We start from the raw sequence: 57,671 nt of genomic DNA on the forward strand, positions 1-57,671 counted from the left end.
TTTAGCAGCATGGAAATCATGGTGGAAGCACTCTTGTTGTTATTCTGTGGTTATATGTTTTTAGTCCATATCTTTACTCATAGTAATCCCTTCATTGACCCTGCTATGTTTAAAGATCGTAACTTCAGTGTTGGCATGGTGTTTATCTTCATTGTTGGTGTCATTATGTTAGCGTCAATGACCTTATTACCACCTTTTATGAGTTCTCTGATGGGATATCCAGTGGTGGATATTGGCACGATTCTAGCGCCTCGTGGCTTTGGTACTATGGCCGCTATGATGATTGTCGGACGCTTATCCAACAAGGTGGATCCCCGTGCTTTCATTGCCTTGGGGTTATTACTCATTACCTACTCCATGTGGGAAATGACTTTATTTACTGCGCAAGTCAGTGCTTGGGACATTATTCGAACGGGTATGGTTCAGGGTGTGGGACTGGGCTTTATCTTCGTTCCGCTTTCTACGATCAGTTTTGTTACATTAGATGCGAAATATCGTGATGAAGGCACGTCTATGTTTAGCTTATTACGTAACATTGGTAGCAGTATTGGGATTTCTCTAGTGACTACCTATTTGGCTCAGCGTATACAGATCAATCATGCGGCTTTTGCAGATTACGTTAATCCGTTTAACCTTGGCTTGAATATGGCACAACAAGAAGGCGTTTATGATATTAATCAGCTGACAGGCTTAGCCTCTTTGAATGCTTTGGTAAATGAGCAAGCAACAATACTAGCCTATTTGCAGGATTTTCGTTTCATGATGTGGGTGACCTTGGCAGCATTACCTCTTGTTCTGTTACTGAAAGGCACACCCAAGCAGGCAGTTTGATCCGTTTGTTTATAGCTTTAGGCTGGCGACTCTTCGGAGCACACGTTATCATGCGTGCTTTAATGTGAGTCGATGGTGGAGAGTCAATTTGAGTACCAGTGGGCGACACTTCATTTTGGGTTATGGCAGTCTGATAAATGCCGACAGCCGTGCTAAAACAGGTGAAACAGGTGACGTCTGGCCTGTTAAACTTCAAGGCTATGCGCGTCATTGGTCAGTAATGTCAACCGAATTTGGCATGAGTTCGGTAGCGGTTGTGGCACAAGCAGATGCTTATTGTAATGGTGTTTTGGTGGAAGTGCCGTTTGATCAGTTTGCTTTGTTTGATGAACGAGAGCGTGGTTATCAGCGCAGCCAAATTGCACCACAGCATCTTGTTTCTTATCAGGATGAAGCTTTACCGCAAGGCACCTACTGGATTTATCATACTCATCAAGTGGTACCACCAGATTCACACTGCCCTATTACTCTAAGTTATGTGGATGTTATTTTGGCGGGGTGCTTGGAACACAGCAAAACCTTTGCTAATGATTTTTTAAACCTCACACAAGGTTGGCATCAGCCTACCTTGAATGATCGCTTAGTACCCAGATATCCAAGAGTACAAGCTGATTTATCCATTCAGCCATTAAATCAACTAATAGCAACTGTTACCAATTTGTCTGAGCGAGAGCTTTCTGTCAGTTATGAATCTTAATCCTACCAGCCAGTTATTGATCCGTAATGAGGAGCAATGGCAAGGCAATCTTCTGTTCGCTAATCCAGAAGACACTTACCCGCAAGCCTTAACGGCTAAGGCTAATGTGTACGCCTGGTGTCAATCTAAGACGCGTTATGATGCTTTACTTAAAGTGGGTTTTGCTGAGGATAGGTTGTTATTTTCAGAACAATGGTCATCGAAAGTAACATTTGATCATGTGGTGATCTATCAACCTAAAGCGAAAGAATTATTGGATTACTTGCTTGCCAATGTTCTGCCTTGTCTAAAAGAAGGCGGACAAATTTGGTTGGTGGGCGATAATAAAAGCGGTGTGAAATCCTCTATGAAGCGTCTGGAGCCGCATCTAGAACACGTTGGTAAGGTGGACAGTGCCAAGCATTGTTTGTTGTTCACTGGTTATAAGCAAGCACCAGCTAAAGCATTTGTGTTTGCGGACTGGGTATCCTCATGGCACGTTGACGTAGCGGGACAGCAGATAACCTTGTGCAGTTTGCCAGGGGTCTTTGGACATGGAAAATTGGATAAAGGCACGTTATTACTGTTGGAACAACTGCAATCTCATCGCTTCATGAGCGAGGTGGCACAAGCCCGAATATTGGATTTTGGTTGTGGCGATGGCATCATTGCGTTGTGGCTGCATCGTAATACTCAGGCACAGGTAACCGCATTGGATGATAGTGCCTTAGCGTTGAAGGCGACTCAACTGACATTTGCCGCAAATCAAGCCGACGAGGCTTTAACTTTGTTGGCCTCAAATGGTCTCAATGAAGTAAAAGGGCGTTTCAACTATGTGGTCACCAACCCGCCTTTCCACACGGGCGTGAATACCGACTACAGCATCGCAGAAGGCTTTTTTATAGGCGTTAAAAATCATTTAACGTTAAATGGCGAACTCTTTGTAGTGGCAAATGACTTTTTGCGCTATCCGCCATTATTGGACGCCGCTCTGGGATCGCATACGCGACTGCTTAGAGACCAAGGCTTTGCCATTTACCATGCTCGTCAAATGAAGAAAAAGTAATTCTCCTATGTACCTATTCAGTTTTTAAAAATGGGTACAGTATGGCTTAATAAGCAAACCAACGTTTACACGAGCGTCGAAAATTACTCACATCATAGAAGTTCAAATACTCGGCTACTTGGCCCTCATCATAACCAAGTTCATCCATTAGCTGCATGGCAACCTCTTTGCGTACCTGATCACAGAGCTTCTGATAATGAGTGTGATGCAGCTTTAGCTTGCGTTTGAAGGTGGCAGGGCTCATGTCTAAGCGTCGTGCCACTTCTTCTAAACTGGGTAAGTCACGCACTTCTTCCTGCAATATAGAATGCACCAGTGATAGCAAACTGATTGGCGCATCTAATTGCTTTAAAGCCTGTCGTGATTCCCCTAGAGACATTTGATACACGCTGGGCGAGGAAATGGGGTTGGCTTTGATTAGATATTGCTTAGCAATGCACATGGACAAGCGTTTGCCATTGAAACGTCGATCTCTTCCCAGATACACTTCATATTCTGCTTGATGGTCCGGTTGAGCGTAATCCAATGAAATGGACCAAGGTAAGTGAGCATTTGCTAACCAATTGCTATATGACACCAAAGCAGTGATGGTCATCTCTTTGATAAAGCGAGTGACTCGGTTTTGTTCGTTAGACAATAGGCTTGGAGAAATAGCGCCAAAGGCTTGTTGAAATTCAATAAACACATGGCTGGGGGTTTGGCGCAGCTTGGGTGTTAATAAGGGAAAAAACAAACAAGAAAACTCACAAAGTCGTTCTAATGCATCCAATGTGGTGGGTGAGTTTTGTAGACAATGGGAAAGACTACCGAAATAGCCAGGTAACATACGTTGTCCGAAGATAAAAGCGAGGTCTTCAGTGAATGGTGGTTGGCAGGCATTATCATAGAGCTGTACCAATTGTTGTGGGCTTAAACTACGCTTACCTTGCGCGACATCATCGTAAAACAAACCTGTTTTACGCAGAAAATAGTTCGCCTCCACACCACGAGAAATCAGCAAATCCATGAGGATTACCGCTTGCTGATGAGCATAAAGGTAAGCATCATGACGTTCCAGCCAGCGCTTCTGCATCTTGCTACTCGTAGGCTTTCTGTAAAGCAGATTGATTTTGTTCAGCAAGCGCATGGTAGGCTCGCTGCAATAAATACTCTGGTGTTTCTTGTTCGTCTTTTGCCATCACCATGACCATAGAAGCGCCTAAGCGAATACTCTGTTCGACGCCTTGTGCGCGATAATGAAATTCATGCAATAACTGTTCTAATTCATGGGCAATCTGCTTGGCTTGGGGCAAATCCATTTCATGTAGAATTAAAGCAAAGCGTCCACCTGCTAAGTGACAAAGGCTGTCTTCAGGCTTAAGCGTCAGACTAATGAGCTCACTGACAATGATGAGAAAGCGATCGGCTTCTTTACCGCCATAGCGATAATTGATGTCCGCAAAGGGTACCACATCCAATAACAATAACGCGTGTTGTTGCCAGCTGGCATGGCCTTTTGCAAAGGCTTTTTCTAACTGACTAGTGAGAAAACTCGATTTCGGCAAGCTGGTGGTGTCGTCTAATGGCCCCGTGTCTTGGTAAATGGCTTTACGTTTTTCCAAATAACGGTCTATCTGGTGTTGTTCTTTGCGTTTTAACCAAATAGCAATGGTGAGCGCGAACAAACCTAACGGCAGTGACTCTACCCAACTATCCCATTCATGGCCGACAGGTAGGTGTACCCATTCATCGAGCAAGTCCTGAAAGTTGGCCGCAAAAATACCAATAAAGCCAATGGCAAACCAGTTGGTCACAGGACCAGGCTGTCTCATGGACAGGACTAATAACAACCACACGATAATACTGAAAGCGGCAGTACCCTCACCTATGATGTCTATCCAAACCCACTGCTGAGGTGGTTTCACCTGCCCTTGTGAAAAGTTTAAAAATAACAAAGTAATGAAAATCGCACATAGAATAGTAAGCCATGCTTTATGGCGTAGTATTTTCTGTGAATTACTTATAAAAATATATTGCCAGCGGTGCAACCAATCACCCATACCGCTCTCCTGTCTACAAAAATGGATTGCTTCTATTATGTGACCGCTTTATGACAAATTTAGGACAGTCAGTCCGATTAGCTCACATGAGATGTTTCTACTTACCAAAAAAGAGAAATTGATGCTTTGCTATGAATTTAACTCATTGATTTTAATCATATTTCTTCCTTTTTTGAAAAGTGCTAATGGCTCAATGGGCGGATTTTTTATGGTGATTTCTAGTATTTCAAGGAATTTTTAATCGTCCACCATCAGGCCTGTCATGGAAATGTCATGAGGCCTTACTAAGGTGAGCGAACTTTGTATTTGTTAGCCATATTGATTAATAGAGGAAGATTCACATGAAGTTCGTCCCCACTCTGCTCGCCATCATGGTGAGTGCGACTTGTCTATCCGCCCATGCTAATAAGGTTACGCCTAGCCAGACTAAAACCCAGGCCAGCTATGAAGACATTGCCGATGCAGCGGTTTGGGTTAGCCCAAACAATGCCAATGAAGATCTGCTCATTGCCACATTAGAAGGTGATGGCTTAGCGGTATTCGATCACACAGGTCGTTTACTGCTCACGGATACAAGGCAAGAAGTGTTAGGAGCAGATATTCGCTATGGGCTTAAAGATGGCAAGAGCAGTCTTGATATATTGGCAGTGGGGCTGCCAGATGAAGAAGCTTTTGCTTTTTATCGCATCGATCCACGAGCTACGCCTATTCTGCAAACAGTTGGACGCATTGACACTCATATTGCACCAGAAGCGGTTTGTCTTTATAAAAACGTCACCACAGGTGAAACCACCGTCACGGGAGTGTCTGATTATGGTCAAATCGTGCAATACAAAATCCGCAATCGCGCCGGTCAGATTGTTAGTGCCGTGGTAGATAAGCAAGGCGAGCCAATTGCGGTACGAGAAACGCAAGTGGGTGGTGAATTGAGTGCCTGTGTGGTAGATGATGAGACTGGCACTTTATACGTTGCAGAACAAAATGTCGGCATTTGGGCATACGGCGCGGACGCCGAAAATGTCAAAGAGCGTCGTTTGGTGGACGTGGCTCAGCCCCTTGGTCATATAGAAGAGATTGAAAGCATGGATATGCTTTATCAAGCCGATGGTAAAGGCTATCTAATGATTGCCGATGAAGGCGCAGGGTTTTTGGTATATGACCGTGATGCCGAGCAAACGTTACAAGCCAGCTTTGATGTTGATGGTGTTGAAGAGGCCAAAATTATTATCGCGTCACCAAATGGATTATGGATTGGTAATACGGAAGTCGATGAGCCCGTGTACGAATTTTTACCTCTGTCTGATCTGCAACGCCAGCTTAACAGCCTTGCTTTGAATGAGGTACAAAGCCATCGTCAACTTTCCCTCGAAGGGGTGAAGCTGGTAGCCGCCACGGGCGAAACACAAGAAGTTAGTGAAGACGGCGATGCAGCGGATGATCCTGCTTTTTGGTTGAACCCAGAAGATGCGTCACAAAGTTTGATCATAGCGACCAATAAAAAAGGCGGTTTGATGGCCTATGATTTACAAGGGCGAGAAGTGCAGTTTTTAGAAGAAGGCGAGCCAAATAATGTGGATATTCGTACCATGACGGATTGGGACGGTTCAGAATTCGCTTTGGCTACCGCTTCCAATCGAGACTTAAATACCTTGGCCTTGTATAGGATCCAAGCTGGCGAGGAACCGATTCAGCCACTTAAGGCAGTGGGCAAACAGCGTCATGAAGCAGCCGCTGAGTTCGTTTCAGGTGTGGATGAAGTATATGGCTTGTGCATGTACACGGCGAAAAGCGGACAAGTGTATGCCTTTATGAACGGCAAAAACGGTGTCATAGAGCAATGGCGTCTTACGGCCACAAAAGCGGGCATCGAAGGAGAAGTGGTACGTCGTTTACAAGTGAATTCTCAACCAGAAGGTTGTGTGGCAGACGATGCCGCTGGCATATTGTATGTGGGTGAAGAAGATGTGGCTATTTGGGCATTCCAAGCCGACGAAACGGCGAGTACTGAAGCAAGCCTATTTGCCGCAGTGGATGGCAAACAATTGGTGGATGACATTGAAGGTTTGACCTTGTATCAAAATGGCAAAGAGAATTACCTGATTGCTTCTAGCCAAGGTAACAATACTTACGCTATTTATGATTTGGACAATGATGACCGCTATTTAGCGAGCTTCGCTATCATAGGTGACGATGACAAAGGAGTGGATGGCAGTAGTGATACAGATGGTATTCACGCAGTGACGGCCAACCTAGGGGAGCAGTATCCTCATGGTTTATTCTTAGCGCAAGACTGGTATAACTTGGATGAAGAGTATCAGGCCGAAAAGCAAAACTTCAAAATTGTTGATTGGCGCAGCGTAGAGCATGTTTTGCAAAACTAACCCACAGGACTAACCCTAACCCCGCAGGGACTAAAAAGCCAAGTCATCATTCTGACTTGGCTTTTTTACTGTTTAGAAAGTGCTTCATTAACAGTGAATTAGATTTTGAAATAACTGACGCTTTGATGCAGTTCGACCGCCAATTCATCCAGTTCAGTAACGCTATTTTTCGAATTGATAACCGCTTGAGCCGTTTCATTAACCATGTTGGAAATCTCTTCCACATGCTGAGCCAAGCTCTCAGTGGCTTTATTTTGCTCGTTAGAGGCATGTGACACGCCACGAATTTTGTTCAAGGTTTCGTCGGTGCCTGCGCGAATACTGGTTAGCATTTTGCTGACTTCACTGGAGCTTGTCACGCTTTCCTCTACCTTAGGTAAAATCGCCTGCATGGTTTTGGCGACGTTTTCTGTCTCGGACTGAACTATGTTAATGGTTTCGGTGATCTCAGAAGTCGCTGACGCCGTTCGTGATGCCAAGGTGCGAACTTCATCCGCTACCACGGCAAAGCCACGACCTTGCTCACCTGCACGCGCGGCTTCTATTGCTGCGTTAAGTGCTAATAAGTTAGTTTGCTCAGCAATATCTCTAATCACATCAACAATGTTACCGATCTGCAAAGAGCGTTTCTGAAGACTGTCGATTTCTTCTGTAGAACGAGTGATTTGATTGGAAATTTCATTGATGCTTTGCGCTGATTTTTGCACCACTTCTTCGCCTTGAATTGACAACTTAGACGATTCTTCTGAGTTTCTTTCAGTATTACGTGCACTGTTGGCGATCTCTTCGATACAGCTAGACAATTCCTGAATAGCGGAAGCCGTAGAATAAGAGGCATCAGAAGAATTTTTAGACGCTTCAGAAATTTGCACCATTTGTTCATTTAATGAATTGGTTGAGCGCGTTAATAGAGCGGACCCCTTGTTTATGTTGCGCACCATTTCCTGTAGCGACTTCTGCATACGTGAAATCGATCCAAGCAGACTATTGTCAGTGAATTTTCCTTCAATGGTTTCATTTAGATAGCCATCGGCAATGCTACTGGTAACCTTCATAGCATAGCTTGGTTCACCACCAATGCTGTGAAGAATAGATCGAGCAATGAAAATAGCGACCCCTATTATGGCTGCAAGGATTAGGATACTGATGATGCTGAATGAAATGGCTGACTGAATGAACTTTTTATTCACATCGTCCATATAAATGCCAAAACCAATCACCCAATTCCAACCATCAAGCTTAGTCATGCCATTGATTTTATATATTTTTTCTTTCGTTCCTGGTTTCGAACTTTTGCCTGTCTTAATGGCGAAATCGATGTTCTGCAGTTTAGCTAAATCAGACTTATAGGATTTTTGTGGAGTGCCTATTTTCTCTGCCTTAGGATGCACGCGCGACAGGCTATTATTATCGTTGGCCCAAATATAGGAAGCATCAAAACGCATGTTGGATAAGACTTCTACTACTTTTTCTTCCGCCTCTTCTCGGGACAGTTTGCCTGCTTGTTCAAGCTCGATGTAATGGTTGGCTTGAGCTTTTGCTAATGTCAGTATGGTTTGAATTTCCTGTTTACCACTGTCTAACAAATTACTTCGTAATGTTTCTAGTGCGACGGCACCTAGAATAATCAAACCCATTGCCGCACAGGCGATAATGATAGCGAGCTGTTTCGATAACTTCATAATAATCCTTCTGACATAGGGCGGTATTTCCACTACTAATGAAACACAATTTTAGTGCTTGGAATTTACTTATAACGAATTATTACTACGATTTAAATTTATTTATGCAAATAACCTATAAATAAAAACAATTCTTTGCAATATTAAACAATAGTTTAAGCATTTTTTCTCTCTCGTTAAATTCATCCTATGCCTAAAGATTTCTAGAAAAAAATTTGTTACTAAAAAATGAGTGTTTTGGAAGTAAGTTGAGTGAAATAACAATAATGATTAAGGCGAGTAAGATCCAAATTTGTAATATAAAGATGACTTGGGGGAAAGAGTAAAAGCGATAGCATTGACCGGCAATAATCGCGCCTAATGCGCCTGCGATCATTTTTGTAAAAGATAAGTAACTAAAAAGTAATGTATGGCGTTGTTGCACCTGTCTATGAACGATGGATATTTGACTGACTTCTACGCCACTTTCACCCATTCCAGCGATTAAGATGCACACCAATGCCCAATGCAAAGTGCTTTGTTGAAAGGTGAGAATAAAGCCGTTTGACATCACTAGAACAGACAAAAAAAACACCACGAGCAGGGCTGTGTTGCTTTGGATTTTTAAGGTACGGGTTAAAGCAAAGGCGCCTAAAAATTTACCTATTCCCCATGCAGACATTAAGTAACCTAAGCTTTGACTGAGATTTTCAGGTGACAATAACTTGGCTAAATCAGGAAACCCAAGCTGGTGGAAGGCATTGGCAAAACTGACCAGAAACACCATGATTAATATGCCTATCATAAAGCGTTTTGATGAAGTTCGGTTGATCGAATGTGGAGCAAGAGTTGCTTTATTTGCTTGAGTAGCTTGTGAGTCGGCAAAGATTGTTTGAGCAGAAAATTGGTGTACCAGATAGAAGAGTCCTGCTACCAAACAATACAGGGTAGCATTTAACATCAGCACGCCTTGGTAGAGAAAAAAATTCACTAATAGACCAGAGCTCATACCGGCTAAAATGGCTGCTATGGCGGAGCAAGCGATGATTGCGGCATTCATCTTGGTACGCTTTTGGGCTCTAATCCAATAAGGCAAACGACTATTAAATACAATGATAAATAAGGTATTAGATAAACCACCAAGAAATCCTACTATGGGTAGAATGAAAATCATTAAATGAATTGGAATTAGAATCAAACTCAGTAATAGCAAACCTCTAAGAATATTTAAGCCAATTATACTAAAGTTTGTGGGAGTTCCTTTACTCAGTCGTTTACCTATTAAGCTAGCAGCACTTCCTCCGATGACGGCCGCAGCGAAAAAAAGACTCAATTCATAAGCGTTTTTCTGCGTTAAAAAGATAAAAGCGGACAACACTATCATATTCAATGCACTAATGAAGTCTGATAAAGCACGCGCCAGTAAAATGACAATGGGTAATAATGTGGTAGAAGTCTTAGGTCGAATAAGTGGGATTCGCATGGCGCCTGTCCTTTGGCTTTATTAAGTCGAACCGTCCTGATTCGATGACATATCTTTTATACCGCGAAAAAGTTTAAATAACCAAACTTTATGAAGAAAATTTATAAATAAAAAAGCGCCCATATGGGCGCAAAATACTCGCTGGGTTTTTGCGTTTCTTTGTTAAGACGGATGTTCAGAAGGTTTATTTGTCGCTTTCTTAATTTGCTTTTGGAATAGAGAGGCGTTGTTCTGCGATACCGTGACAGGCGATAAGATGACCGGATGTTTCTTCTTGAAGCTCAGGCACCTCCTGACGACAACGGTCATTTGCGTATTCGCAGCGTCCATGAAAAGCACAACCTGAAGGGGGGTTAAGTGGGGATGGCAGTTCGCCTTGCAATTTAATGCGCTGTCGACGCTTGTCTGGCGACAACTGTGGCGTACTGGATAAGAGCGCTACAGTATAAGGGTGCTTAGGGTTTTGGAATAAATCCGCTTTGCTGCCTTTTTCAACCACTTTACCTAAGTACATCACCATGACGTCATCAGCAATGTGCTCAACCACAGACAAATCATGGGAAATGAATACATAGCTCAAGTTCAGTTCTTGTTGTAAGTCCATCATCAAATTCAGTACTTGAGCTTGTACTGACACGTCTAAAGCAGAAACGGGCTCATCTGCGACTATGACACTTGGGTCCAGCATAAGTCCTCGAGCGATGGCAATGCGTTGGCGTTGACCACCGGAAAACATGTGCGGGTAACGATTATAATGTTCCGTTTTCAAGCCGACCCTGGTCATCATATCTAAGGCCTTTTGCTTGCGCTCATGCTGAGACATCTTAGTATTGATCACCAAGGGTTCTTCTAAAATGCTACCAATCTTTTTGCGTGGATTGAGCGAACCATATGGGTTTTGGAAGATGATCTGAATCTTTTGTCTAAGCTTGGCTTGGGCAGCTTTGCTTAAACTTAATAAGTCTTCACCTAGATGTGCTAAACGACCGGATGTTGGTGTTTCTATCATAGTCAGCATACGACCTAGAGTGGATTTTCCGCAACCGGACTCACCGACAATGGCTAGGGTTTTGCCTTTTGCTAATTGAAAGCTGATGCCATCCACCGCTTTCACTACGGCATTGGGCTTGAACATGCCTTGTTTGACTTGATAGTGTTGTTTGAGCGCTTGCGCATCAAGAATGTACTCTTGTTGACTCATGCGGCAGGTCTCCCTTCTTTGTCTAGTGGCGTGTGGCACTTCACCTGGCGAGATAAGTCACCTTGATTGTCAGGTTCTACTTGCTGGCAATGTGCGCTGGAATAAGGGCAACGAGGACTCAATAAACAGCCTTGTGGTCTATCGTATTGACCAGGTACAACACCAGATAAGGCATCTAAGCGGGCTTTGCCTGCTGCGGATTCTGGTAAGGAAGCCAATAAGGCTTGTGTATAAGGGTGTTTTGGTGCGGAAAATACCTCGCTGGCTGGGCCGGATTCGACGATTTGACCTGCGTACATGACGATCACTCGATCAGCCACCTCAGCTACTAAAGCAAGATCATGAGTAATCAGCACTAAGCCCATTTGTTGCTTACGCTGTAATGCAATTAATAAATCGATGATCTGTGCTTGAATGGTGACATCCAGTGCGGTTGTCGGCTCATCGGCGATCAACAACTTCGGATTGCAAGCAATGGCAATGGCGATCATCACCCTTTGGCTCATACCGCCTGACAATTGATGAGGATAGTTTCTCAAGCGCGACTCTGGGGCGGGAATACCCACTTGCGTTAACAGTTCAATGGCACGTGCTTTTAGCTCTTTTTTACTACCACCTTGGTGAGTTTTAAGGGCTTCTATGATTTGATAACCCACAGTAAAGCAAGGGTTTAAGCTGGTCATTGGGTCTTGGAAAATCATCGAAATGTCAGAGCCGGTTAGCTGACGACGTTGCTTTTCCGGCATGGCTAATAAATCTTGGCCATTAAAGCTGAGTTGCTCTGCTTGGACTTTTCCTGGGTAGTCAATCAGTCCCATGATGGACAGAGAACTGACACTTTTTCCCGATCCAGATTCGCCGACAATCCCTAATACTTCGCCTTCTTCCACTTGGTAACTGATGTTATCAACGGCTTGGAATTGACCAAATTGTACGCTTAAGTTATTCAGTTCTAGTAATGACATTTGGCCTCTCCTACTGCTTTAATTTAGGGTCAAGGGCGTCACGTAAACCGTCACCCATTAAGTTGAATGCCAACACTGTGATTAAAATCATTAATCCAGGGAAGGTCACTACCCACCATGCACGTTGTACAAACTGTAGAGCATCGGACAACATAGATCCCCATTCAGGAGTTGGCGGTTGTGCGCCTAAACCGAGGAATCCCAATGCTGCCATATCGAGAATCGCGGTGGAAAAGCCCAGAGTGGCTTGCACAATCAAAGGCGCTAAACAGTTTGGCAGAATGCAGATAAACATTAGCCGCAATGGACCGGCACCAATAACCCGTGAGGAAGTGACATAGTCTTTCGACATTTCCGTCATGGTTGCGGCGCGAGTTAAACGTACATAATGTGGTAAAGAAACAATGGAGATGGCCAAGGCGGCATTGACAATGCTGGGGCCTAAAATGGCAACAATGGCAATGGCCAACAACAGACTTGGCATGGCCAGCATGATATCGACAATACGCATGATCATGGTATCCACGATGCCTTTGCAATAGCCAGCGACCAAACCTAATAAAATCCCCATGATTAAACTGGCGGTCACGGCCACAATGCCGACAGAAATGGACAAACGAGAACCGTAAATAAGACGCGATAGAATGTCACGACCCACATCATCGGTACCTAAAACATATGACCAATGGCCACCTTCTAACCAAACAGGAGGCAATAATAAGGCGTCACGGTATTGTTGGGACGGTGAATGAGGCGCTATCCAGTGAGCAAAAATGGCCGTGAAGAAAATAATCAATATAAGGACGAATCCAGCAAGCGCTCCCTTGTTGCTACTGAAGTAATACCAAAATTCTTGTAATGGTGTTTTTGGTGCTGGCGCACTTAGAGTTTGAGAAGACATATTGGCGCCCTTTTATTTACTGTGTCGAATACGTGGATTGACAATGCCGTAGGCAATGTCGACCAGCAAGTTTACGGCAATGATGATACAAGCCACGATTAAAATACCGCCCTGTACAACAGGATAATCTCGACGCCCAATCGATTCGATTAACCATTTACCGATACCTGGCCAAGCGAAAATCGTTTCAGTAAGAATGGCACCAGATAATAGGATACCAACCTGTAAACCAATCACGGTAATAACAGGAATCAAAGCGTTGCGTAAAGCGTGAATAATGATCACACGCCATGGGGCAATGCCTTTTGCTCGTGCGGTACGAATGTAGTCCTCACTGAGCACTTCCAACATAGAAGAACGTGTCATACGGGCAATCACCGCCATGGGAATGGTGCCCAAGACAATACTTGGCAATATCAAATGTGAAACCGCTGAAGTGAAAGCCCCAGTTTCATCTGATAACAAGGAATCGATCATCATAAAACCAGTCACATCGTCGATCCAATAAATCACGTCTACTCGTCCTGATACTGGTGTCCAACCTAGGGTGACGGAGAACACCAACATGAGCAATAAAGCCCACCAGAAAATCGGCATAGAATAACCTGTGAGAGACACCGTCATCACAGAATGATCAAAAAAGGTTCCTCGTTTCACGGCGGCAATGATACCGGCTGGCAGGCCCACTAATATGGCAAAGATAGCAGCACAAAAAGCCAGCTCAATAGTGGCTGGAAACAAGGTTAAAAATTCTTTCATTACAGGCTCTTTGGTAATCAAGGAATGACCAAGATCCCCCTGTAATACGCCGCCCACATAACGAAAATATTGAATGTACAAAGGCTGATCAAAACCTAATTGGGCGCTTAATTCGGCATGGCGTTCTGCACTTACACCGCGCTCACCGGCCATGACTTCGATAGGGTCTCCCGGAATAAGACGGATCAGAGTAAACGTCAGTAGCGTAATACCGATAAAGGTAGGTACGACCAAACTTAAACGGCGAAAAATAAACTGGAACATAGTCGGACTGGCTCTCATGTTTTTTACTGAACGAGGACTCACTGGCTCAATAAAATACCTGCTTGCGTCCCAGCAAGCAGGTTGGGTTTGTGCCCAAATTAGGACAACTTATTTACTGACGTTGTAGAAGTAGTGACCACCGAGAGGGTCTATTTTGTAGCCTTTGACTTCTTTACGGATGGGTTCATACACCACTGAATGAGCCACTGTGATCCAAGGCGCTTCACGTTTGAATACCACTTGAGCTTGCTCGTAGTCTTTTGTGCGCTGCGCTTTATCAGAGGTACGTTTAGCGTCCAACAACAAGTTGTTGAATTCTTCGTTACACCATTGGGCACGGTTTGAGCCGCCTAAACCATCACAACCTAATAAAACGTATAGGAAGTTGTCTGGGTCACCGTTGTCCCCCGTCCATCCTAGTAATAGGGTTTCGTGCTCACCTTTCTTAGAACGGTTTAAATATTCCCCCCATTCGTAAGAAACGATTTCCGCTTTTACGCCCACTTTTGACCAATCTTCTTGAATAATTTCCGCCATACGGCGGGCATTTGGGTTGTATGGGCGTTGTACTGGCATGGCCCAGATATTGGTTGAAAAACCGTCAGGGTAGCCCGCTTCAGCCAATAGCTTTTTCGCTTTCACAGGGTCGTAAGGGTAATCCACTATGTTGTTATTGTAAGACCACATAGTTGGTGGGATCGGGTTTTTCGCCACTTTACCTGCGCCTTGGAAAACCGCATCAATGATGGCGCTCTTGTCTGTTGCTAGGTTTAATGCCTGACGAACTTTTACGTTATCAAAGGGTTTTTTCAGCGTGTTGAAGGCCAAATAACCCACGTTCAAGCCTTCTTGGCTCATCAGATTGATGTTTGGGTCTTGGTTCATTTGCTCCAAATCAGCAGGGTTTGGGTAAGGCATGACGTCACATTCGCCTGCTTTTAACTTAGCGTATCGTACCGAAGCGTCTGGTGTGATAGAGAAAACAAGACGATCAATTTTAGCCTTGCCTCGCCAGTAGTCTTTGAACGCTGTGTAACGAATCAAAGAGTCTTTTTGATATTGCACTTTTTGGAATGGGCCTGTGCCCACTGGGTCAATATCCAGTTGTTCAGGTGTCCCTTTTTCCATTAAATAATCCGCTTGCTCTTTAGAAAAGATAGAGGCGAAGTCCATGGCCAGATTGGCAATGAAAGGGGCTTCTGGCTGGTTAAGAACAAACTTCACTGTGTAGTCGTCGACTTTCACTATGTCTTTAATGAGGTCGCCCATGCCCATGCCGTTGAAGTACTCATAGGAACCATTAGATACAGTATGATATGGGTTGTTTTTGTTCCATTGGCGGTCAAAGGTGAAGACTACATCGTCCGCGTTGAAGTCACGAGTCGGCTTGAAAGATTTTGAGGAATGGAATTTCACACCTTTGCGCAGATAAAAAGTGTATTCCAAACCATCGGCAGACACATCGTAGCCAGTGGCTAAGCCTGGTTCAGTTTCTGTGGTGCCTAGTTTGAATTCCATCAAGCGATTAAACATGTTTTTAGAACTGGCATCAAACGTGGTACCAGAAGTATAAAACGCTGGGTTAAAACCTTCAGGACTGCCTTCTGAGCAGTAAACTAGAGTGGTTGCTGCTTGAGCAGTTGCACTAATTGCACCTGTTGTCATCAGCGCGAGCGTTAGTTTTGCTAGCCCTTTTTTCATTTTAACTCTCCATTAACATAATTATATTCGTGACCTGCACGTGAGAAGTTGAATTAAGGTATTCGTTACTTTTGTGATTTCGGTGGGAGAAGACCCTTTGTTAAGAAAACAAACCCCATCCAAACGCTAAGTTTGAATGGGGTTGTTCTGCCTCATCCATGAGCCCCCTTTAGCCATCTGACGTGTCTAATGAGTAGACTGTCAAAGCAGCGTCATTGAAGGGTACTTAAGCTGAGCTAAATGACCAATCGAAATTACGATATGCCCTATACGTGTAACGAATACCTATTTTCGATATCAGACGTAAAACCTTGAATTATGTGTGTTTCAGACGAGTGTTCAGGAGTAGGAAAAGTGGCAGAAAAGTGCAAATAATATTTTTTATAAGTTAGAAAATGGGTAAAAATTGATAGGAAATAAGCATTGGTTACGGCCAACAAATCATTCATAGAGAGACTTGTTGGCCAACTTTGGGTGGGATTAATTTTCCTCTGCCTTAATCAAAACCGAGGTATCTTGGCGACCACGACCAGCCTCTATTAGTTGCTGATATTTCTCATCAACTTCCTGTGTCAGTGGTAAGCTCACGCCCATCTTGTTGGCTTGTGCCAGACACAAACTCAAGTCTTTGTGCATCCACTCAATGGCAAAACCAAAATCAAATTGGTCTTTGGCCATGGTTTCACCGCGGTTTTCCAGCTGCCATGATCCTGCGGCACCATATTTCAATGTATCGACCAATTTGGTGATGTCCAAGTTGGCCTGTTGAGCAAAGCGAATACCTTCCGATAAGCCTGATAAAACACCACCAATTAATATTTGATTAACCATCTTGGTGATTTGCCCCTGTCCTACTTCGCCCATTAAGCTGGTGGCTTGCGCGTAGCAATCCAACACAGGTTTGGCTTTAGCCAGTAAGTCTTCACTACCGCCTATCATAATGGTCAGTACGCCATTTTCCGCACCGGCTTGTCCTCCAGAGACGGGGGCATCCATAAAATCAAAGCCTTTTTTTTGAGCGGCTTTATGTAATTCCTTGGCCACTTCTGCTGACGCTGTTGTGTGATCGATAAAAAGCGTCCCTGGACGTGCCTTTTCAAAGGCGCCATGAGGGCCTAAATAAACGGATCTAAGATCATCATCATTGCCCACACAGGTGAATACTATGTCTGATTCCGCCGCAGCTTTGGCTGGCGTTTCTGCGAATTGACCTGCATAGGTTGCACACCACTTGCGAGCCTTCTCTGTAGTACGGTTATAAACGACTACGGAATGGCCCGCTTGGCTAAGATGTCCTGCCATTGGATAACCCATGGTGCCGAGACCGATAAAGCTTACTTTCATTTTCTGGCGTCCTTAAGCGATTTGAATGAATTATTATATTAAGGCTTAGGTTAAAAAATGTGAGATGCACTTGGCAACAAATTCTGTCATACAGTGGTGATTGAATGTCATTGATAGATAAAAAATTACCCACCTAACACTCACAGCCACCTGTGGATAACTTTGTGAACGAAATTGGTGCGCGGGACGGAAAAGTGTTGATTGAAATGATCTTTTTAATAAGAGACTGATTTTTAGACAGATTTATTTTAGGTAATTGACATGAAGTAGAGTGATATTTTAGATCTTGAAAGTATGTCATGAGCTGTTAGTAGGTTGAGCGAGTATCTAGACTTACCCAAGGCAATGATTTTTCTCAGTAGAGAGAAAATAAAAAGCTAATAAAAACATTGATTTAGTATTATAGATGCACAGCTAATACCTGATACACAGCGTCTGCTAGTTGCTCATTTGCTTTGGTGTCAAGATGAACCCCATCCACTTCACTGGGTTGTAATATCCCTGCGGAATTTAAAAAAAGGCAGTGGTTTTGAGTACTGATATCTTGATAATGTTGATGGAAGTATTGTGACTTTTCTGTCGCACCATTAAAGCTTTCTGCCATGGCTCCGGTTGGGGATAAGATATTAGGCGGCGCAATGATGAGCAATTGTGGATTGGCGAACCCTTGTCTATTGGGCATTTTGGACTTTTCAATCAGCTTTTCAACACCTTTGGCAGCCTCGAACGCTCCCACATTAAAATGTCGCTTCAGATCATTTGTGCCTAGCATAATGATCAACCAATCTACCGGGCCAAAGGTTTCCAGTGCTGCTTGTAAGTAGGTTAATCCATTACGCCCCTCTAAAAAGGGATCGTTCCAGATCGTAGTACGACCTGGCAAACCGAAATTAATAACATGATGCTCAGTGCCAAGGAGTTTATTTAAAATATTTGGCCATCTTAAATGAGGTGGAAAACGTCCACCGCTGGGTACACTTCCCCAGGTGAGAGAATCACCATAACAAAGTATGGTTGCCATAATGTGCTCCTTGCTTCTATGCTTGATGTTCTAAAGTGTAGTCAACCCACACCAAATAATAAAAAAATCACGAAAAAATCTTTCGCCGACTGATAATGAACAAAACAATAATAAGTACCAAAAGAGGCAAACTTAGTGAGCAGTAAACATTCCTCCAAACAAGACTCCATACAAGATAGTCGACTTAGTTTTGAACGCCTACATGAGCTGAGTCGGCAGGTACCTTATCCATCTGAGACGTTACGTCGTCAACTTTTGCAAAATCTAAAGCAAAGTGTGCGTGAATTTGAAACGCCTCTTTTGGCTGCTTTACAGCAAGATTTTGGTCATAGGTCGCCAGTGGAGTCGAGGTTAATTGAGCTAGTGCCTTTGTTTGGTGAAATCAAACATGCGCTGAAACATCTGGCGAAATGGATGCGCCCAAGTAAGCGTTCCGTTCACATCACGAGTTTGCCTGCGCGAGCCAAGGTTATGTATCAGCCGAAAGGTTTAGTCGGCGTCATTTCACCATGGAACTATCCCGTGCTGTTATCGCTTGGTCCGATTGTTGGCGCCATCGCAGCGGGTAATAGAGTGATGCTGAAAGTTTCCGAATTTTGCCCTGCGACAAATGAGGTGCTGATGCAGATTTTACATACCGCTCTAGGTGAAGAGTGGGTACAAGTCATACAAGGTGAAGCAGAAGTAGCAAATGACTTTAGTCAACTTGCGTTTGATCACTTGCTGTTTACTGGTTCAACCAATGTGGGGCGCGTCGTGATGAAAAATGCTGCCGAACATTTAACACCTGTTACTCTGGAGTTGGGTGGCAAGTCGCCCTTGTTAATGACACCTTCAGCGGACATTGAAGACCTGGCTAAAAAGCTGGTGTTTGCCAAACTGTTGAATGCAGGCCAAACCTGTGTTGCGCCAGATTATGTATTGTGTCACGAAGGACAAAAAGCAGCGTTAATCGAACAGATTAAATTAGTAGTAAAACGCTTGTACCCTCAAGGTATTGCTAGTGCGGATTACACAAGCATCATTAATGATCGTCAGTTGGCGCGTCTGCAAGGCTATTTAGAGCAAGCGAAACAGTCAGGTGCTGACTGTGAGAATGTTATGCCGCAGGGCCCTGAAACCCTTGATGGTAAATTGGCTATGCATGTTTTGCATCAAATGAAAGAGGATCTTGATGTCATGCAAGACGAAATTTTTGGACCAATTTTACCCATTAAAACCTACCGTAAATTGTCCGAAGCTTACCAATTTATTAAGCAAAGGCCGCGCCCTTTGGCTATGTACTTATTTACACAGAACGCAGCAGATGAAACCTTTTGTGAGCAGCAAGTTGCCAGTGGTGGTTTAGTAATAAATCATGCCTTGATTCATGTGGCCCAGCCAGATTTGCCGTTTGGGGGGATAGGGGATTCGGGCCTAGGTGCTTATCATGCTCAAGAGGGGTTCCAAACCTTCTCACACCACAAAGCGGTGTTGAGAAAGTCCGGTTTCAATGGCCTTGCTTTCATTACTCCACCTTACAAGGGGAAAATTCACAAATTAATAGAGCGATTTTGGCCTTATCTTTAAAGGTAAACACACTTTGCATTATGCGCCACCGATTGTGAAACCCATGGCGCTATTGTTTAATGCGCTTTTTACATTTTACCTTAGGGCATTTAAGCGTTGGGCGATGGCGTCGATTTCTTGGCTCATGTTACTGAGTTGATTAGAGTCGCTGGCATTACTACTGGTTAACTCCTGTAAACGCGCCACAAACATACTCAATTCTTGCGATACCTTCTGCTGTTCACTGGCCGCTACAGAAATTTGGGTTGCTTGATCTGTAATTTGTGAAAAAGCGGATACTACGCTTTGCAAATGCGTCGCGGTTGATTCGGCTGTAGAAACGGCTTTTTCAGTTTCACTGTATCCAAGCTGCATGGAATCGACCGATTCTTTTGACGCTATTTGCAGACGATTAAGCACTTGTTCAATTTCTACCGCTGAACTTTCACTTTTGGCAGCAAGATTACGTACTTCATCGGCCACCACGGCAAAGCCTCGTCCGGTCTCTCCTGCTCGTGCAGCTTCTATGGCGGCATTTAATGCCAGCAAATTAGTTTGTTCAGCAATGTCCCTAATAACACTTAACATGCCATTGGCTTGACGACTGTCTTCATCTAATTTGAGAATGCTGGTTTGCGCGTTGGTCATGGCAGACATTAAGCTACGCATAGTGGAAATGACGGTATCCATTTCGTGTCCGCTGCTGAGGATATCCTTATGAATGCGTTCCACTGTGTCCTTTGTTTCGTTGGCGTATATAGCCACATCGTGGGAGGTGGCGCCCAGTTCTTCGGTTGCGGCGGCAAGGGTGGTGTTTTCGTCACTTAGACTGTTGGCTTTTGCAAGGAAGTTATTGCTGAATGTATTTAGGCTACCTGCGTCATTGACTAACTTTTCAGATTCTTTATGAATTTGGGACAGTAGCTGTTTGAGTTTGTCACCATAGGCATTGACTGCCAAACGTAGCTCTCCTAATTCATTCAGTTTTCCAACGGCAAGAGCCTGAGTACTGCCACCATCTGTTAATTCCTGAATTTGGTCACGAGTTTGAGTGATTTTATTGAGTAAGCTGCGGAAAAAACCTGCAGCAATAAGGCCAACAAGGATTAATAATGCGCCAATAGTGAGCATGAGAAACAGGCCCATGTTTTGCGCTATTTCGGTCATGCGATCTTTAGGCACCACCAAACCAATGGTCCAACCTGTTTCTGGATGACGCATTAAGTTTACATAAGCTGGACCACCTAAAAACTCATCATGATCCAAAGATACGATGATATTTTCGTCTTTTACTTCAATCAAAACGGGCTTGAGCCACGGAAGTTTTTCCCCAAGCTCTTGGCTTGTTAGCATGCTGCCATCGGATTTGACGAGATCCACTTTGTCCTTAGGAAAGCTTAGTATTTGACCGATATGATCAAGAGCAAACACGTAGCCCTGATTATCTTTGCCATACCCTTCAAGTGACTTAGTGACACCGTCTAACTTCATGTCAACCGTGGACACCCCGGTGAAGTTATTTTGTTCCTTCATCGGAATGGTACAAGTTACCATGGGAATTTGAGTTATGGGATCTATATAGGCTTCCGACCATGCGCATAGATCCACCGGCGTGGTTTTACCGACGGTATACCAGCTTTCATTGTGATAGCCACTGCCTGCAGGGTCGTTGTAATCGTCTAAGTAAGACATTTGTGCGCCATCTCTACCCCAAAAGAAGCTGCGTCGGTCAACGCCTGGAGTAAAGGCAGATGGCTCTGGCCAGATCCCCCCTCCAGCGATACTGGTGTCATTGTGGTTGTTGATAATGCTTGGGAAGAGTTTTTTAAACAAAGCTACTTCTTTGGGAAGTTGTGAGCCTGCCAAAGCCAGTGTGCTGGTGAGTAGTTGAATTTTTTCTAGTTTTGCATCCAAAAGATCGCTGAGAGCAGCTTGATTGGTTGAAATTTGTTTTTGCCTTTCGGCGGTTAAGTCTGGTTTTACTTTTAACTCTATAACCAAATAGATACAGGCGAGGGCGAGCAATAAAATGGCCAATAAGCCCAGATAAATTTGTTGGCGAATCTTAATGGGTGACTTCATGTTAAACCTCAATCTATTCACTACAATTTAAAAGGAGTCGATATTAGCTTATAACTCTTTGTTAGTAGTACAAGCATTATTTACAAATTGCAAATTTCATTATTTAAAAGCTTTAAAGTAACTTTAAAAACTTTCAATAGTTTTTAAAAAAGAACATCAACACCTTGGTAATGTAATTGACTTAATAGGGTCGCTGAGGGCTGCTGATCTGTGATAACACAGTCATAATCGGTCACTTTCCCCCACAAACAGCGCGATTCTTTATCAAATTTGGTGCTATCGATTATCAATATACGGTAATGACTATGTTCAACTAAGGCTTCTCTAGCCATCACTTCTTCATCGGTAAAATCGAATAATTGCCCATGTTTGTTTACTGCGGCGACTGAAAAAATGCCGATATCGGCTCGATAGCGTTGGAAAAAACGCATAGCGTCGCCGCCAATGACGTCTTGGTCTCGCATTCTAATGCGTCCACCAGAAACAGTCAGTTCACAATCAGGGTGCTCGCACAAATTTCGAGCAGCATGAAGGTTGCTTGTCATGACTTGTAAGCCTTGTAGGCCAATGAGTTGAGTGGCCACTTCAGCTACGCTCGAACCACTCCCTAGGAAAAGGGTTTGATAATCCGCTATTTTGCTTCGACATAGTTCCGCAATACGCTGTTTACCGATCGCATTGCGAATGCGTCTTTGATCAAAACTGATGTTTTCTCTATGGGGGAATGGAATGACTTCACCGTGGCTGCGAAGAACCAATCCCTTTTCGGCCAGAATTCGTATATCTGAGCGTATCGTTTGGACGGATACATTATATTTTTCTGCTACTGCTTGTAGGCTCTGCCGACCATTAATATTTATCCATTGCACAATATCATGATGACGTTGGTTCATTGCTTACCACATTGATTTAATTGCTTCTTTCGAAACGAAAGAAAAGTCTTATTAAACGAAAGTATTTCGTAATTATAGTGTCAAATTATGGCGTTATTGTTGCAACTCCTTTATTGAAAGAGAGTTTTTCCCATGTTGCTTCAGAAAACGTTATTGATATGCGCTGCGGCATTAATGCTTCCTTTAATGGCTCAAGCACAAGACACGCTGACCTTGTATACCAGTCAGCCGAATAAAGATGCTCAAATGACAGTGGACGCCTTTGAGAAAGCTAATCCAGACATAAAGGTTGAGTGGGTTCGTGATGGCACCACTAAACTGATGACCAAACTGCGAGCAGAGCTTTCATCTGGTGTAGTGAAGCCCGATGTGCTGCTTATTGCCGATAGTGTCACTATGGAGTCTATGGTTAAGGATGGTTATTTGCTGCCATACTTAAGTCCTGAAAGAGGGCAGTACGAAGACAGTTTATACAGTAAAGAAGGTTATTACTATGGTACTAAGCTGATCACTACAGGTATTGTTCGTCATAAGAAAGCCACTCAACATCCTAGCGATTGGTCTGATTTGGTTAAATCTGATTATAAAAATCAAGTGGCGATGCCAAGTCCATTGTATTCTGGTGCTGCGCTGATTCACCTTGCAACCTTAACAGATGATAAGTCATTAGGTTGGAAATATTACGAGCAACTACATGATAACCAAGCAATGGCTCAGGGAGGCAATGGCGGGGTATTAAAAGCGGTAGCTTCTGGGACGAAACCTTATGGCGTGATAGTGGATTTTTTGGCTATTCGTGAAGCGGCGAAGGGCGCGCCAATTGAGTTTATTTTTCCTAAAACGGGCGTCACCATGGTCACTGAACCTGTGGCGATTATGCAAGAGGCGAAAAACAAAGAAGCAGCAAAGCGTTTTGTTGATTTCCTCTTATCAAAAGAAGGTCAGGAATTGGTTTTAAAACAGGGATACTTACCGGCTCGTCATCATATTGGCGTACCTGCTGGTTTCCCTAAGCGAGCTGACATTCGTTTGATGCCGTTCGATGCGGCAAAAACTTTGCGTGATAATGAAGCGAATAAAGAGCGCTTCAGTAAAATCTTCGAAGGTTAAGCAAGAAGGCCCCTGTTATGCTGACTTTGTGGTCAATAAAAAGACACTTATGGGGTGGAGTACCAACGGACAGCCAATTACGTTTGTTGTCCGTTGGACTCTTCATCTTGATTGCAATTTTGAGTTTATTGCCCAGTTTGCGCCTATTGATAGAAGCCTTGAGTCATATGACTTTTCCCTTGTCTTCACCTTTGTCTGACGTGTTACGTAGTGAGCGTACTTGGACTGCTCTGCATAATAGTTTTTACACGTCAGGGTTGGGCACACTGATAGCGGTTATTCTGGGTTGTGGCTTTGGTTTTGTGGTGACCTTAACTAACATCCGTGGTCGTGCTATTTGGGTTTTTTGTTTTATGTTGCCAATGATGATTCCGCCGCAAGTGACGGCATTGTGTTGGCTGCAACTATTTGGTCCAGCAAGCCCTATTTTGAATACGCTGAACATTGCGCCATCATTAGGCAGCCCACACCCTATGTATTCGGCGCAAGGTATTGCTTTGTTGTTGGGCATACAAAGTGCCCCCTTGGTGTTTTTGGCATTGCGTACCCAGTTGATTTCATTGCCACAGGATTTATTAGAAGCGGCTCAATTATCTCGAGCGTCGCAATTTCGAATTTGGCTCGATATTATTTTACCCTTGTGTCGCAGCGCCATCGTCGCTGGTGCCGCGTTAGCTTTTGTGTCGTCGTTGGGGAATTTTGGTATTCCTGCGATGTTAGGAATTCCTGCTGGCTATATTGTTTTACCAACCTTGATTTATCAGCAAATGGCTGGATTTGGTAACCAGATGCTGAGTCAAGTAGCAAGCTTATCTATGATAATTGCTTTATTGGTGTTAGCGGGTATGTTGTTACAGCAATGGCTACAACATCGCAGTCGTTATGCTTTGCTAGGGCATACGGTGCAGACACTTTCTTTTCGCCTCAAACAATGGCGTCTGCCCTTTGAAATAGCGTTGGCTCTGGTAATGTGTTTTATCTTGGTCGCGCCTTTATTGGCGCTGATTGTGAGCGCATTAGTGCCCGCTCTCGGTGTGCCTTTGAGCGCTGATACTATTACTTTTGCTGCATTTTACGAAATGATAGGGCGGCAAGGCGTTACATTCAGAGCCTTTGAAAATAGTATGCTTTTGGCTTTTTTTAGTGCTTTCGTCTTGATGCTGGTGTGTTTGCCATTGGGCTATTTATTGATGCGTTTGCCAATGCAAATCAGAGCGGTGATTGCCAGTTTGATTGAAGTGCCTTATGCCATCCCTGGCATAGTCTTAGCTATCGCTTTTATTTTGTTGTTTGCCAGTCCTTTGCCATTTATTGAGGTTAGCTTGTATGGCACTTTGGGTATTATTTTCTTTGCCTACCTTTCATGCTTTTTGAGTGTCTGCTTGAAGCCCGTATTAACCGTAATGTCACAGCTGGATCCTGCTTTAGAAGAAGCTGCTCAGTTAGCTGGAGCTCGGCCGATACAGCGGCTACTTGATATCATTTTGCCGCTTACTGCTCCAGCCTTTTTTGCTGGTGGGCTTTTGGTGTTTCTAATTTCGATTAATGAACTAACGGTTTCCGCTTTGTTATGGAGTGCAGGTAATGAAACCTTGGGGGTATTGATTTTTAATCTTGATGAAAGTGGTGACAGTGTGTTGGCCTCCGCCATTGCGGTGTTGGTGGTTATATTGGTGGTAGGTCTTATGTCTCTACTGGGGCTGTTTGCCTCTCGACTGCCCAAAGGAGTGATTCCATGGCACGATTAGTATTAGATGGCATTGAGAAGTCTTTTCATGGCTCTCCAGTTGTTAAAGATTTGAACCTAACCATTGAGCCTGGTGAATTTGTTGCCTTACTTGGGCCCAGTGGCTGTGGCAAATCGACTATCTTAAGAATGTTGGCTGGCTTTGAGTCTGTTTCAAATGGGCAGATTATTCATGGTTCAACCTGTCTTTCTAGTGTGCAGCATCATGTGCCAACCGAAGAAAGAAATTTTGGAATGGTTTTTCAATCTTATGCACTTTGGCCACATATGACGGTGAAAGAAAACATTGGTTATCCACTTAAAGTGCAAAAAACACCAATGGCGGAACGCAACCAGCGTATCCAAAATGCATTAGACATTGTTCAGCTAGAAGAATACGCCGATCGTTTACCAGCGCAGTTAAGTGGAGGACAGCGCCAGCGAGTGGCTTTAGCACGAAGTTTGGTTACCGAGCCCGATGTGGTGTTGTTTGATGAGCCACTTGCCAACCTAGATAGGCATCTGCGGGCGACGATGGAAGAAACCTTTAGAATTTTTCATCAACGCACTGGTTCGACCATAGTGTATGTTACCCATGATCAATCAGAAGCCATGTCACTGGCGGATAAAATTGCGGTGTTAAATAAAGGTCAGCTGGTGCAATGGGGGGCGCCTCAGGAATTGTATGTAAGACCAAGAAATATCTGGTTGGCGAATTTTATTGGTCGAGGTTCGGTATTATCTGTTGCTTGGGTTGCTGCTCAGCAATACCTAAGTGGTACTAAATTACATGAATTGATTCGTGAATATTCACCGGACACAACGTTCAGCGCTGTGTTGGTCCGGCCTCAAGATATTGATTTCGTTAGTGCGGACGATTCTACACTTGCTGTAAGGGTTCATGGCTGTATTTACCGTGGTGAACGCTATGATATTGAATTGATACTCAATAATGGCCAACGTTTACTTGCTTACAGCGATGTACCTATGATGTTAGAGAGCTTGCATCACGTTCGTTTAAGGCAAGCTTGGTCGCTCGAGAGTGCGTCATGAAAGTCAGTATTAATATTCTGAGTGGTGTAGGACGAAAAACCGCTGCCGCTATTTTAGTGACCTACACCGCAGATTCTCAGTCAAAACCAGTGCGTTTTTTACTTGATGCAGGTGGTGCATTAGAGATTGGTGAAGACAAAGGTTGGATGCTGCCAGATCATTTAGATGCCATTTTTATTTCTCATGATCATCATGATCACATTGGTGGATTGATCGATATTGATAGTAAGGTACCTGTTTACGCGACGTCTCCCGTACATCGACAATTACCAACGCATTTGAAACTTCATACCTTGCCTATTTGTGGTACGACGAATGTATCAGGTATTAAGGTAACAACAGGTTCGGCAGGGCATTCTTTCGGTGGGGTGTGGTTACACCTTGATGTAGGTGGTGGCATATATTACAGCGGTGACTTCAGTCTAGAGTCAGACTTATACCCTTTTACTTTGCCGCCTCCAGCGAGAGTTGCTTTGCTCGATGCGTCTTATGGTTTGTACGATAATTCATTAGCGCAGTGTAAAGATTCTTTATTGCATTATCTCAATGATGAGCGTGCTTTATTAATGCCTGTTCCGCAAACCGGACGAGCATTGGAAATGGCTTGTTGGTTAACCTCGTTAGGGTTTCACGATTGGACGTTAGGGGACGATTGTATTGCACCCGAAACGTTATTGGCTGGCCCCGAGCACTGTGTGTGCACTGACATTCTGCCTGTCTTACAAAGTATGAAAAGCCAGCCATTTAACCCTAATGCAAAAGTGGTGTTGTGTGGTGACCCTGATGGTATGAATGGCGAAGCGTCTGTGTTATTGCAACAGCCACAACGTTATTTGCCCGTTTACACAGGGCATCTACCAGAACATGCTCGTCAGGCGGTGAGTGAAGATAAAGCCTATTTCGAACGTTGGAATGTGCACCCTCGTAAACGCGATCTAAAATATATGGTGGATCATCTTGGTTGTCGTATTTGCGTTCCCCTATTTCATGCTATGAAAGACTTAAATGAGTGGCGACAGGCTCTGGGCCCAAGTGTCACTGCTGATTCTTATATTGAGTTAGAGTGTATAGAGTTAGATTATGATCCTACTTGCTAAACCTTTTGTCTTTGCTCGCCATGCGCAGAGTGAATTTAATGCGGCGTTTCGCATCGGTGGTTTTACCGACAGTCCGTTAAGTGTGACAGGGATTCAACAAGCCAAAGATGCGGCGCCCGTTTTAAGCGCTATTGATTGGAGTCTTGTGGCAACTAGTACGCTACAACGCACCCAAGAAACAGCTTTTTATGCGCTTTCAAAGCAACAAACAATCGTGGCTTATGAGCAGCTTAAAGAGCGTAATTGGGGCGACTTGGAAGGTTGCCCAATAGAACAACAATTACCATATGACGTGACGCCGCCTAATGGTGAGTCTTGGCAAGATTTTGAAGACCGTGTGCTGAGCGCATTGAATGACATCCTCAGCGAACATTCGTGGCCTCTGATTATTGCGCATTCTGGTGTTTATCGAGTGCTAAACAATGTTATCAATGGCACGCCCTATTGCCCAAGAATCGGCAATGTTACTCCTATTTCTTTTGTGCCTAGCCAAGATGAAAATGGCTGGGAAATTACCCCTTTTAAAGGAAGCTTTATATGACAGCAAATGCCGTAATTGTGGATTTAGATGGTACATTAGCTGAGTTCGATCATACTGAAGTTGCTCATTGGGTGCTCGGTGCAGAAAAGCATTGGGACCCCTTCTTTGAGCACATGAAGCACGCTCCAGTGATCGAGAATGTGCTGCGTTTGGTGCGCATTCTTAAGCAACAAGGTCAGCAAATTTTAATTTGTAGTGGCCGTCCAGAATCTCATAAACAGCATTCTCTTGCATGGATCCAAAAGCACAACATACCGTGTGATGGTATTTATTTACGCCCAAGTAATGCGGATGCTTTGCCAGACGAAGAGGTAAAAAAAGTATTGTTGGAGCAAATCCATGAAGATGGCTTTATACCTTGGTTGGTTTTGGATGATCGTGATGCTGTAGTGCAAGGCTGGCGTAATTTAGGACTGACTTGTCTGCAATGCGCGCCAGGGAGTTTTTAAGTTGAAGAGATGTGAAATAGTGTATTAATGGCCTATTTTATCCTCATGGCTAGCCTTGTTACCAAGCTCGCGATAGCATGAGTAAATTTTTTTTGGAGTTAGACTGTGTTTCAACTTGTTCTGCTTAGCCATCTTCAACATATTGATGTGGCGAATTTGTCCTTGTCTGCAGAATTAATGGGGTTGCCAAAAGACATTCCCATTAGCGTACAGCAAACTTGTCTGATGGGCGGTAAACAAATGGGGTCACGCCTTATTACTTTGACGGTAGGTGATTCCGTGGTTCGTGTGGTGCCTACTCGAGGTATGGCAATATTGGATGTGGTTCGTAAAGACGTTCGATTTGGCTGGGACTCCCCAGTAAAAGAAGTAGTGCATCCTAGCTTCATTAATCAAGAGGCATCGGGTGGTTTAGGCTGGTTAGATGGTTTCAATGAGATGTTGGTACGCTGTGGTTATCAGTGGGCTGGCCATCCTGGACAAGACGGAGAAGAGTTTTTGACCTTGCATGGTCGTATTCAAAACACACTCGCAGATGAAGTAATATTAGAGGTGGAACAAGAGCCTCCATATCGCGTAACTCTACGCGGTAGAGTAGATGAAAAACGCTTTAAGTCCACCAATTTTGAATTGCATACCGAGTTGTCTCTGACACCAGAAGATGCCTACATAGAGATCAAAGATACCTTAGTTAATAAAGGCAGTTATCCACGAGAGTATCAGGCCATTTATCACAATAATTTTGCCCAACCTATCTTACAACAAGGTGCACGATTGCATGTGCCTGTGGCGGAATTATCGCCTTTCAATGCTTATGCCGCTAAGGGACTGGAAGATTGGGCGAATATGCCAGCACCAACGCCAGACTTCGATGAAATGGTGTTTAATGTACGACCACTAAGCGATGACAAGGGGATGTCTTATGCGTTATTGCATAATGCATCAGCTGACAAAGGCATTGAAGTGAGTTATCGAACAGACACTTTGCCAGTCTTAACCATTTGGAAAAATACCGACACCCTAGAGCAGGGCTACGTGGTTGGGATTGAGCCGGGAACCAGTTTTGCTTATAACCGTGTTCATCAGCGTCCCCTTGGTTTGGTGCCAATCATAGGGGCCGGTGAGAGTAAGCAGTTTATGGTGCGTTTTGGCCTTTTTACGGAATCATCTCAAGTGAATGATAGCAAACAGCGCATTGAGTCATTACAAGCCAAAGTTCAACCTGTGGTGTTAACTAAGTCCATTGTGCCGCTAGATTAGCTTCAGGGTCTTGAGGTGTTTGGTTTTTTAGGAAGCGGCTCCAATCGCCTGCTTCCATATAGGGTGCATTCTCGAGAGGCTGGTTGTAAATATAAATCCAGCCCTTTCCATAAGGGGTAAAGATACGTTTACGAGTATGTTCTGAGCTTGGTAAGGCGCTTTTATCGAACTTAAACAGGCTGTCGAGCTCACCTAACAGTTGATCGGATACCTGATACCATTCCACGCGAATACGACCACTTTCATCCATTGTGGGAACAATGGCTGGGAAATCGCCTAAGTTGTGCATGCGAAATCCGGTTAGCCAACCTAAGCCAATTCGTTGACAGTCTGCGATTAAGTTGTGATGTGACAAGCCTTCACGAAGGCTTCCATATACGGCAATTATGTGAGTAGATAGGGTGTTTGTTGGCATAGTCGAATTCCATCTTTGGCTACAAAAGCGCACAAAATGGCTCTTATAACGGGGGAATTCAAGGTAACTTGCCGGTATTTTCTGAATCATTACCGTGTTATGACATGTCCTTGAAGAGGCTGCTAAAATCCTTGCAGTCAGAGATAAACATTCACCCAATTAAGCGTGTTTTTGCTCGTGTTCCAGTAGCCATTTTTTACGTTCTAATCCGCCTGCATAACCAACCAAACTGCCGTCTTTACCAATTACCCTGTGGCACGGAATGACAATGGCGATGCGATTCATGCCATTGGCTCTAGCAACGGCACGAACCCCTTTGGGATTGTCGAGTTTGATGGCCTGTTGTTGATAACTGGCCGTTTGTGCAAAGGGGATGTCTTGTAAAACCTGCCATACACGGTTTTGAAAATCGGTTCCTGGCGTGTGCAGTGGCACATTAAAGGTTTTGCGCGTGCCTGCAAAGTATTCTTGTAATTCGACTTTGAGTTGTTTGATATGGTCGTTTTCACCATTAATGATGGTGGCTTTCAGACGCTTTTGCAGGTCTTCAAATTCGGTTTCTAACATGCGGCGATCAACAAACTCCAGCAGGCAAATACCTGTTTCGGTTGCGCAAACAAACATAGGGCCAATGGGGGTGGTAAGTCGATCAATTAGAATCACGGATTGCTCCCGTATTAATGAAGGGGATTGCCCCATGAGTTTTTTATAAGTGTAACCAAAGCCACTTAAAGAGTCATAACCAGAATCCAAAGCAGCGTGTGTGGCACTTTTACCGCCTTTGAGTTCATGATACGCAAAGTTAATGCGGTACATGCGCTGAAAAGCTTGAAACGTCATCCCATAATGCTGATTGAACCAGCGGCGCACAAAGATAGGACGAATGCCTGCTTCGCGCAATTGCTGATCGGTGATTTTGGCTTTGGTGCAGTCTCGAACTAGGTCCATGGCGGCCTGAACTTCGAGTGGTGCTTGATTGGCATTTTCAGTCGGACGACACACTTTACACGGGCGATAGCCTGCGTCCATCGCGTCTTTGAAGCTAGTGTAAAAGTTGACGTTTTCCCGCTTAGGTTTGCGAGCACGGCAAGTGGCAATGCAAAAGATAGAGGTGGTCTTTACCCCCACAAAAAAGCAGCCTACATAATTGCTGTCGCGACGGATTAAGGCTTGATAGTACTCGTCGGCTTGTTTGGTGTCTGTGATCAGCATAATGGTCTTCTTTATTCCATGACAATGAGCAGAGTAGTGTGTCGCTTCCCACCTCACAACCGAAAATTGAACAAGTATTTTTAGATATTCTTCAATGAACTCCTTATGATAGCCGACTATCGCAAAATAATAAGGATAATCACTTGATGGAATACAGTTTTTTCACTCTATCTCTATTGGTTGGTACGGGGTTCATAGCGGGCATTATCAATACGTTAGCGGGTGGTGGTTCAAATTTAACCTTGCCAGCCTTAATGGTCATGGGCATGCCAGCTGATATTGCCAATGCCACCAATCGTGTCGGCGTGTTTTTGCAAAATGTTGCTGCAACAGCAGGCTTTCGTAAGGCTAACAAGCTGGACAACGCAGACATTTTACCTGTCATGATTCCTTCTTTATTGGGTGGTGTAGTAGGTGCTTTTGCTGCCAGTTACGCACCGGAAACCTGGCTTAAACCCATGTTGCTTAGTGCCATGATTGGTATGACGGTATTGATGATCATCCGGCCTACTTTAGTGGCTCCACCGGAAGGAACGGTTCCTTTTAAGGTGTCAGAAAAGCCCAGTGCTTGGTTGGCGTTATTTGTGGCTGGCGTGTATGGCGGCTTTGTACAGGCGGGTGTGGGCTTTATTCTGATTGCCGCACTGGCAGGTACTCTGCGTTATGATCTGGTGCGCACCAATGCGTTAAAAATGGTTTGTACCCTTGGTTTTACTGCATTGGCTCTATTGGTATTTATTTGGAACGATCAAATTCTATGGATACCGGGTTTGATTCTAGCCATAGGCACTATGTTAGGTTCCCATTTAGCAGTCAAAATGGCGATTAAAGCCAACCCAAATCACCTGAAATGGTTTCTCTTTGTGATGACAGTGTGTGGCAGTATCGCAGCGTTAATAAGTTAATTAAAATTGTCTTTTTATTAAAATAAAACAACGTTTCTTTTTGTTTTCTTTCTGCTAGTCTTAATGGCTGGTGATGAGGTTTTTACGCCTTTTTACCGCCTTAAATAATAACAATAAGACAGCAAGGCCTATTGGCTTTGCGTAGCTGGAGAAAATCATGAATAGAAATCTTTTCGCTGCATCGTGTCTCACGATGGGCTTAATAGCTGGATGTTCGACCGTAGGAATAGAATCCTCTCAGCAAAATCTCAGTCAGCAAGCCATGCCTGCTGAGTATGGTTGGGCTGCTGCAGAAGGCCCTTTGTTGGGCGGTTCACAAGCCAGTGAACAACACATCTATACCGTTACCAACCGCAAGGAGTTTGTTGCGGCACTGAAACAATCGGGTGACTTACCAAGCATTATTCAAATTCGCGGTACCATCAATCTTTCTTCGGATGATGCTGGGCGAGAGCTTAAAGAAGCAGATTATCGTGTCGCGCCCTATCAGTTTGATTTGTATAAAGCCGCTTATGCACCAAGTGTGTGGAACATCAAACCTCTAATTAAGGGCCGACCAAATCGTAAATTGTCTGGCCCACAGGAAGAAGCACGACAGGCTTCAGCGGACAGGCAAAAGGCTCAAATTGTAGTGAACATACCTTCCAATACCAGTTTGATCGGGTTGGGCGACGAAGCCAAAATTGTTAAAGGTATGTTGCATCTTGGTGCTGGTGTGGAAAATGTCATTATCCGCAATATTCATTTTGAAGACGCGTTTGACTACTTTCCAGGTTGGGATCCAGGTGATAGCTTTAAAATTGATACCAGTTACCCTGGTTGTCAGGCCGAGTATGTACACGCCAATCTGGGTCCACAAAAATGTCGTGGCGGCCGTTGGAACGCCGAGTATGATCTGATCTCAATAAGTGGGGCAAAACGTATCTGGATCGACCATTGTACCTTCTCTGACGGGGATCGACCGGATTTTATGTTCCCGCCTGTTTATCCATTTCCTCAAAATGAAATCACTCAGAAAGTGCAGCATCATGATGGCTTGATCGACATTACCAATCAGGCAGATTTAGTAACCATATCAAAAAGTTACTTCCATGATCATGACAAGGCTATGCTCATAGGTAACAGTGACAAGAAAACCTCAGATACTGGTTATTTACGGGTAACACTACATGGTAATTATTTTAAAAATGTGGGTCAGCGTATGCCAAGAGTGCGTTATGGACAGATTCACAGCTATAACAATTACTTTTTCGGAGACGCTTCCGGTGATGGTCAGGGGGATAACAATTACGAACGCCATGTGGATTCTCTAAAGGATAAACCTAAGCATAATATCTTGCGTCAAGCTTTGGGTGCGGGTAAGCATTCTGCCATTTACTCAGAAGCGAACGTATTCGAGATTGCGAACGGTACGCCGGCGAATGCAATTGGTCACATGAAAGGCGATGTAGCCTTTGACCTAGGCTCTATGTTTAACGGCCAGATGATAGACATCATTGAAGAAGCCAATAAAGTCAGCGGCAAGCCTTTGTCAAAAGACGTGGGCTGGCAACCGGAACTCTATGGCCCTGCGCCCGTGTTACCGGCTAGTGAAGTCATAGATTACGTCAAAGGCAACGCAGGAGCGGGTAAGTTATAAAATATGATGTGTCTCTTTTGTCGTGAATTTGCTGTTCATGATGAGAGAAATGCTACTCGTGTGCTGTTCACACCTCCCCCGCATTCAGTAACATGCCTTGTGTACTGGTATCGAATACCAGTACACGATTTAAGTCTACCGACAGAGAAATACGTTGCTTTCTTTGTGTTTCAGAGCGTAAATCCAAGCGGGCTTTGGCGTCTTCGCCACCGAGTTTGAACATGATCTCTTTATCAAAGCCGAGGTTTTCCACTAGATCCACTTCGATATCGTCGAATTCAAATAGTGGGCTTTGGTTTGTGTTTATCGGATTTGCAATTAGCTGGCTGTCTTCAAAGAAATCCGGTCGGATGCCAATTAATACACTCTGGTGTGACGCTAATGTGGCTGTGTCTAGGTTGGGAATAGCCTTTGCCGGAAGGCGGTATTGATCAAATACCAGATGATCCTCTGCCACTTTTGCTTCGATCAGGTTCATGGCGGGGGAGCCAATAAAGGTGGCGACAAAGGTATTGGCGGGTTGCAGGTAAATTTCCATAGGGGTTCCTACCTGCTCTACTATGCCATCGCGCATTACCACCACGCGATCTCCTAAAGTCATGGCCTCGATCTGGTCATGGGTAACGTAAATCGCGGTCATATTGTATTGATGCTGGATACGCGCCATCTCGGTACGCATGTGATGACGCAGCTTGGCATCCAGATTGGATAAGGGCTCATCAAACAAATAAACGTCCGCGTCTCGCGCTAAAGCACGCCCCATGGCCACGCGCTGTCTTTGCCCTCCAGATAAATCCGCCGGTTTGCGATCCAAGTATTCGGTTATTTTTAGCATCTCAGCCACGTCTTTTAAGCGAGTGCGAATGGTGTCTGCATCCGCGCCCGATTTCTTCAGTCCAAACACAATGTTTTCTCGCACCGACATGTGGGGATATAAAGCGTAATTCTGAAACACCATAGCAATGTTGCGTTTATGAGGCGGTAAATCATTGATGGTTTTACTGCCAATCTGAATGTCGCCCTGGGTGATGTCTTCCAACCCCGCTACCATACGCAAGGTGGTGCTTTTACCGCAGCCGCTTGGACCCACTAGGACAACAAATTCGCCGTCTTTAACGTCCAGATTGAGGTTTTTCACTATGGGTAAGTTGCCATAGGATTTGTTAATATTGCGTAAGATCACAGAGCTCATATTCTACTCCTACAAAACGACTGCGCTCGATGATACTGCGTCAAAAGCTCGCTCAAAATGCTCATTTATAACTATAAATGCGGCTTTGGCATCCTGCGTCGCCCTAACACCTACGTCCTTGTAGGAGTCCGCTCTTTCGCTCACTTTTTCCTTGTCTGATCTTCGCTCGTGGCGTTTTGTCATTTTGTTAGTTTTTAATCTTCTAAAAGATATCGCTGAAGCACAATTTTCATCGTTAGCCTTTCACTCCACCGTCGGTCAGTCCGCCGGATAAATGTCGATTCGCCAACATAAAGCAAATGATGACAGGCAGCAGGGTCAGCATGGAGGCCGCCATGATGCGATCCCAAATAGCATTTTTAGAGGTGAATAAGGTCTGTAACGCCAAGGGTAAGGTATGAAAGTCTTGGTATTGTTTGAGAAACACTGAGGCAAACAGGTACTCATTCCAAGCAATCACAAAGCAATAAATAAAGACGGTAAAGAGCATGGGTTTAGACAATGGCATGATGATGCGCCAAAAGGCTTCTACTCGAGAGCAACCATCCATCATGGCGGCTTCTTCCAAGGAAAAAGGAATGGTGCGGAAGTAGTTGCCCAGCATGTACATGGCTACCGGTAAGGTTTGAATCAGATAGATTAAAAACAAACTCAACAAGGTACCGCCGACACTGGAAGCCAACCCCACACTGACACTCATTTGATAAAGTGGCACCATGAGTAAGACACCGCCCACCATATAGACAAACAAGACGCCGTTCGCCATTAGGGATTGCGCAGGAAAGCGCAAGCGGGCAATGGCATACGCCGCAAATGAGGCCAGAAAAGTTGAACAAATTGCCGTGACAAAGGAAATGGCAAAGGTGTTGAGCATGTAGCGGCCGAATGGAAAGACATCGCCACCCGAGCTGAATTTATCGAGAAGCTGTTGTTTTTTCTCTGGGGATAACGCGGGATTGTCTAATAAACGTTGAATGCTGGCGGGAATGTCGGCTTCTTTAGGCGGCATTAAGCCAAGCAATTCTTTATAAGCATCCAGATGCAAAACCCTAGGAATCAATGATGGGTTTCCCCAGTCAATTGGGTGTTTTAGCGAAGTGGAGAGAATCTGCAAAAAAGGGAAGACGCAGAAGGTCACTAAGCTGAGCACCAAGACGTAAAGTAATAGAGATTGTAAGCGCGTGCGTTTGTTCATCATCATGATCACCACTTAAGAACTTTGCGGACATACAACCAAATCAATGCCACCAGAACCAGCAATTGAATGACGGAGATGGTCGCCGCTGTGCCCTGATCCACCAAACCAGCAAAGGCTTGGTAATAGGTAAATATGGGTAAGGTTTCTACGTTGGGCGCGAGCAGATAAACGTCCTCGAAACGGTTTAGATTCCAAATGACTCGCAGTAACACCACGGTGGCGATGACGAAGCGCAATTCGGGTAAGGTGACGTGCCAAAAACGTCCCCAAGCATTTTGACCATCAATGGCAGCGGCTTCGTATAAGTCTTTAGGAACACTTTGTAGCTTGGCGAGAAACAGCAAATACGCAATCGGGAAATGTTTCCAGATATCAAACAAGATCACCACCAGTAAGGCGGAGTCAGGATTACCGATCAAGTTTTCTCGGGTGTCCGTTAGGTGTAATACATCCACCACCATGTGGTTATAGATGCCATTCACTGGATCAAAGATAAACTGCCAGCCAAACACCACACTGATCACAGGGGCAAAGTAAGGTAGCAGAATTAACCCACGTGCCAGATTGCGAAAACGAAAGGTTTGATTCATTAGGATGGCTGCGGCCAAACCCAATACCGTGGTGCCAACCACGGTGCCTATTAGATACAGCACGGAAACGCCAACCGAATGATAATAGTCAGGGTTGCTCAATAAGGCTTGATAGTTGTGCAAACCAACGAAGCGTTTGCTGCCATCTAATTGCACATCAAAAAAGCTCAAATACAGATTGAACAAAATCGGATAGACCACCAACAGACCTATGATGCCTACCGCAGGTGCTACTAATTTCAGCCCTAAGCGAGCTTCATTTTTGATTAAAACCGAAGACATAATTGCTTCCCTTTCATTTAACCCCACCCTAGCCCTCCCCTTAACAAAGGGAGGGAACTTGAAGTTCCTAGGCCTACGCTCCCCTTGAAGATAAGGGGAAGGAATAACAACAGCCTGCTCCTCCCCCTGCTAAGGGGGAGGCTGGGAGGGGGTCTATTGTTTACTCGCTCATGATGGCCTTCATTTCCGCTTCCGCTGCATCGAGTGCTGTTTGTGGATCTTCACCTTGGATAGTGACGTCATAAATCATGCGAGGTATGACGGATTTGGCAAAAATGGCGCCAGACGCGGGGAAGGTTTTGCCCCCCACCACAGAGAAAGAGCGAATGTCATCAAATCCAGACACAATTTGCTTCATCTTATCGGCACCGTAGAGTGTGAAGACACCGTTAGGGTCATTGAGGTACACAGGGTCTTCGGCAATGCCTTTGAGCATAGGGTTCATGCCGCCCGGTGCCATGTGCAAAAAGGTGATGTAACTGGCTGGATCGTAGAGGAATTCAATGAAATCTTGCGTGGCTTGTTGATCCTCGGAATTGGCGGTTTTAAGTGCCACCAAACCCGACAGAGTACCGTAAGAAGCCGCGCTTTTATGGGTGATAATGGGCGCAAAAGCGGTATTTTTAACCAATTCAGGGTCAAAGGTTCCGCCCGTTAGTTCAGCAAAGTTTGCTGAGGAAAGAGAGCCTTTAGCCACTTCCGCCAAGGCGAGATCATCCATGATATAGGTGGAGTAGAAGAACATGCCCATTTTACCTTGCAGGTAATAATCTCGAGCTCGCCAGTTTTGTGGCCCTGGAGGGTTGTATTGGGCTAATTCTTTATAGAATTCAATGGTTTCTAAAGTGGCTGGGCTGTTAAAAATGAGTTCGCCTTGAGCATTAAACTCGGCCGCATTATTGGATAAAGCCAACTGCGTGAAGACTTGTTCTGTGTAACTGTCTTGCTTGGTGCCAACTAAAATGCCGTATTGGTTGTTCGCTTTGTCGGTCAGTGCCTTAGCGGCGGTCTTGATGTTTTGCCAAGTATTGGGTGCCGCTAAGCCTTTTTCATCAAACCAATCTTTGCGATACCAAATGCCTTGAATCCAACCGTGATAGGGTAAGCCATAATAGCTTCCAGAGGGGGACGTGAGCGTGGTCAATGCGCCAGAGTGAAAGCGCTGTTTCCCAATATCATTGATCACCGCTTGGTGGGTATTGGTATCAACAATGCCTTCTTCACCTAATGCCATGATGATTTCAGAATTGACTTCAATCAGTTGCGGCGTGGTACCGGCTGCGACGGCAGCGGCCATTTGGGTGGCCATTTCATTTTCGTCGACACCAATGACTTTGACCGTGACACCATCATTTAATGCTTCAAAGGTGCTGGCGAGTAATTCGATGGTTTGCAGTCGGTCGGATTGGGTTTGTGCGGTCCAGAATTCCACTTCGGCTGCTTGAGATAAGGAACTCATCATCAAACCGGTTCCTAATATGAAAGCGTTGTACTTAGTCATTTGTTCGCATCCTCTTATTCTTGTTATTGCTTTAGTGTGTTAGCTAAATCCCGTTTTCACAACACCTGGTGATAATAAGACTTGTAACTCTTTCACTGGCGTTCCTTTGATGCGCGCTACCATCATCTCAGCCAGCTGCTCGCCAATCTGTTGAGGAGCGGCTTGCTGAATGCTGGTGATCCCCATACTGGCGGTCAGCTCATCTGCGGGCGTATCACAACCGATTACGCACACTGATGATTGCTTGGTGTGTAATCGTTTTGCCGCCAATGCGGCGCTGCGAGCACTGATGCTGTTTAAGCAAATCAATGCCGTAATACTTGGTCGCTGAAGTAAGAATTCCGCACAATCTAAGTAGCTTTGTTCCTCATCGAAACCCACTTCTAAAAGGTGCTCGGTACTGAGTGTTATGCCCAAACGTTGTGCTGCATCATGAATGCCGCGCAGTCTTTCTTTGGCAAAAAAATAACGTTCATTCACCGAAACGACACCAATTTGACTGTGTTGTTGATCGGCTAAATAGGACACACTCAGCTGCCCCATTTGATAATTATCCAGATCCAACCAAGCAAATTGGTTCGCGCGTTCAGTGCGTCCGTAACAAACAAAAGGCACATTAAGCTTGAGTAAACGATGAACTTTTGGGTCATTCACCCGAGTGCGTAATAGGATAAAGCCGTCTTGATCGCCTGCTTTGACGAGGCGCTCAAACTCACTTAACTCGTCTCTTCCTGTATCAATAGCGACCACTTGTAATAAGTAGTCAGACGATTGCAGAAACTGGCGAGCACCGGCTAATACCTTGGCAAGAATGGGGTCAATAAAAAGACTTTGCTGACTCGGCACAATGGCCGTAATGACTCGTTTCGCTTGTACCCATTGTCCAACTGCAGGATCTTTTAGTTGATAACCTTGACGACAGGCTTCTTTGAGCACTCGCTTTTTGGTACTTGGGCTAATGTCAGGGTAATCATTCAGTGCGCGAGACACGGTAGATACTGACAGGTCTAGCTGAGTCGCAATCTCTTTAATCGACATACAATATACGCTGCACCATTCTTATTATTGAAGAAGGATGATCGTCTCCTTCCTGACACTCTTCATCATTTAAACTGTTATTAAAGCATTAAGTGTGCATTTTGTGATCAGCGAATTCTTACCCTAAAACCGAAAATGTTTCGATGCAAAGATTATTTTTTGCACAATGATGGGGCTTTTAACTTAAAAAGATCGACTTAACGTCAGTGCGTTTACCTAGCTTTAGCTGGTCGATAAAGAAGTGTTATCGCAGTCAGTTAGAGTTGGGCATCATATTTACGGAGGCAATGCAGGCTCATAATGAGATCAAGCAGAGTCTCAGAGTCTTACCGACACCCGCTTCGAATATATCGCGTACGGCTAAATATTGGCATTCGACACCTATTTGAATGGATGCCGAATGAATCTTGATTATTTAGTAGAGAAGTTAACTCAGTCGCTTCTAGGTTTGGATGAGGTTTGATAGATATGATACTTATGTTGGGCGTATAAAGTTACAGCGAGCTATTTCAACGTCAGAATAAAGGTCGCATTCCGCTTCATGATCATTGACCATGCCCATAGACTGCATGAAGGCATATAGGGTGGTAGGGCCAAGAAATGTCCAACCACGCTTTTTTAGCTCTTTTGCCAATGTTACGGATTCCGCGCATTGGGTGCGAATGGTGTCGCTGGGCTCTGGTTCATAGCGCCATAAAAAGTGCGCCAGAGAGCCTTCTTGTTCGATGAGTTCAATGGCTCTTTTAGCGTTGTTAATCACAGCTAAAATTTTCCTTCGGTTGCGAATGATGTCTTTATTCGCCAGTAATTGTGTGACTTTAGTCTCATCATATTGAGCCATTTTGTGGTAATCAAACTGATCAAAAGCGAGCCGGAAAGCCTCACGCTTGGACAAAATCGTGCGCCAACTTAAGCCAGATTGAAACGTCTCTAAACAGAGCTTTTCGAACAATTTTTTGTCATCGGCTACTGGAAAGCCCCATTCGTTGTCATGATAATCAGGAAAGTCAGGGGCGGTATCAGCCCAAGCACAACGTTGGCGGCGCTTTGTCATGAGTGACTCTCAATCACATGCAAGGCACGATACTCATCGTAAGCAAACTGATCTGTCATGCCGCTGATGTAATCTTGAATGAGGCGACAGCGGAAATACAGTTCCCAAGCATTATCACTTAGATTTTGTAGCTTTTCCTCCTCAAATTCCTTTTTAAACTCAGTGAGTTGAGATAAGGCTTTTTGATAAGCAGCTAATTGGCGACCGGCTATCTTATTAAAAAGTCGGCTTTGATAAAGTGGTTTTTTGCTTTCTTCTAGGAATAACTTTTCAAAGGTTTCTCGATCAAGCTGCAATAAAGGTAAATAGATGTCCAATAACCCAGCGATAATGCGATAGCCTTGTAATTCTTGCTGTTGGACTTCCTCAGAACAAAATACGTGTTTAAAGGCAACGGTTTTGAGGGTGTCTAAAATGGCGTGGACTAGGCTGCCATCTTCTAGTAGGGCTTGGTTATAGTGACCATCGAATATGGCGTGAATATTATCGATGAATTGGCTGCTGGCATAATCCACCGATAAGGAATTTACCGCAACCCGAAACTGTACGAAAAAGTCACTCTTAATGCTGGTTTTTTTATATTGCCAGAGACTCTTGTCAATCATATCGGACATTATTTGTGCGTCAGTTTTTTCGACTTTAGGGTACTTTTCTTTATTTTGAATAAGCTTGGCGAACTCTTTTTTGAGTCTCATTAGTAACTCATCGAACTTAAGAATGCCCTTTTCAACCGCGTCTTCAATGTCGGCAATGCAATAGGAGATATCATCGGCCGCTTCCATGATGTAAGCGAAAGGTGAGCGGTTGCCTGCTTGTGTATTAAGTGTGTCATTAATGGTTTTGACAATTGGCGCTTCGCTTAAGTAAAAACCGATTTTTTTTTGCAGGTAGGCTTTGGGTTGATCTTTGTCAGGCTTAGATTGATCACCGCGACGGGTGTATTTGATGATGCTCGATAATTGTGAGTAAGTCAGGTTTAAGGTTTGCAGAGAATGCACAATGCGTAGGGCTTGGGCATTGCCTTCAAAGTTCAATAAGTCGCTTTTTAAAGGCTTAAGGAAATCTTGTGAATCTGTAATCTCTTGACGGTCAAATAAGGCTTCAATGTGTTCTGAAAACCACTGATTGATGGCGGCTTCGCCAAAATGACCGAAGGAAGGGTTGCCTACATCGTGCATTAGGCAAGCCATTTCGACAATGGATTCAAACTGTCTTTCAAGTTGATCTAAGCCATATTGTGCCATTAAACCTTGTTCAGAGAATTTCTTGATAACGCTTTGACTAATGAAACGCCCTACTTGCTGGACTTCCATGGAATGGGTCAAACGACTGCGCACAGCCGCGTTTCTTTCTAAGGGGAAGACTTGAGTCTTTTGCTGTAATCGACGAATGGCGGCAGAGTTGATGATTCGGCCCCTATCACTTTCAAACACACTCAGCGGTGCGATAGATAGGCCATCATGGTGACCGCTATTGTGTAGGCGATGTGGGCGAATTTTCTGTGAAAAGTGAATGTCCATTGTCATAAGCTCCGACAGGGTGAATCTTGATAGTAACCAGATATAAGCTTGTGTGCAAAACTACAAATACTGGTCTATTTTATTGATTGAGCTGAAAAAATTGCGCTTTATGGGGTAGCGTTCGCACCTGTAGAGATGTTTTTGTTATGTCATTAAGTTGTCACATAAATGTCATTCACTTGTTGCTTGAGCGCGCTAGAGTGAAAGTGATTATTTTAAGGTAAAAGTGGTTATGCCTTCGTCCACCAATTTGTCCAGTCTGCAAGAACACCTTTATTTTCTCCTCAATGAGGTAGAGACACACTGTCAGCTAGTAGTGCAATTTTATTCAGCTTGCTCACCAGATATCTTGCCGCGTATTCGTGGTCGACGAGGCTATGTGCAAACCTTGCGGGAAAAAGTCGATACGGAAGCCTTAGGTTTGTTGCAAAGGCGCAAAGCAAAGAGCCGTTTTGTGTCGCGAGTGAATGCTCTGCGAGCCTTAGCCAGTGCCTTGGATGGTATGACGGTGGCTTGTTTTGAATGTGTTCAAGAGGGCACATTAGCGCATGCCTATTCACACCCGAGTGCGAGCCAGAGCAGCAAGCTGATGAAAAAGCTCAAGCGTGGTTTGGACTTAGTCAAGGTTGGTTTGTCTCAGGAACCTAGACGTACTGGGATCAAACTGGGCAAACGTTTGTCAAAAATGCTGGCAAGTTATGATCAGTTACAAGTGGATACCTTGGCCGTCAAACTCACCTTAGCCGACGCAGAACTCAAAGCCGCTTTGTTAAGTAATGCTTGTTTAAAGCGCTTAATTGAACAATTAAATTTGGTTGCCGATGCGCTTATTAAATCGGATCTCGGACAGGTGGCTAGCCTGCAAAATTACACTCACCTTTTGGACAGTGCTGCCAGTTTGAATCATGATTTGGACGATTTAAAAGTGCGCCGCTTGGCGTTAACCCGTTCTGGAAGTGCCATTGCCGCCATTACCCACAATAAAGGGGACGGTCAGCAAGTGTTGGCGGTATACAAGGAGGGTGAGCCGCACAAGATAGAAGAAGAAATTGAAGGCGTGAAACATTGGCAGCAAATTAATCCTAAGTTGGCGCCAAACGTTTTATCTCAAGGTGCCCGTAGTGGTGAGCAATCTTCTCTACTCATTGAACATATTCCCGGTAAAACACTGGAAGCCCTGTTGCTTGGAGACGATGAGCAAGCCTTGAATGACGCTTTGAAGCGACTCTTTAAAACGCTTAATGATACTTGGAAAGCCACCTTAACAGCGGAAGCCTGCAATCCACAATTTATGCAGCAATTGGCGAAACGTGTCGCTGACTGTCGAAAGGTTCATGGGGACTTTTTTAAACCACAAACACGCATAGGCCAGCACACATTTCCTTGCTTTGACGAACTTGTGGCACAGCTTGCTGAACGCGAAGACGAATGGCGTGCGCCTTTTAGTGTGCTCACGCACGGTGATTTTAACGTTGATAATCTGATCTTTGATGACGTTGAGCAACAAATTCATTTTATTGATCTGCATCGAGCGGCGTATTTTGATTATGTGCAGGATGTATCTGTGTTAATGGTGTCTATTTATCGCCTGCCTGTCGTCAATGGCGCAAGACGTCAACGCATGATGTCTGCAGCAAAAGAAATTTATCGTTTTGGTGGTCGTTTTGCTAAGCGCCAGCAAGACCCTTATTTTGAATTGCGTTTGGCGGCGGGACTAGCGCGTTCTTTTGCCACTTCGACGCGTTTTGTTTTTGATAAAAAATTGGCTTCAAGAATGCATCTAAGATCACGTTATTTGTTGGAAAAGCTGGTTTCCTTGTCGCCTCAACAGGCTGAAAAATTTACCTTGCCATTAAAGGATCTGTATTTTGAATAAACCGAAAATTGGGGTTATTGGCATCCCAGGAAAGTGGTCCACTGAAGTCTTAGCGGATCGTTTGGAAGCCCTGACTGGCTTTCGTGTCGTGATCGATATGAATCAAGTGGAACTTTGCTTGCATAGCCACAGGCTGATGTTTCAGGATATCGACTTGATGGAATTGGATGGGCTTATCATCAAGAAAATCAGTGAAGTCTACTCACCTGCCACCGAAGATCGTTTGCGCATGTTGTCGTTTGCTGAAAAAGCAGGGGTGCGATTATTCAGCCCGACTGAGAGTGTGGGCAACCTGATTAATCGCTTGGCAGGCACATTGGCATTACAGCAAGGGCAAATCCCTATGCCAAAAACCCGTGTCACAGAAAATATTGACCAAGCGTTTGCTACCGTGCGTGAGTTTGGTTCAGCGATTTTAAAACCACTCTACTCAACCAAAGCGCGTGGCATGATGATGCTTAGCCAATTCGATTCCGATGAGACGGTTCGCGATGCTTTGACTGAATATCGTCAAGCCCAATCTATCTATTACATTCAGCAAAAGGTGAATTTAGATGGTCGCGATTTAGGCATGGTGTTTGTTGGCGGCGAATACCTTTGTACTTATGCCCGTGTTGGCAATAAGGGCTCTTGGAATACTACGATTAACAGTGGTGGTCGTTATGAAGGGTTTGAGCCGGACGCTGAACTGATTGAATTGGGTCGCAAGGCACAGGCTTGTTATGACTTAAGCTTCACCACCGTAGACATAGCGTTGACAGACCAAGGGCCTGTGGTGTTTGAAGTGTCGGCGTTTGGTGGATTTAAAGGTGCACTAGAAGGGTGTGGCGTCGACGCTGCGCAGGTGTATGCCGAGTATGTCTTTAAGGAGTTAATGCCATCATGATTAAAAATATTCTAGACCTAGCTCAGGTTGAAACGCATTTCGCTGGTTGTCTACATCAAATCCAGTTTCAATTTGCGCAATTGCAAGTCAGAGTTCATGCCACAGAAAAGGCTTTGATTGATGACTTGGCAGACTACTACAAAAGTTATTTGCACGAGACTCAGCCAGCGAGTTTGAGTATCGATTTGTATGTGATGGAGCAGCCTCCTGCTGGTGATGAATTGGATTGGCTTGAAGTCCCCCGTGAAGCGGGCAAACAAGGTCGCAAGGAAGGCTATTTGGATGTGTCGGGCGGTCGTTGGATTAAGAAGTTCAAAACCGGTATGGCTTTTTTACAGCGCCCAGATCAGCTGGTGGCGGTTGGTCCATGCGCTGCCAACTTAGCGCAAATTATTAATTTCATTAATAATCAGTTTTTGAATCACTTCTTACGTCAAGACTTTACTCTTGGTCACGCCTCAGCGTTCAGTGTGCAAGGTCAGGTGACGGCGATTGCCGCGGGCTCGGGCGGCGGTAAGTCGACCTTGATGTTACGCTGTCTTGAAAAAAGCACGCGTGACTTTTTAACCAATGATCGCATCTTGCTTAAAGCTGTTGGCGAGGGCACAGAAACCATTGGCTTGGCTAAGTTGCCCAGGGTTAATCCGGGTACCTTGCTGTATTCGGATCGTTTGCGCCATATCTTGCCAGAGGCTCGCCAGCAGGCTTTATCCGCAATGCCGACTTCAGAGCTTTGGTCATTGGAAGAAAAATACGATGTGCAAATTGAAGACGAATACGGTTCAAATCGCGTTCAGTTAACCGGTCAATTAGTGAACCTGATCATGCTGGATTGGTCTTTGAATAGCTCAGAAGAGACGCGACTAGAACAGGTAGATCTATCTCAAGAGCCGGATGTGATTGACGGCTTACGTAAACGTCCAGGGCCTTTCTATCAGGATAATCAAGGAGTTTTTGCAGACCTCAATGCCATTGATTCGACCAACCATTATGTTGATCAGTTAGCAAATGTGACTGTCTATCGTTTAACTGGGAAAATTGATTTTGATTTGGCTTATGAATTGATTGGCCATCTAGCGACAGCCTAAAAGGCTGAGTTAGGGGCGCAGTCATTTCAGAGTAATACCCACTTTCATTTTCTGAACAAGGATGTTCAAAAAACAGTCGACCGTCACCAAATTGTCATAAAACTTTAGCATAATCCGGCCTTCTGTTTGACGCGCTTGGATTGTGCTAGAGTGATTTTTCACAATGCTGCACCACGATCCATCTACCAAGGTAAGAGATACCATGCTTAACCCTATTCCTGCTATTAAGCCCTTTCCAAATCACACTGAGATCATGGCTCGGTTACCGACAGAATGGGCGCCTTGGCCTAGGGACAAAAGCTCGGTGAACAACCATGTTTTACATGTCGAAGAAACCCCTTCTCACTACAATGAACACAAATTGCGTTGGCCAAAACGTCCCGTGGTGTTTATCTCTGATCCTCATGCGGATGCGATGGCATTTGAAGCGTCGCTAATTGCCGCGGGTGTTGCAGAGCGCAAGAAGAAGTCTGATCTTGGTCATTTAACCTTGACTAAAAAAGGCAAACAATCTGAGATTATTATTGGTGGTGATTGTTTGGATAAAGGTCCCAGTAATCTGGCCTTATTACGCAGTGTAAAGCACCTGTATCGTTTAAAAGCCCGGGTCACGTTATTGGCGGGAAATCATGATTTGCGTCTTTTGATGGGGCTACTGGCGTTAGCGCGTAAGAAAGATGTGGGTAATCAACATTTGTTCGTTCGTATGGGTAAGAAAGTGGTGCCCTTATTTAGAGAAGTGTTTGATCAGTATTTGGTGGACACCAAATGGGATAAGAAGATTCCCGATGAAGATACTTGTCGAAAGCGTTTATTTCCCGGTGAAGCTTGGTTTAAAGAGTTCCCATTTCATGCAGCAGGCTTTTTGACCGCAGAAGGGATTGACCGTGAAGTGCGTAAAATGGCGTCCAAAAACGAGAGCTTTGAAAAGCATTGTCATGCTTCTGGTTTAAGCTTGCGACAAGTGTATGCGGCTTCATTGAAGTGTCAGCAGTTGTTCCTACATAAAAAAGGCGAGTTCAACTGGTTTTTCCGTAAGATGGAACTGGTGGCGAAACGCGGTTCTTTTCTATTCTTACACGCAGGGTTAGACGACAACATGGGGCAAATGTTGTTGAAAAGCGGTCCAAAATACGCCAATAAAGCATTTCATCGTAACCTCAAGCGTCGCGATTTGTTTGGTTTTTATTACAGTTCCATTGCCAATACCTTTCGTACCAAGTATCGCGATGCAGATTTGCCTTTGACCCACAGAGGAGTGAAAGCCATTCATAAGTCTGGTGTTCATGTCATAGTGCAGGGCCATGTAAATCGTCAGCAGGGGCAGCGTATTGCTATTAAGAAGGGCTTGGTGCATGTGGAAGCAGACATCACTTTGGATTCTCATTCTCGCAAAGTGGAAGGTTTGAGCGATTATGGCATAGGTGCAACCTTGATCGACAAAGGCACTGGCATTGTGGGATTAAGTTGTGATTATCCAACTGCGAAAGTGATGACAGCGAAAGAGTTGCAAAGTATTTATGAAGAAGGTCAGGTAGAAGGGCAACACAATGAAGTCAAAAACTGAGTTTAAATACGAAGCACTGTTGGAAGTTGATGATGTGCAAGATGTTTTAAAAGCGCTTTCTAAAGGCCTAAATAAAGGTAAATTAAGCTTTAGTGATGACAAAGAGGGCATCCTTAATGTTGAGCCGAAGGGTTTGCTAAAGTTGAAGGTGACCGCATCGGATGATGAAGACAGTCAACAATTTGAAGTGAAAGTGCGATGGGAAAAGCACCCAAAAAGACTTAATAAAACCCCACCTAATATTGCTTAGCCGCTAACTCTTTGTTCTATTTAAGTTTAGTAAAATAAAACTTAGTCCCATTTTTTTTCCTTATTTTTTAAACGTTTATCGCCATTGACTTTGCTGTCTTTAGTTTGCATATTATTCGCACTGTTCAGTAAAATGAACTAAAAAGTTTGGTATTCAATCTTTAGTCGTGGTTGTGTCTGTACAATTCCTAAAAAAATAAAAAGGAAGATACTATGAATACTTGGAAGCGAGGTCTTATTGTTTTAGTGATGCTGTGTCCTTTTGTACCTTTATCCGCTTCAGCAACGGTTAATGCGGTTAATTCCTGCTTAGCATTGACAGAATTTCTTGATAAAAAAATTTCTTTAGAAATAGAAGCGTATTCTCAGCAGCAAATTGATGAAATGCGAAAAGGGTTAAATATTTATGCAAATTATCTAAAATTTAATGTGATTAGAGAAAGATTGCTGGACATGTATGCAGGCAATAAAGACCAAGCGCAGCTAATGTGGAATCTTTTTTTTCGCCAGAAAAGTACTTTCATAAAACACTTAAGTCAGCATTACAGCGTAACCAAAATTCCAGGTGATTACTCTGTTGCGCTAAAAAGATGTTTGGTGAAAGCCAAACCTGAACAAACTCAAATCGCACAGCCAATTGCGAAAACTCTAATCTTAATGGAAACAAAATAATGCTTAGTGAGAATTTATTTAGCTAGCCTAAAAATAACAGACTGTTTTTTTTTACAAAAAACTGACATTTTTGTCGTTTTTCAATGCTTTTTTATGGTAGTTTCCTAATTGTGGTGAAATGATGCACCAATTATGGATTAATTCTAGATAGGAAAAAAAAGTGAAAAAAGTTTTATTAGCTACAAGTTTGACGACAAGTGTTTTATTAACTGGTTGTGCTTCTATTCTGACTGATGATGTGCAAACAGTGAATGTATTAACTTCTAATGGTCAAGAAGCGCAAGTAAAAATTGATGGTCAATCTTTTGAAGTTCCTGGTGTTGCTATGATCAAAAAAGATGGAGCAAAAACTAAGATCATGAACAGCTCGACAGAAGGGTGTGTTTCAACGACAGCGCTAAATCGAGAGGTTGAACCTACTTTCTTTGTAAATATTCTATCTGGTGGTGCGTTTGGCTCAAGTACCGATTACGGTACCGACAAAATGTGGAAATATGAAGACAGCATAGTACTGAATTGTCGAGATTAATTTTGATACCACTGTTTTATAAAGTAAAAGGAAGCGTCATTGCTTCCTTTTTTCTTGTTTTTTTTTCTTTAAACGTATTGTCTAGTCATGCTGAGGCTTTGTATGAGTCTTCGCAATGGCGTGCATTACTCCATATTCCCAATGATTTTTCTCTGATAAGTGACGTTAACTTTGTAGGACAGAAAAAAAATGCAGCTCAAATTGCGCTGCGAGACGGACTCGAGAATCTAACAGATAAGAAAACTAAAGACACATATTTATGTCAATATCCTGCCCGCTCTTTATGGATCGCGAAACATTATCCTGAGATTCAAATAACAGACCCTCTGAAAAAATGTCGAGGTCTTGCCCATTACATTGAGCGTGTGCCTGCAGATAAAGTTGTTCTTGTTTACGCCTACGAGAATATCGAACAGCCAGCAAGTATGATGGGACATGTTTTCTTAAAGTTTGCAGGAAAGAATACTAATGGCTTGACTTTAGAGCACGCTGTTTCTTTTTATACAGACACAAGAACGATGAATTTACCAAAACTATTATTTGATAGTCTAGTTGTTGGTAAAGAGGGTTTTTTTATTGTCTCTCCTTACAAAGAACAATTGCAGCAATATAATCTTGTGGAGCAACGTAATGTTATTGAGTACGAGCTTTTATTGGACGACTTTGATCGACAGCTTTTGCGTTTCCATATATGGGAGCTGAAAGACGTTGAGATGAAATATTTCTTCAATAAGTTTAATTGTGCCACGTTAACAAACAACCTTGTTGCTGTAGCAAATCCTGCTGTGCTTGAAGCTTCGGATAAATGGATTAGCCCTTTAGATGTTGTAAAAGCAAGTTATCGTAGCGACCTTCTTGCCTCACCAGTATTACGAGCATCAGATAGTTGGAAGATTCGTATGCTCAGTGATGCTCTTGATAAAAAAAACATTGATGCTGAAAAAGAGTTAGCTCGCTCCGCTAATCAAATATTGACAGAGGAGCAAAGATTTTTACTCTATTCTCTTGATGAAAGTATTCGTAATTTTGAACTAAGCGATTCTCAGGAACAAGCTCGTCGCTTAACAGATCAAGAACGATCTGAGTTGGCCTTGCGTTGGAATATCGAAGAGGATGCTGGACAGTTTATTGAATTGTCCTCATATAAAGACCCTCTCAAGCGCCCTGCAGATAGTCAATTAAATATTGCTTTTTTAGAGCGAGACGAACTGCTTTTACAATATATACCAACCTCTCATCAAGCTTCAGACGATCATAGAACCAGTTTTAGTGAATCAGAACTGGAGCTTCTTTCTTTTAAAGGAAGAGCTTCATTACAAACGGGAAAAATTGATTTAGATGAGTTGACCTTATATAAAATGGCTTCTTATATTCCCTATGATGTTTTCACTGGTGGACTTTCGAAGAAGTTTTCAGTGGGAATGAAGACAATAGAAGACGATCAACTTCAAGGTAAGAGAATGCCATACATCAGTGGCGGACTTGGAGTAAGCTTTGCTCTACATCAGGATTTATACTTGTATTCTATTTTAAATACCCAGTTGGAGGATGGGTGGAATTTAAGCATACGTCCTGAAATTGGTTTCTTCTTATATGAAATTTATTCCCTAAAAACTAGTTTTTCTTATTCAGAAGCCTTTCATCAAAGGGGGGCTGATAAGAGAGTGCAATACTTAAAAATAGATCAATCATGGTTCATAGATACAGACTATAGTTTTGTTTTCCATTATGAAAATCAGCGCGCAGCTGAAAATCAGAATGATCTTTATAGTCTTGAGCTAAGGCATTATTTTTAATTTGTCATGACACTTCTGGTTGGTCAATTAGGCTATCTATGTTCAGTAGGTATTGCGCGTTGAGCTAACTCAGTAGCTACGGATTCACAGCCTGTTGTAAACCTGGGATACCTTGGTTGCCAAAAATTCGATTTAACTCAATAACGTAAGGCCCCATTACCCATGCTGCTACGGTCACAAAAGGGGTTGGCATGTCTTGCCAGATTTTATCCGCTTCATAGGGCGTGTTAGCGGCAACTAAAGTGGAGGTCAGTCGCGGCAAAAATAAATTATTAAATGAGCCCTCTCGATAATAAAATAAAAGAGTCGATACTGCAGATATTTAAACTGGCTCAGCAGGATGCAGGGGGTTGCGACGAGACTTACGTAAGTGACGAACTGAGTCAAAGATTAAGGCACCTAATGCAGACCAGATAAGAATGAAAGTGATCAGTTTTTCGATGCTTAGAGGCTCCCCGTAGACGAAGACGGCAAGGAAAAACATGCCCGTTGGCCCTATGTATTGCATGAAGCCCAAGGTGGTCATGCTTACGCGATTAGCGGCTGCAGCAAAACACATGAGCGGTACCATGGTTACTGGGCCTGAAGCGAACAGTAACCAATTGGTTATGGCGTCATTCGCCAATAAGTTAGCGGTTGGTGAAGGGCTTTGCATTAGATAGATCGCGGCGATAGGTAACATAAGACCGGTTTCGACCGCCATGCCGGTAAAACTGTCGATGGCGATTTTTTTGCGCACCAAACCATAAATGCCAAAAGTAACGGCCAAAACTAAAGCAACCCAAGGTAATGAGCCAAATTGCACCACTTCAAATACCACAGCACAAAAGCACAGAACGATAGCAAGACGACGAATCGAGTCGAGTTTTTCTTTAAAGAAAATCACTCCTAGCATGATGCTAATCAGCGGGTTTATGTAATAGCCTAAACTGGCGCTGAGCATTTGATTGTGTTGCACGGCCCAAATGAAGGTGCCCCAGTTCACACCAATGAGAAGAGTTGAAAAGAGCAGGCCTAACATGGCGCGTTTGGACGTAATTGCCGCTTTTAAGGCGCTACCATACTTGAGAATAAGGATGAGGGCACAAACGAGTACACAGGACCAAATAACCCTATGAGCCAATACTTCTGGTGCTGGTACAAATGACATTTCTTTGAAGTAAATCGGTGCAATAGCCCATAAAAAGAAGGCCGTAAAGGCAAGCATCAGTCCGCTTTTTGAAGAGTTTGGCATATTGTTATTCCAATTCCTTATTTCTGGATAGGCGAGTGTAGCGGAATCTGAAGGACTTCCCTAGCCTTGTCTCAAGTATTTATGGAAATAATGAAAGAAGCATGAATTCGAAGCTTGTTTATAAGGTCGATAGAGAAGCCATATTGCCTATCTGGAGGGATAAGGTTAAAGTTGGCATGTAAATTTCGTAAACATCGAACTTCGGGGCGGGGCGGAATTCCCCACCGGCGGTGACTTTAAAAGTGTGACTTTTAAACAGCCCGCGAGCGCTTAAAATTCATCTTGGATTTTAAGGTCAGCAGATCTGGTGTGATTCCAGAGCCGACGGTTACAGTCCGGATGATAGAAGATCGACCAAGGCAAATGTGTCTCTATTCACTCGGGGCAGATTGGCTGTTGCATGCCTTGGCATGCGACATGGTATATTCGTTTTCATCACCCCTGTGCATCTTATATTTTGGAGAAAGCAAAGATGGCAGGAACATTCTTTATCATGATAGCGTGCTTTACTTGGGCACTGGATACTTTAATCCGATACCCCTTGCTAGGTGCTGGCTATTCCACCTTACAAATTGTTCTGATCGAACACCTTACCTTGATTCTATTTGTCGCACCCATGTTGTGGCGTTATCGTCATGTCTATCGTCATTTGTCTAGGGCAAGTTTGTGTTGCTTGTTTTTCATCGGCGGAATAGGTTCGGCAGTTGGTACTTTGGCCTTTACAGAAGCCTTCCAATATTTGAACCCTACTGTGGTGATTTTACTGCAAAAATTACAGCCTATTGTTGCTATATTGCTGGCATATTGGTTCTTAAAAGAACAAATTGAAGGAGGCTTTGTACGCTGGGCTGGCGTCATTCTCTTGGGTAGTTTTGTCATGATGTGGCCGGACCTTCGTCAATTAGGCGAGGTACAGTGGCATTATTCAAATGATCAAATGAGTATTGTCAAAGGTTATGGTTTTACGCTGGTGGCTGTTTGCGCTTGGGGAGCGGCAACGGTATGCGGAAAATACTTATCAAAGCAAAATGTACCGGCAAATGCCATTATGTCAGGGCGCTTTGTTGCCGGTTTGATGGTTTTAGCACCGTTAGCCTTTATGCAGACTGAAAGTTTAGTGGCGATGCAAATCACCGTTATGGGGCTAGTCATAGTGATGGCCTTACTAAGTGGTTTTATCGGTATGTGGTTTTACTATCAAGGCTTAAAAACCGTACCTGCACAGATGGCGACCTTGGCAGAATTGTCCTTCCCGGTATTTGCTGCGGTGATTAACTGGTACTTCTTGGAAATGGGATTAACGCTTTATCAGATCATTGGTGGGTTAATGTTGATCTTGGGGAATATTGGTTTACGTATCAAAGAGCTACGTAAAGCAGAGTTGAACACCTTGTCGCAAAGGGCTTAATATGCTCGGCCAAAGTTCAGCCAGTGGGCTGTGCTTTGGCTTGTATTTTCATTGTTTCTTTGCTCTAACGGCACCTTTCTTTATTTTTTGCAGGAATAATCTGTGCTTGTTTATCTTTTTAATCACACCTTGTAATAGAATAGCGCCAGCAATTTGAACAAAGGGTCAGGATTATTAGTGACTCGAAAGGATTATTCATGTCTCTCACTCAAACACCGCACAATGTATCCCAAACTCAATGGCTCGAAGTCATTTTACTTTGGGTTGCAGGTGTTTCTGCGGCCATGCAATTTGCCAAGTTTTCGGTGTCGTTTGACGCTTTGTTGGCGTACTACCAAAAAAGTGCGACCTTAACGGGTATGTCCTTATCGATTGTCGGTATTGCAGGGTTAATATTTGGTGTGTCTGCTGGCATGATTGCCAGTCGTTTTGGTTATTTACGGGTGTTAATTGGCGCCTTGTTACTGGGCGGTACCTTGTCTATGGTGCAATCAATGTTACCGTCATTTAATTTGTTGATGATGACCCGCTTGTTGGAAGGTTTCTCTCAATTAGGTGTGGTTGTGGCAGCGCCCACTTTGATTGCCAAATTCAGTGCGCCACAACATAAATCCTTGACTATGGGTATTTGGGGTACTTTCTTTGGGGTTGCTTTTGCTGTGTCTGGTGGTTTGGGTAAAAGTATTTTAGAAACTCATGGATTAAGTGCTTTGCTATTGGCTCATGGCATTTTCATCAGTGGCATAGGCATTATTTTGTTCTTCATATTAAGAAATAATCCGCTACTTATTTTACCGCCTGTGGTGGGGGATCAAGGCAGCATTATTGTTCAGATGATACGCATTTATAAAAATCCTCGAGCTCTACTGCCAAGCTTGGTGTTCTTGTTCTATACCTGTACCTTGGTATCTATTCTTACTTATGTTCCGGGGTTAATCCATGACCAAGCTCTGCATAAAAGTATGTTGGTCATATTGCCTCTATTGAGTACCAGCGGGACTTTTTTGGCGGGTGCCATTGCACAATATGTTATGCGGCCACAGCGTGTGGCTTTGTTGGCGTATTTAGGGGTAGCGCTGGCGGCAATGAGTTTATTGCTTGTTTCTCATAATCCTTGGTGGCTTTCCTTCATCATGGGTAGCTTGGTGCTTTGTCTGGGTATGATTCCTGGCGCTTCCTTGGCGATGATTCCCAACCTTGCTCGCAACGCTAAGGAACAAGCTGAGGGCTATGGCTTATTGGCGCAATTCGGTAATTTGGGAGCGACCATTGGACCACCTAGCTACGCGGCGCTGATGACTCTATTTGGTTTGTCTGGCATTGTTGGCCTGGTGCTCTTGATATGTTTCTGCGGCGTGCTGTTTAGCTTGCTTGCCGCACGTCTTAAGGTGATTAGGTAATATTTTTTTGTGTGACAGCATGCAGTAAGTCTGTCTATCTTACTGCTATCCTTGTTTTTATTCCCTTCTTTCTAATGCTTTTTCTATTATGCTGTAAGAAACTGGCTTTATTATCAGTCTAATAGTCAGCAACCCATTATGTTAAAGCGCCAATTGGTGTTATGAGGTATTGAATGAAAAAGATAGGATTGTTGTTACTGATTGCACTATTGGCGACGGGCTTTTTTTATTTTGATCTGCACCAGCTGTTGACGTTAACCGGATTGAAAGACGGTTTGGTACAATTTGAGGCTTGGCGAAATGATAGCCCCATTTTGGTTGGTGGTGGCTTTTTGCTGTTGTATGTCTTAGTCACCGCCTTATCATTGCCCGGCGCGGCAATTATGACCCTAGCGGCCGGTGCTTTATTTGGATTAGGGTGGGGGTTATTCATTGTTTCTTTTGCCAGCTCCATTGGTGCCACCTTGGCTTTCTTGGTATCACGTTACTTGTTACAGGCGTCGGTACAATCTAAATTCGGTGACCGTCTTGCAGCCATTAATCAAGGTATTGAAAAAGAAGGCGCGTTTTATCTATTTACCTTGCGCTTAGTGCCTGTTTTCCCTTTTTTCTTGATTAACCTCTTGATGGGGTTAACCCGAATTCGTGCTTTCACATTTTACTGGGTCAGTCAGCTTGGCATGTTGGCGGGTACGCTAGTGTACGTCAATGCTGGTACGCAACTTGGTCAAATTGATAGCTTGTCAGGTATTTTATCGCCCTCCTTGTTGTTGTCTTTCGTTTTATTAGGGGTGTTTCCTTTAGCATCAAAGAAAATTCTCGATTGGTTGAAAGCACGTCGAGTATATCAAGCTTATACCAAACCTAAGCAATTTGATCGCAACATGATTGTAATAGGTGCAGGTGCTGGTGGATTGGTAAGTGCTTACATTGCTGCAACAGTTAAGGCCAAAGTTACCTTGGTAGAAGCGCATAAAATGGGTGGCGATTGCTTGAACTATGGCTGTGTACCTAGTAAGGCCTTGATTAAGAGTGCCAAAGTCGCCAATCAAATGCGTCATGCGGAACAATACGGACTTCAAAGCAGCGAACCTAGTTTCTCTTTCAAGCAGGTGATGCAGCGCGTACAGGACGTGATTCGTCAGGTGGAACCGCACGATAGTGTGGAGCGTTATACGGGATTGGGTGTGGATGTGGTACAAGGCTACGCCAAAATCGTCGATCCTTGGACAGTGGAAATCCAGCTAAATGAAGGCGGAACAAAGCGCATGACCGCGCGCAGCATTGTTTTAGCCACAGGCGCGCGCCCTTTCGTTCCTGATTTACCTGGTTTGGATGAGGTGGGGTATTTAACGTCAGACACTATGTGGCAAGCGTTTGCGGAACGAGATGAGCCACCAAAACGTTTGGTTATCCTCGGTGGTGGCCCCATTGGTTGTGAATTGGCGCAGAGTTTTGCCCGTCTGGGTTCGAGTGTTACTCAAATTGAGCGCTCTGCTCGTCTCATGGCCAGAGAAGATAAGGATGTCTCTGAGTTAGCAGAAACCACTTTAAGAGCAAACGGTGTGAAAGTCTTAACGCAGCATAATGCGGTGCGTTTTGAAAAAGATGGCGAAGTGAAACGTATGATAGTCGAACACCATGGTGAGGAAAGCTCAGTAGAGTTTGATGATGTAATTTGTGCGGTGGGTCGTCAAGCTCGATTGGAAGGTTATGGTTTAGAAGAACTGGGTATTGAAACCAAGGGCACCATAGTGACCAATGACTATCTGGAAACTTTATTCCCAAATATCTATGCCGCTGGTGATGTGGCTGGGCCTTATCAATTTACTCATGTAGCGGCACATCAAGCATGGTATGCCGCGGTGAACGCTTTATTTGGTTCCCTGAAGCGCTTCAAAGTCGATTATCGAGTCATTCCTTGGACCACCTTTATTGATCCAGAAGTGGCGCGTGTTGGTTTAAGTGAGCAAGAGGCGCAAGACAAGGGGGTGGCCTATGAAGTGGTGCGTTATGGCATTGATGATTTGGATCGAGCCATTGCGGACAGTGCAGGACAAGGTTTTGTCAAAGTATTAACCGTGCCCGGTAAAGACAAAATTTTAGGGGTGACCATAGTCGGTGAACACGCTGGTGATCTATTAGCCGAATTTGTTTTGGCGATGAAACACGGCTTAGGGCTAAATAAAATACTGGGTACGATACACGCTTACCCAACTTGGGCTGAGGCTAACAAATACGCAGCGGGGGAATGGAAACGCGCCCATGCACCAGAGAAAGTGTTGAATTGGCTTGAAAAATACCACAGTTGGCGTCGAGGTTAAGTAATGAAACATTGGCTATTGTGTTTGGTATTATTATTAGGCAC

General features: G+C 44.0%; 50 protein-coding genes and 1 riboswitch (2 of these 51 cut by a window edge). Of the genes, 26 read left to right on the forward strand and 24 right to left on the reverse strand.

The window, feature by feature from the left end; all coding sequences use genetic code 11:
- From ACXAH2_RS12775 to ACXAH2_RS12785, 3 genes are all read left to right on the forward strand, one after another.
- A protein-coding gene (locus tag ACXAH2_RS12775; protein WP_475079002.1) for a DHA2 family efflux MFS transporter permease subunit crosses the window boundary here: on the forward strand, positions 1–831 show its 3' portion. It extends 693 nt beyond the left edge of the window; 831 of the gene's 1,524 nt are visible here — the last part of the coding sequence; the start codon falls outside the window, past its left edge; the stop codon is at positions 829–831.
- An 88-nt stretch (positions 832–919) separates the two neighbouring features.
- Entirely contained in the window at positions 920–1,528 is a 609-nt protein-coding gene (locus ACXAH2_RS12780; protein WP_475079003.1) for a gamma-glutamylcyclotransferase family protein, read from the forward strand.
- Positions 1,518–2,573: a class I SAM-dependent methyltransferase gene (locus tag ACXAH2_RS12785; RefSeq protein ID WP_475079004.1), complete on the forward strand. Its 1,056-nt coding sequence runs from the start codon at positions 1,518–1,520 to the stop codon at positions 2,571–2,573. The genes ACXAH2_RS12780 and ACXAH2_RS12785 overlap by 11 nt, the downstream gene beginning before the upstream one ends.
- Before the next feature lie 46 nt (positions 2,574–2,619).
- On the opposite strand, the gene ACXAH2_RS12790 is transcribed toward ACXAH2_RS12785, so the two are convergent.
- Together ACXAH2_RS12790 and ACXAH2_RS12795 are read right to left on the reverse strand one after the other, a co-directional pair.
- Complete coding sequence (locus tag ACXAH2_RS12790; protein WP_475079005.1) at positions 2,620–3,645, reverse strand: AraC family transcriptional regulator; 1,026 nt, start codon at positions 3,643–3,645, stop codon at positions 2,620–2,622.
- A gap of 4 nt (positions 3,646–3,649) precedes the next feature.
- Positions 3,650–4,612, reverse strand: coding sequence for a GGDEF domain-containing protein (locus ACXAH2_RS12795; RefSeq protein ID WP_475079006.1), 963 nt, complete (start codon positions 4,610–4,612; stop codon positions 3,650–3,652).
- 341 nt (positions 4,613–4,953) lie between these two features.
- Between ACXAH2_RS12795 and ACXAH2_RS12800 the strand changes: the two genes are divergently transcribed.
- The gene (locus ACXAH2_RS12800; RefSeq protein WP_475079008.1) at positions 4,954–6,993 is read left to right on the forward strand and encodes a phytase; all 2,040 of its coding nucleotides are present in this window, start codon (positions 4,954–4,956) and stop codon (positions 6,991–6,993) included.
- 98 nt (positions 6,994–7,091) lie between these two features.
- Here the strand turns inward: ACXAH2_RS12800 and ACXAH2_RS12805 are convergent, their stop codons facing one another.
- The 9 genes from ACXAH2_RS12805 to ACXAH2_RS12845 all read right to left on the reverse strand — a co-directional run bounded on the left by ACXAH2_RS12805 (position 7,092) and on the right by ACXAH2_RS12845 (position 18,293).
- The gene (locus tag ACXAH2_RS12805) at positions 7,092–8,675 is read right to left on the reverse strand and encodes a methyl-accepting chemotaxis protein (RefSeq protein WP_475079009.1); all 1,584 of its coding nucleotides are present in this window, start codon (positions 8,673–8,675) and stop codon (positions 7,092–7,094) included.
- A 193-nt stretch (positions 8,676–8,868) separates the two neighbouring features.
- Complete coding sequence (locus ACXAH2_RS12810) at positions 8,869–10,137, reverse strand: MFS transporter (RefSeq protein WP_475079010.1); 1,269 nt, start codon at positions 10,135–10,137, stop codon at positions 8,869–8,871.
- A 199-nt stretch (positions 10,138–10,336) separates the two neighbouring features.
- Positions 10,337–11,338, reverse strand: a complete 1,002-nt coding sequence (locus ACXAH2_RS12815) for a peptide ABC transporter ATP-binding protein (protein WP_475079012.1) — start codon at positions 11,336–11,338, stop codon at positions 10,337–10,339.
- Positions 11,335–12,303 (reverse strand): dipeptide ABC transporter ATP-binding protein, encoded by a 969-nt coding sequence (gene dppD / locus ACXAH2_RS12820; RefSeq protein ID WP_475079013.1) that lies wholly within the window; start codon positions 12,301–12,303, stop codon positions 11,335–11,337. The genes ACXAH2_RS12815 and dppD overlap by 4 nt, the downstream gene beginning before the upstream one ends.
- Before the next feature lie 10 nt (positions 12,304–12,313).
- Complete coding sequence (dppC, locus tag ACXAH2_RS12825; protein WP_475079014.1) at positions 12,314–13,204, reverse strand: dipeptide ABC transporter permease DppC; 891 nt, start codon at positions 13,202–13,204, stop codon at positions 12,314–12,316.
- A 12-nt stretch (positions 13,205–13,216) separates the two neighbouring features.
- Positions 13,217–14,227, reverse strand: coding sequence for an ABC transporter permease subunit (locus ACXAH2_RS12830; protein ID WP_475079016.1), 1,011 nt, complete (start codon positions 14,225–14,227; stop codon positions 13,217–13,219).
- A gap of 108 nt (positions 14,228–14,335) precedes the next feature.
- Entirely contained in the window at positions 14,336–15,928 is a 1,593-nt protein-coding gene (locus tag ACXAH2_RS12835) for an ABC transporter substrate-binding protein (RefSeq protein WP_475079017.1), read from the reverse strand.
- 480 nt (positions 15,929–16,408) lie between these two features.
- Entirely contained in the window at positions 16,409–17,272 is an 864-nt protein-coding gene (locus tag ACXAH2_RS12840) for an NAD(P)-dependent oxidoreductase (protein ID WP_475079019.1), read from the reverse strand.
- A gap of 400 nt (positions 17,273–17,672) precedes the next feature.
- Entirely contained in the window at positions 17,673–18,293 is a 621-nt protein-coding gene (locus ACXAH2_RS12845; RefSeq protein WP_475079020.1) for an SGNH/GDSL hydrolase family protein, read from the reverse strand.
- Positions 18,294–18,428: 135 nt separating this feature from the next.
- On the opposite strand from ACXAH2_RS12845, the gene ACXAH2_RS12850 reads away from it, so the two are divergent.
- On the forward strand, positions 18,429–19,862 hold the full coding sequence (locus ACXAH2_RS12850) for a coniferyl aldehyde dehydrogenase (RefSeq protein ID WP_475079021.1): 1,434 nt from the start codon (positions 18,429–18,431) through the stop codon (positions 19,860–19,862).
- A gap of 75 nt (positions 19,863–19,937) precedes the next feature.
- Here ACXAH2_RS12850 and ACXAH2_RS12855 read toward each other — a convergent pair whose 3' ends face one another.
- Complete coding sequence (locus ACXAH2_RS12855) at positions 19,938–21,923, reverse strand: methyl-accepting chemotaxis protein (protein WP_475079022.1); 1,986 nt, start codon at positions 21,921–21,923, stop codon at positions 19,938–19,940.
- A gap of 143 nt (positions 21,924–22,066) precedes the next feature.
- Entirely contained in the window at positions 22,067–22,816 is a 750-nt protein-coding gene (locus ACXAH2_RS12860) for a DeoR/GlpR family DNA-binding transcription regulator (protein WP_475079024.1), read from the reverse strand.
- Positions 22,817–22,948: 132 nt separating this feature from the next.
- Between ACXAH2_RS12860 and ACXAH2_RS12865 the strand changes: the two genes are divergently transcribed.
- The 7 genes from ACXAH2_RS12865 to ACXAH2_RS12895 all read left to right on the forward strand — a co-directional run bounded on the left by ACXAH2_RS12865 (position 22,949) and on the right by ACXAH2_RS12895 (position 30,052).
- Positions 22,949–23,926, forward strand: a complete 978-nt coding sequence (locus tag ACXAH2_RS12865; protein WP_475079025.1) for an ABC transporter substrate-binding protein — start codon at positions 22,949–22,951, stop codon at positions 23,924–23,926.
- A 17-nt stretch (positions 23,927–23,943) separates the two neighbouring features.
- Entirely contained in the window at positions 23,944–25,674 is a 1,731-nt protein-coding gene (locus ACXAH2_RS12870; RefSeq protein ID WP_475079027.1) for an ABC transporter permease, read from the forward strand.
- Complete coding sequence (locus ACXAH2_RS12875; protein ID WP_475079029.1) at positions 25,662–26,705, forward strand: ABC transporter ATP-binding protein; 1,044 nt, start codon at positions 25,662–25,664, stop codon at positions 26,703–26,705. The genes ACXAH2_RS12870 and ACXAH2_RS12875 overlap by 13 nt, the downstream gene beginning before the upstream one ends.
- Positions 26,702–27,802 carry an MBL fold metallo-hydrolase gene (locus ACXAH2_RS12880; protein WP_475079030.1) on the forward strand — a complete coding sequence of 367 codons (1,101 nt, stop codon included), beginning with the start codon at positions 26,702–26,704 and terminating at the stop codon, positions 27,800–27,802. The genes ACXAH2_RS12875 and ACXAH2_RS12880 overlap by 4 nt, the downstream gene beginning before the upstream one ends.
- Positions 27,786–28,343, forward strand: a complete 558-nt coding sequence (locus ACXAH2_RS12885) for a histidine phosphatase family protein (protein WP_475079032.1) — start codon at positions 27,786–27,788, stop codon at positions 28,341–28,343. Before ACXAH2_RS12880 ends, ACXAH2_RS12885 begins: the two co-directional genes overlap by 17 nt.
- Positions 28,340–28,792 carry a phosphatase domain-containing protein gene (locus tag ACXAH2_RS12890; protein WP_475079033.1) on the forward strand — a complete coding sequence of 151 codons (453 nt, stop codon included), beginning with the start codon at positions 28,340–28,342 and terminating at the stop codon, positions 28,790–28,792. The genes ACXAH2_RS12885 and ACXAH2_RS12890 overlap by 4 nt, the downstream gene beginning before the upstream one ends.
- Positions 28,793–28,897: 105 nt before the next feature.
- Entirely contained in the window at positions 28,898–30,052 is a 1,155-nt protein-coding gene (locus ACXAH2_RS12895; RefSeq protein WP_475079035.1) for an aldose 1-epimerase family protein, read from the forward strand.
- Here ACXAH2_RS12895 and ACXAH2_RS12900 read toward each other — a convergent pair.
- Together ACXAH2_RS12900 and ACXAH2_RS12905 are read right to left on the reverse strand one after the other, a co-directional pair.
- Positions 30,027–30,467 (reverse strand): gamma-glutamylcyclotransferase family protein, encoded by a 441-nt coding sequence (locus ACXAH2_RS12900; RefSeq protein WP_475079037.1) that lies wholly within the window; start codon positions 30,465–30,467, stop codon positions 30,027–30,029. The genes ACXAH2_RS12895 and ACXAH2_RS12900 overlap by 26 nt on opposite strands.
- A 159-nt stretch (positions 30,468–30,626) precedes the next feature.
- Positions 30,627–31,679 (reverse strand): bifunctional transcriptional activator/DNA repair enzyme AdaA, encoded by a 1,053-nt coding sequence (locus ACXAH2_RS12905; protein ID WP_475079038.1) that lies wholly within the window; start codon positions 31,677–31,679, stop codon positions 30,627–30,629.
- 146 nt (positions 31,680–31,825) lie between these two features.
- Here ACXAH2_RS12905 and ACXAH2_RS12910 point away from each other — a divergent pair, with 146 nt between their 5' ends.
- Complete coding sequence (locus ACXAH2_RS12910; protein ID WP_475079039.1) at positions 31,826–32,584, forward strand: sulfite exporter TauE/SafE family protein; 759 nt, start codon at positions 31,826–31,828, stop codon at positions 32,582–32,584.
- A 157-nt stretch (positions 32,585–32,741) separates the two neighbouring features.
- Entirely contained in the window at positions 32,742–34,223 is a 1,482-nt protein-coding gene (locus tag ACXAH2_RS12915; RefSeq protein ID WP_475079040.1) for a pectate lyase family protein, read from the forward strand.
- A 67-nt stretch (positions 34,224–34,290) separates the two neighbouring features.
- Here the strand turns inward: ACXAH2_RS12915 and ACXAH2_RS12920 are convergent, their stop codons facing one another.
- The 7 genes from ACXAH2_RS12920 to dgt all read right to left on the reverse strand — a co-directional run bounded on the left by ACXAH2_RS12920 (position 34,291) and on the right by dgt (position 42,598).
- Complete coding sequence (locus ACXAH2_RS12920) at positions 34,291–35,415, reverse strand: ABC transporter ATP-binding protein (protein WP_475079041.1); 1,125 nt, start codon at positions 35,413–35,415, stop codon at positions 34,291–34,293.
- Positions 35,416–35,650: 235 nt separating this feature from the next.
- Complete coding sequence (locus tag ACXAH2_RS12925) at positions 35,651–36,616, reverse strand: carbohydrate ABC transporter permease (protein WP_475079042.1); 966 nt, start codon at positions 36,614–36,616, stop codon at positions 35,651–35,653.
- Positions 36,617–36,618: 2 nt separating this feature from the next.
- Positions 36,619–37,485 carry a carbohydrate ABC transporter permease gene (locus ACXAH2_RS12930; protein WP_475079044.1) on the reverse strand — a complete coding sequence of 289 codons (867 nt, stop codon included), beginning with the start codon at positions 37,483–37,485 and terminating at the stop codon, positions 36,619–36,621.
- A 160-nt stretch (positions 37,486–37,645) separates the two neighbouring features.
- Positions 37,646–38,986, reverse strand: a complete 1,341-nt coding sequence (locus ACXAH2_RS12935) for an ABC transporter substrate-binding protein (RefSeq protein WP_475079046.1) — start codon at positions 38,984–38,986, stop codon at positions 37,646–37,648.
- Positions 38,987–39,025: 39 nt separating this feature from the next.
- A complete protein-coding gene (locus ACXAH2_RS12940; protein WP_475079048.1) occupies positions 39,026–40,024 on the reverse strand; it encodes a LacI family DNA-binding transcriptional regulator in 999 nt (332 codons plus the stop codon).
- A 475-nt stretch (positions 40,025–40,499) separates the two neighbouring features.
- Positions 40,500–41,078 (reverse strand): DNA-3-methyladenine glycosylase I, encoded by a 579-nt coding sequence (locus ACXAH2_RS12945; RefSeq protein WP_475079050.1) that lies wholly within the window; start codon positions 41,076–41,078, stop codon positions 40,500–40,502.
- Positions 41,075–42,598, reverse strand: coding sequence for a dGTPase (gene dgt, locus ACXAH2_RS12950; protein WP_475079052.1), 1,524 nt, complete (start codon positions 42,596–42,598; stop codon positions 41,075–41,077). Before dgt ends, ACXAH2_RS12945 begins: the two co-directional genes overlap by 4 nt.
- Before the next feature lie 232 nt (positions 42,599–42,830).
- Between dgt and ACXAH2_RS12955 the strand changes: the two genes are divergently transcribed.
- From ACXAH2_RS12955 to ACXAH2_RS12990, 8 genes are all read left to right on the forward strand, one after another.
- Complete coding sequence (locus tag ACXAH2_RS12955) at positions 42,831–44,474, forward strand: phosphotransferase (protein ID WP_475079054.1); 1,644 nt, start codon at positions 42,831–42,833, stop codon at positions 44,472–44,474.
- On the forward strand, positions 44,467–45,360 hold the full coding sequence (locus tag ACXAH2_RS12960) for a GAK system ATP-grasp enzyme (protein ID WP_475079056.1): 894 nt from the start codon (positions 44,467–44,469) through the stop codon (positions 45,358–45,360). Before ACXAH2_RS12955 ends, ACXAH2_RS12960 begins: the two co-directional genes overlap by 8 nt.
- Positions 45,357–46,448, forward strand: a complete 1,092-nt coding sequence (locus ACXAH2_RS12965; protein ID WP_475079057.1) for an HprK-related kinase B — start codon at positions 45,357–45,359, stop codon at positions 46,446–46,448. Before ACXAH2_RS12960 ends, ACXAH2_RS12965 begins: the two co-directional genes overlap by 4 nt.
- A gap of 202 nt (positions 46,449–46,650) precedes the next feature.
- Entirely contained in the window at positions 46,651–48,015 is a 1,365-nt protein-coding gene (locus tag ACXAH2_RS12970) for a metallophosphoesterase (protein WP_475079058.1), read from the forward strand.
- Positions 47,999–48,265 carry an amphi-Trp domain-containing protein gene (locus tag ACXAH2_RS12975; protein ID WP_475079059.1) on the forward strand — a complete coding sequence of 89 codons (267 nt, stop codon included), beginning with the start codon at positions 47,999–48,001 and terminating at the stop codon, positions 48,263–48,265. Before ACXAH2_RS12970 ends, ACXAH2_RS12975 begins: the two co-directional genes overlap by 17 nt.
- 212 nt (positions 48,266–48,477) lie before the next feature.
- The gene (locus ACXAH2_RS12980; protein WP_475079060.1) at positions 48,478–48,936 is read left to right on the forward strand and encodes a hypothetical protein; all 459 of its coding nucleotides are present in this window, start codon (positions 48,478–48,480) and stop codon (positions 48,934–48,936) included.
- A gap of 160 nt (positions 48,937–49,096) precedes the next feature.
- The gene (locus ACXAH2_RS12985; RefSeq protein ID WP_475079062.1) at positions 49,097–49,465 is read left to right on the forward strand and encodes a hypothetical protein; all 369 of its coding nucleotides are present in this window, start codon (positions 49,097–49,099) and stop codon (positions 49,463–49,465) included.
- Between the two features lie 2 nt (positions 49,466–49,467).
- Positions 49,468–51,261, forward strand: a complete 1,794-nt coding sequence (locus ACXAH2_RS12990; protein WP_475079064.1) for a lipoprotein N-acyltransferase Lnb domain-containing protein — start codon at positions 49,468–49,470, stop codon at positions 51,259–51,261.
- 76 nt (positions 51,262–51,337) lie between these two features.
- Here the strand turns inward: ACXAH2_RS12990 and ACXAH2_RS12995 are convergent, their stop codons facing one another.
- Together ACXAH2_RS12995 and rarD are read right to left on the reverse strand one after the other, a co-directional pair.
- Positions 51,338–51,523 (reverse strand): hypothetical protein, encoded by a 186-nt coding sequence (locus ACXAH2_RS12995; protein WP_475079065.1) that lies wholly within the window; start codon positions 51,521–51,523, stop codon positions 51,338–51,340.
- Between the two features lie 60 nt (positions 51,524–51,583).
- Entirely contained in the window at positions 51,584–52,495 is a 912-nt protein-coding gene (gene rarD, locus ACXAH2_RS13000; RefSeq protein WP_475079067.1) for an EamA family transporter RarD, read from the reverse strand.
- Positions 52,496–52,688: 193 nt separating this feature from the next.
- Positions 52,689–52,850, forward strand: a riboswitch (FMN riboswitch).
- A 117-nt stretch (positions 52,851–52,967) separates the two neighbouring features.
- Between rarD and ACXAH2_RS13005 the strand changes: the two genes are divergently transcribed.
- From ACXAH2_RS13005 to ACXAH2_RS13020, 4 genes are all read left to right on the forward strand, one after another.
- Positions 52,968–53,903, forward strand: coding sequence for a DMT family transporter (locus tag ACXAH2_RS13005; RefSeq protein WP_475079068.1), 936 nt, complete (start codon positions 52,968–52,970; stop codon positions 53,901–53,903).
- Between the two features lie 197 nt (positions 53,904–54,100).
- Positions 54,101–55,303: an MFS transporter gene (locus ACXAH2_RS13010; RefSeq protein WP_475079070.1), complete on the forward strand. Its 1,203-nt coding sequence runs from the start codon at positions 54,101–54,103 to the stop codon at positions 55,301–55,303.
- A 173-nt stretch (positions 55,304–55,476) separates the two neighbouring features.
- Positions 55,477–57,627: an FAD-dependent oxidoreductase gene (locus ACXAH2_RS13015; RefSeq protein ID WP_475079071.1), complete on the forward strand. Its 2,151-nt coding sequence runs from the start codon at positions 55,477–55,479 to the stop codon at positions 57,625–57,627.
- Positions 57,628–57,630: 3 nt separating this feature from the next.
- Positions 57,631–57,671: the beginning of a DUF547 domain-containing protein gene (locus ACXAH2_RS13020; protein WP_475079073.1), read on the forward strand. The gene runs 766 nt beyond the window's last position; the window shows 41 of its 807 coding nt (coding positions 1–41); its start codon is at positions 57,631–57,633; its stop codon lies beyond the right edge, outside the window.

The organism is Marinomonas sp. ABL3_031 (genome assembly GCF_056161265.1).

What these genes read in the sequence shown, in the direction of transcription:
- ACXAH2_RS12785 (WP_475079004.1), top strand. Translation starts at nt 1,518, where the DNA reads ATGAATCTTAATCCTACCAGCCAGTTATTGATCCGTAATGAGGAGCAA.
- ACXAH2_RS12790 (WP_475079005.1), bottom strand. Translation starts at nt 3,645, where the DNA reads ATGCAGAAGCGCTGGCTGGAACGTCATGATGCTTACCTTTATGCTCAT.
- ACXAH2_RS12795 (WP_475079006.1), bottom strand. Translation starts at nt 4,612, where the DNA reads ATGGGTGATTGGTTGCACCGCTGGCAATATATTTTTATAAGTAATTCA.
- ACXAH2_RS12800 (WP_475079008.1), top strand. Translation starts at nt 4,954, where the DNA reads ATGAAGTTCGTCCCCACTCTGCTCGCCATCATGGTGAGTGCGACTTGT.
- ACXAH2_RS12805 (WP_475079009.1), bottom strand. Translation starts at nt 8,675, where the DNA reads ATGAAGTTATCGAAACAGCTCGCTATCATTATCGCCTGTGCGGCAATG.
- ACXAH2_RS12810 (WP_475079010.1), bottom strand. Translation starts at nt 10,137, where the DNA reads ATGCGAATCCCACTTATTCGACCTAAGACTTCTACCACATTATTACCC.
- ACXAH2_RS12815 (WP_475079012.1), bottom strand. Translation starts at nt 11,338, where the DNA reads ATGAGTCAACAAGAGTACATTCTTGATGCGCAAGCGCTCAAACAACAC.
- dppD (WP_475079013.1), bottom strand. Translation starts at nt 12,303, where the DNA reads ATGTCATTACTAGAACTGAATAACTTAAGCGTACAATTTGGTCAATTC.
- dppC (WP_475079014.1), bottom strand. Translation starts at nt 13,204, where the DNA reads ATGTCTTCTCAAACTCTAAGTGCGCCAGCACCAAAAACACCATTACAA.
- ACXAH2_RS12830 (WP_475079016.1), bottom strand. Translation starts at nt 14,227, where the DNA reads ATGTTCCAGTTTATTTTTCGCCGTTTAAGTTTGGTCGTACCTACCTTT.
- ACXAH2_RS12835 (WP_475079017.1), bottom strand. Translation starts at nt 15,928, where the DNA reads ATGAAAAAAGGGCTAGCAAAACTAACGCTCGCGCTGATGACAACAGGT.
- ACXAH2_RS12840 (WP_475079019.1), bottom strand. Translation starts at nt 17,272, where the DNA reads ATGAAAGTAAGCTTTATCGGTCTCGGCACCATGGGTTATCCAATGGCA.
- ACXAH2_RS12845 (WP_475079020.1), bottom strand. Translation starts at nt 18,293, where the DNA reads ATGGCAACCATACTTTGTTATGGTGATTCTCTCACCTGGGGAAGTGTA.
- ACXAH2_RS12855 (WP_475079022.1), bottom strand. Translation starts at nt 21,923, where the DNA reads ATGAAGTCACCCATTAAGATTCGCCAACAAATTTATCTGGGCTTATTG.
- ACXAH2_RS12860 (WP_475079024.1), bottom strand. Translation starts at nt 22,816, where the DNA reads ATGAACCAACGTCATCATGATATTGTGCAATGGATAAATATTAATGGT.
- ACXAH2_RS12865 (WP_475079025.1), top strand. Translation starts at nt 22,949, where the DNA reads ATGTTGCTTCAGAAAACGTTATTGATATGCGCTGCGGCATTAATGCTT.
- ACXAH2_RS12870 (WP_475079027.1), top strand. Translation starts at nt 23,944, where the DNA reads ATGCTGACTTTGTGGTCAATAAAAAGACACTTATGGGGTGGAGTACCA.
- ACXAH2_RS12875 (WP_475079029.1), top strand. Translation starts at nt 25,662, where the DNA reads ATGGCACGATTAGTATTAGATGGCATTGAGAAGTCTTTTCATGGCTCT.
- ACXAH2_RS12880 (WP_475079030.1), top strand. Translation starts at nt 26,702, where the DNA reads ATGAAAGTCAGTATTAATATTCTGAGTGGTGTAGGACGAAAAACCGCT.
- ACXAH2_RS12885 (WP_475079032.1), top strand. Translation starts at nt 27,786, where the DNA reads ATGATCCTACTTGCTAAACCTTTTGTCTTTGCTCGCCATGCGCAGAGT.
- ACXAH2_RS12890 (WP_475079033.1), top strand. Translation starts at nt 28,340, where the DNA reads ATGACAGCAAATGCCGTAATTGTGGATTTAGATGGTACATTAGCTGAG.
- ACXAH2_RS12900 (WP_475079037.1), bottom strand. Translation starts at nt 30,467, where the DNA reads ATGCCAACAAACACCCTATCTACTCACATAATTGCCGTATATGGAAGC.
- ACXAH2_RS12905 (WP_475079038.1), bottom strand. Translation starts at nt 31,679, where the DNA reads ATGCTGATCACAGACACCAAACAAGCCGACGAGTACTATCAAGCCTTA.
- ACXAH2_RS12910 (WP_475079039.1), top strand. Translation starts at nt 31,826, where the DNA reads ATGGAATACAGTTTTTTCACTCTATCTCTATTGGTTGGTACGGGGTTC.
- ACXAH2_RS12915 (WP_475079040.1), top strand. Translation starts at nt 32,742, where the DNA reads ATGAATAGAAATCTTTTCGCTGCATCGTGTCTCACGATGGGCTTAATA.
- ACXAH2_RS12920 (WP_475079041.1), bottom strand. Translation starts at nt 35,415, where the DNA reads ATGAGCTCTGTGATCTTACGCAATATTAACAAATCCTATGGCAACTTA.
- ACXAH2_RS12925 (WP_475079042.1), bottom strand. Translation starts at nt 36,616, where the DNA reads ATGATGATGAACAAACGCACGCGCTTACAATCTCTATTACTTTACGTC.
- ACXAH2_RS12930 (WP_475079044.1), bottom strand. Translation starts at nt 37,485, where the DNA reads ATGTCTTCGGTTTTAATCAAAAATGAAGCTCGCTTAGGGCTGAAATTA.
- ACXAH2_RS12935 (WP_475079046.1), bottom strand. Translation starts at nt 38,986, where the DNA reads ATGACTAAGTACAACGCTTTCATATTAGGAACCGGTTTGATGATGAGT.
- ACXAH2_RS12940 (WP_475079048.1), bottom strand. Translation starts at nt 40,024, where the DNA reads ATGTCGATTAAAGAGATTGCGACTCAGCTAGACCTGTCAGTATCTACC.
- ACXAH2_RS12945 (WP_475079050.1), bottom strand. Translation starts at nt 41,078, where the DNA reads ATGACAAAGCGCCGCCAACGTTGTGCTTGGGCTGATACCGCCCCTGAC.
- dgt (WP_475079052.1), bottom strand. Translation starts at nt 42,598, where the DNA reads ATGGACATTCACTTTTCACAGAAAATTCGCCCACATCGCCTACACAAT.
- ACXAH2_RS12955 (WP_475079054.1), top strand. Translation starts at nt 42,831, where the DNA reads ATGCCTTCGTCCACCAATTTGTCCAGTCTGCAAGAACACCTTTATTTT.
- ACXAH2_RS12965 (WP_475079057.1), top strand. Translation starts at nt 45,357, where the DNA reads ATGATTAAAAATATTCTAGACCTAGCTCAGGTTGAAACGCATTTCGCT.
- ACXAH2_RS12970 (WP_475079058.1), top strand. Translation starts at nt 46,651, where the DNA reads ATGCTTAACCCTATTCCTGCTATTAAGCCCTTTCCAAATCACACTGAG.
- ACXAH2_RS12975 (WP_475079059.1), top strand. Translation starts at nt 47,999, where the DNA reads ATGAAGTCAAAAACTGAGTTTAAATACGAAGCACTGTTGGAAGTTGAT.
- ACXAH2_RS12980 (WP_475079060.1), top strand. Translation starts at nt 48,478, where the DNA reads ATGAATACTTGGAAGCGAGGTCTTATTGTTTTAGTGATGCTGTGTCCT.
- rarD (WP_475079067.1), bottom strand. Translation starts at nt 52,495, where the DNA reads ATGCCAAACTCTTCAAAAAGCGGACTGATGCTTGCCTTTACGGCCTTC.
- ACXAH2_RS13005 (WP_475079068.1), top strand. Translation starts at nt 52,968, where the DNA reads ATGGCAGGAACATTCTTTATCATGATAGCGTGCTTTACTTGGGCACTG.
- ACXAH2_RS13010 (WP_475079070.1), top strand. Translation starts at nt 54,101, where the DNA reads ATGTCTCTCACTCAAACACCGCACAATGTATCCCAAACTCAATGGCTC.
- ACXAH2_RS13015 (WP_475079071.1), top strand. Translation starts at nt 55,477, where the DNA reads ATGAAAAAGATAGGATTGTTGTTACTGATTGCACTATTGGCGACGGGC.